Annotated in this window: 48 protein-coding genes (1 of these 48 running past the window's edge); 33 read left to right on the forward strand and 15 right to left on the reverse strand. The window is 67.9% G+C overall.

Annotation, left to right across the window (positions count from 1 at the left end):
- Window positions 1-268 (reverse strand): BCCT family transporter (locus KGQ91_RS09110; RefSeq protein WP_224420825.1); only part of this gene is annotated, 268 nt, incomplete at its 3' end.
- A gap of 482 nt (window positions 269-750) precedes the next feature.
- Between KGQ91_RS09110 and KGQ91_RS09115 the strand changes: the two genes are divergently transcribed.
- The 6 genes from KGQ91_RS09115 (at window position 751) to KGQ91_RS09140 (ending at window position 8,758) form a co-directional block, all read left to right on the forward strand.
- A complete protein-coding gene (locus KGQ91_RS09115) occupies window positions 751-1,719 on the forward strand; it encodes a TAXI family TRAP transporter solute-binding subunit (protein WP_224420826.1) in 969 nt (322 codons plus the stop codon).
- Window positions 1,720-1,896: 177 nt separating this feature from the next.
- The gene (locus KGQ91_RS09120) at window positions 1,897-4,494 is read left to right on the forward strand and encodes a TRAP transporter permease (RefSeq protein ID WP_224420827.1); all 2,598 of its coding nucleotides are present in this window, start codon (window positions 1,897-1,899) and stop codon (window positions 4,492-4,494) included.
- Between the two features lie 10 nt (window positions 4,495-4,504).
- Window positions 4,505-4,933: a universal stress protein gene (locus KGQ91_RS09125; protein WP_224420828.1), complete on the forward strand. Its 429-nt coding sequence runs from the start codon at window positions 4,505-4,507 to the stop codon at window positions 4,931-4,933.
- 134 nt (window positions 4,934-5,067) lie between these two features.
- The gene (locus KGQ91_RS09130) at window positions 5,068-5,895 is read left to right on the forward strand and encodes an MOSC domain-containing protein (RefSeq protein WP_224415390.1); all 828 of its coding nucleotides are present in this window, start codon (window positions 5,068-5,070) and stop codon (window positions 5,893-5,895) included.
- 99 nt (window positions 5,896-5,994) lie between these two features.
- On the forward strand, window positions 5,995-6,498 hold the full coding sequence (locus KGQ91_RS09135) for a putative pterin-binding protein (protein WP_224420829.1): 504 nt from the start codon (window positions 5,995-5,997) through the stop codon (window positions 6,496-6,498).
- Between the two features lie 52 nt (window positions 6,499-6,550).
- Window positions 6,551-8,758 (forward strand): ATP-binding protein, encoded by a 2,208-nt coding sequence (locus tag KGQ91_RS09140; RefSeq protein ID WP_224420830.1) that lies wholly within the window; start codon window positions 6,551-6,553, stop codon window positions 8,756-8,758.
- Between the two features lie 15 nt (window positions 8,759-8,773).
- Here the strand turns inward: KGQ91_RS09140 and KGQ91_RS09145 are convergent, their stop codons facing one another.
- From KGQ91_RS09145 to cra, 3 genes are all read right to left on the reverse strand, one after another.
- Window positions 8,774-10,681 (reverse strand): metallophosphoesterase family protein, encoded by a 1,908-nt coding sequence (locus KGQ91_RS09145; protein WP_224415388.1) that lies wholly within the window; start codon window positions 10,679-10,681, stop codon window positions 8,774-8,776.
- Between the two features lie 91 nt (window positions 10,682-10,772).
- Window positions 10,773-11,435, reverse strand: a complete 663-nt coding sequence (locus tag KGQ91_RS09150) for a phosphoribosyltransferase (protein WP_224420831.1) — start codon at window positions 11,433-11,435, stop codon at window positions 10,773-10,775.
- A gap of 78 nt (window positions 11,436-11,513) precedes the next feature.
- The gene (gene cra, locus KGQ91_RS09155) at window positions 11,514-12,521 is read right to left on the reverse strand and encodes a catabolite repressor/activator (RefSeq protein WP_224420832.1); all 1,008 of its coding nucleotides are present in this window, start codon (window positions 12,519-12,521) and stop codon (window positions 11,514-11,516) included.
- Window positions 12,522-12,769: 248 nt separating this feature from the next.
- On the opposite strand from cra, the gene ptsP reads away from it, so the two are divergent.
- From ptsP to KGQ91_RS09180, 5 genes are all read left to right on the forward strand, one after another.
- Entirely contained in the window at window positions 12,770-15,652 is a 2,883-nt protein-coding gene (gene ptsP / locus KGQ91_RS09160) for a phosphoenolpyruvate--protein phosphotransferase (protein WP_224415385.1), read from the forward strand.
- Window positions 15,652-16,632 carry a 1-phosphofructokinase gene (gene pfkB, locus KGQ91_RS09165; protein ID WP_224420833.1) on the forward strand — a complete coding sequence of 327 codons (981 nt, stop codon included), beginning with the start codon at window positions 15,652-15,654 and terminating at the stop codon, window positions 16,630-16,632. Before ptsP ends, pfkB begins: the two co-directional genes overlap by 1 nt.
- Window positions 16,629-18,377, forward strand: coding sequence for a PTS fructose-like transporter subunit IIB (locus KGQ91_RS09170; RefSeq protein ID WP_224415383.1), 1,749 nt, complete (start codon window positions 16,629-16,631; stop codon window positions 18,375-18,377). The genes pfkB and KGQ91_RS09170 overlap by 4 nt, the downstream gene beginning before the upstream one ends.
- A 179-nt stretch (window positions 18,378-18,556) precedes the next feature.
- Complete coding sequence (locus KGQ91_RS09175) at window positions 18,557-19,657, forward strand: NADH:flavin oxidoreductase/NADH oxidase (RefSeq protein WP_224415382.1); 1,101 nt, start codon at window positions 18,557-18,559, stop codon at window positions 19,655-19,657.
- 151 nt (window positions 19,658-19,808) lie between these two features.
- Complete coding sequence (locus KGQ91_RS09180) at window positions 19,809-20,390, forward strand: putative antibiotic biosynthesis monooxygenase (protein WP_224415381.1); 582 nt, start codon at window positions 19,809-19,811, stop codon at window positions 20,388-20,390.
- A gap of 5 nt (window positions 20,391-20,395) precedes the next feature.
- On the opposite strand, the gene KGQ91_RS09185 is transcribed toward KGQ91_RS09180, so the two are convergent.
- The 4 genes from KGQ91_RS09185 to KGQ91_RS09200 form a co-directional block, all read right to left on the reverse strand.
- Complete coding sequence (locus KGQ91_RS09185; RefSeq protein ID WP_224415380.1) at window positions 20,396-22,156, reverse strand: M14 family metallopeptidase; 1,761 nt, start codon at window positions 22,154-22,156, stop codon at window positions 20,396-20,398.
- A 223-nt stretch (window positions 22,157-22,379) separates the two neighbouring features.
- On the reverse strand, window positions 22,380-23,108 hold the full coding sequence (locus KGQ91_RS09190) for a virulence factor family protein (protein ID WP_163647604.1): 729 nt from the start codon (window positions 23,106-23,108) through the stop codon (window positions 22,380-22,382).
- Window positions 23,105-25,669, reverse strand: a complete 2,565-nt coding sequence (mprF, locus tag KGQ91_RS09195) for a bifunctional lysylphosphatidylglycerol flippase/synthetase MprF (protein WP_224415379.1) — start codon at window positions 25,667-25,669, stop codon at window positions 23,105-23,107. Before mprF ends, KGQ91_RS09190 begins: the two co-directional genes overlap by 4 nt.
- Window positions 25,670-26,050: 381 nt before the next feature.
- Entirely contained in the window at window positions 26,051-26,275 is a 225-nt protein-coding gene (locus KGQ91_RS09200; protein ID WP_163647602.1) for a hypothetical protein, read from the reverse strand.
- 421 nt (window positions 26,276-26,696) lie between these two features.
- On the opposite strand from KGQ91_RS09200, the gene KGQ91_RS09205 reads away from it, so the two are divergent.
- Together KGQ91_RS09205 and exaC are read left to right on the forward strand one after the other, a co-directional pair.
- Entirely contained in the window at window positions 26,697-27,008 is a 312-nt protein-coding gene (locus tag KGQ91_RS09205) for a cupin domain-containing protein (protein WP_224420834.1), read from the forward strand.
- A 657-nt stretch (window positions 27,009-27,665) separates the two neighbouring features.
- The gene (gene exaC, locus KGQ91_RS09210; protein WP_224420835.1) at window positions 27,666-29,186 is read left to right on the forward strand and encodes an acetaldehyde dehydrogenase ExaC; all 1,521 of its coding nucleotides are present in this window, start codon (window positions 27,666-27,668) and stop codon (window positions 29,184-29,186) included.
- A gap of 80 nt (window positions 29,187-29,266) precedes the next feature.
- On the opposite strand, the gene KGQ91_RS09215 is transcribed toward exaC, so the two are convergent.
- Window positions 29,267-30,217 carry an ABC transporter substrate-binding protein gene (locus KGQ91_RS09215; protein WP_224420836.1) on the reverse strand — a complete coding sequence of 317 codons (951 nt, stop codon included), beginning with the start codon at window positions 30,215-30,217 and terminating at the stop codon, window positions 29,267-29,269.
- Between the two features lie 164 nt (window positions 30,218-30,381).
- On the opposite strand from KGQ91_RS09215, the gene nrdR reads away from it, so the two are divergent.
- The 12 genes from nrdR to ilvD all read left to right on the forward strand — a co-directional run bounded on the left by nrdR (window position 30,382) and on the right by ilvD (window position 43,796).
- Entirely contained in the window at window positions 30,382-30,864 is a 483-nt protein-coding gene (gene nrdR / locus KGQ91_RS09220) for a transcriptional regulator NrdR (protein WP_224415375.1), read from the forward strand.
- A gap of 42 nt (window positions 30,865-30,906) precedes the next feature.
- Entirely contained in the window at window positions 30,907-32,040 is a 1,134-nt protein-coding gene (gene ribD, locus KGQ91_RS09225; protein ID WP_224420837.1) for a bifunctional diaminohydroxyphosphoribosylaminopyrimidine deaminase/5-amino-6-(5-phosphoribosylamino)uracil reductase RibD, read from the forward strand.
- 166 nt (window positions 32,041-32,206) lie between these two features.
- On the forward strand, window positions 32,207-33,391 hold the full coding sequence (gene ribBA / locus KGQ91_RS09230; RefSeq protein WP_224420838.1) for a bifunctional 3,4-dihydroxy-2-butanone-4-phosphate synthase/GTP cyclohydrolase II: 1,185 nt from the start codon (window positions 32,207-32,209) through the stop codon (window positions 33,389-33,391).
- Window positions 33,392-33,492: 101 nt separating this feature from the next.
- Entirely contained in the window at window positions 33,493-33,975 is a 483-nt protein-coding gene (gene ribH, locus KGQ91_RS09235) for a 6,7-dimethyl-8-ribityllumazine synthase (RefSeq protein WP_224420839.1), read from the forward strand.
- Entirely contained in the window at window positions 33,972-34,472 is a 501-nt protein-coding gene (nusB, locus tag KGQ91_RS09240; RefSeq protein ID WP_224420840.1) for a transcription antitermination factor NusB, read from the forward strand. Before ribH ends, nusB begins: the two co-directional genes overlap by 4 nt.
- A 13-nt stretch (window positions 34,473-34,485) precedes the next feature.
- The gene (gene thiL / locus KGQ91_RS09245) at window positions 34,486-35,439 is read left to right on the forward strand and encodes a thiamine-phosphate kinase (RefSeq protein WP_224420841.1); all 954 of its coding nucleotides are present in this window, start codon (window positions 34,486-34,488) and stop codon (window positions 35,437-35,439) included.
- On the forward strand, window positions 35,436-35,909 hold the full coding sequence (locus tag KGQ91_RS09250) for a phosphatidylglycerophosphatase A family protein (RefSeq protein WP_224420842.1): 474 nt from the start codon (window positions 35,436-35,438) through the stop codon (window positions 35,907-35,909). Before thiL ends, KGQ91_RS09250 begins: the two co-directional genes overlap by 4 nt.
- A gap of 90 nt (window positions 35,910-35,999) precedes the next feature.
- Window positions 36,000-38,420, forward strand: coding sequence for an endopeptidase La (gene lon, locus KGQ91_RS09255; RefSeq protein WP_224420843.1), 2,421 nt, complete (start codon window positions 36,000-36,002; stop codon window positions 38,418-38,420).
- A 92-nt stretch (window positions 38,421-38,512) separates the two neighbouring features.
- Entirely contained in the window at window positions 38,513-39,517 is a 1,005-nt protein-coding gene (gene thiB, locus KGQ91_RS09260) for a thiamine ABC transporter substrate binding subunit (protein ID WP_224420844.1), read from the forward strand.
- A complete protein-coding gene (thiP, locus tag KGQ91_RS09265) occupies window positions 39,514-41,211 on the forward strand; it encodes a thiamine/thiamine pyrophosphate ABC transporter permease (protein WP_224420845.1) in 1,698 nt (565 codons plus the stop codon). Before thiB ends, thiP begins: the two co-directional genes overlap by 4 nt.
- Window positions 41,204-41,863 carry an ATP-binding cassette domain-containing protein gene (locus KGQ91_RS09270; RefSeq protein ID WP_224420846.1) on the forward strand — a complete coding sequence of 220 codons (660 nt, stop codon included), beginning with the start codon at window positions 41,204-41,206 and terminating at the stop codon, window positions 41,861-41,863. Before thiP ends, KGQ91_RS09270 begins: the two co-directional genes overlap by 8 nt.
- An 88-nt stretch (window positions 41,864-41,951) precedes the next feature.
- Window positions 41,952-43,796 (forward strand): dihydroxy-acid dehydratase, encoded by a 1,845-nt coding sequence (ilvD, locus tag KGQ91_RS09275; RefSeq protein WP_224420847.1) that lies wholly within the window; start codon window positions 41,952-41,954, stop codon window positions 43,794-43,796.
- 95 nt (window positions 43,797-43,891) lie between these two features.
- On the opposite strand, the gene KGQ91_RS09280 is transcribed toward ilvD, so the two are convergent.
- Window positions 43,892-44,143, reverse strand: a complete 252-nt coding sequence (locus KGQ91_RS09280; protein WP_224420848.1) for a hypothetical protein — start codon at window positions 44,141-44,143, stop codon at window positions 43,892-43,894.
- 27 nt (window positions 44,144-44,170) lie between these two features.
- Between KGQ91_RS09280 and KGQ91_RS09285 the strand changes: the two genes are divergently transcribed.
- Complete coding sequence (locus tag KGQ91_RS09285; protein ID WP_224420849.1) at window positions 44,171-45,232, forward strand: oxidoreductase; 1,062 nt, start codon at window positions 44,171-44,173, stop codon at window positions 45,230-45,232.
- A gap of 266 nt (window positions 45,233-45,498) precedes the next feature.
- Complete coding sequence (locus tag KGQ91_RS09290) at window positions 45,499-45,828, forward strand: hypothetical protein (protein ID WP_224420850.1); 330 nt, start codon at window positions 45,499-45,501, stop codon at window positions 45,826-45,828.
- 133 nt (window positions 45,829-45,961) lie between these two features.
- Here the strand turns inward: KGQ91_RS09290 and KGQ91_RS09295 are convergent, their stop codons facing one another.
- From KGQ91_RS09295 to nudE, 4 genes are all read right to left on the reverse strand, one after another.
- Window positions 45,962-46,336 (reverse strand): hypothetical protein, encoded by a 375-nt coding sequence (locus KGQ91_RS09295; protein WP_224420851.1) that lies wholly within the window; start codon window positions 46,334-46,336, stop codon window positions 45,962-45,964.
- 403 nt (window positions 46,337-46,739) lie between these two features.
- Window positions 46,740-47,072, reverse strand: coding sequence for a hypothetical protein (locus tag KGQ91_RS09300; RefSeq protein ID WP_224420852.1), 333 nt, complete (start codon window positions 47,070-47,072; stop codon window positions 46,740-46,742).
- Window positions 47,073-47,551: 479 nt separating this feature from the next.
- Window positions 47,552-47,902, reverse strand: coding sequence for a hypothetical protein (locus KGQ91_RS09305; protein ID WP_224420853.1), 351 nt, complete (start codon window positions 47,900-47,902; stop codon window positions 47,552-47,554).
- 235 nt (window positions 47,903-48,137) lie between these two features.
- Entirely contained in the window at window positions 48,138-48,716 is a 579-nt protein-coding gene (gene nudE, locus KGQ91_RS09310) for an ADP compounds hydrolase NudE (RefSeq protein ID WP_224420854.1), read from the reverse strand.
- Between the two features lie 77 nt (window positions 48,717-48,793).
- Between nudE and yrfG the strand changes: the two genes are divergently transcribed.
- The 5 genes from yrfG to msrB all read left to right on the forward strand — a co-directional run bounded on the left by yrfG (window position 48,794) and on the right by msrB (window position 53,343).
- On the forward strand, window positions 48,794-49,459 hold the full coding sequence (gene yrfG, locus KGQ91_RS09315; protein ID WP_224420855.1) for a GMP/IMP nucleotidase: 666 nt from the start codon (window positions 48,794-48,796) through the stop codon (window positions 49,457-49,459).
- A gap of 5 nt (window positions 49,460-49,464) precedes the next feature.
- Window positions 49,465-49,860: an RNA-binding S4 domain-containing protein gene (locus tag KGQ91_RS09320; RefSeq protein ID WP_224420856.1), complete on the forward strand. Its 396-nt coding sequence runs from the start codon at window positions 49,465-49,467 to the stop codon at window positions 49,858-49,860.
- Window positions 49,861-49,905: 45 nt separating this feature from the next.
- Window positions 49,906-50,781, forward strand: coding sequence for an Hsp33 family molecular chaperone HslO (gene hslO / locus KGQ91_RS09325; protein WP_224420857.1), 876 nt, complete (start codon window positions 49,906-49,908; stop codon window positions 50,779-50,781).
- Between the two features lie 334 nt (window positions 50,782-51,115).
- Window positions 51,116-52,693: a phosphoenolpyruvate carboxykinase gene (locus KGQ91_RS09330; protein WP_224420858.1), complete on the forward strand. Its 1,578-nt coding sequence runs from the start codon at window positions 51,116-51,118 to the stop codon at window positions 52,691-52,693.
- A gap of 140 nt (window positions 52,694-52,833) precedes the next feature.
- Window positions 52,834-53,343, forward strand: a complete 510-nt coding sequence (gene msrB, locus KGQ91_RS09335; RefSeq protein WP_224420859.1) for a peptide-methionine (R)-S-oxide reductase MsrB — start codon at window positions 52,834-52,836, stop codon at window positions 53,341-53,343.
- A 4-nt stretch (window positions 53,344-53,347) separates the two neighbouring features.
- Here the strand turns inward: msrB and KGQ91_RS09340 are convergent, their stop codons facing one another.
- A complete protein-coding gene (locus KGQ91_RS09340; protein ID WP_224420860.1) occupies window positions 53,348-55,024 on the reverse strand; it encodes a methyl-accepting chemotaxis protein in 1,677 nt (558 codons plus the stop codon).
- Between the two features lie 278 nt (window positions 55,025-55,302).
- Here KGQ91_RS09340 and KGQ91_RS09345 point away from each other — a divergent pair, with 278 nt between their 5' ends.
- Window positions 55,303-57,217: the 5' portion of a Tex family protein gene (locus KGQ91_RS09345; RefSeq protein WP_224420861.1), read on the forward strand. Its footprint extends 452 nt past the window's final position; only the first 1,915 of its 2,367 coding nucleotides appear in the window; the start codon lies at window positions 55,303-55,305; its stop codon lies off the right edge, out of view.

The following is a 57,217-nucleotide window of genomic DNA, read 5'->3' on the forward strand; positions in this document are numbered from 1 at the left end:
CGAGATCGCCGATGCGCGCCTTGGCGGCGGGGGTGGCCGCCAGGCCGATGGCGATGAAGAAGGTCAGCAGCAGCAACAGCTGGAAGTAGGCCCCGAGGGTGCGGGCCGTCCAGGCGAAGCCGGCGCCGATGGCGCTGGCGACACCGTCGATGTCGTACAGCGACAGGGCCACGAAGACCACAATGAACCCGATGGTGAGTGTCAGTACCAGGGGGTCGCCCCAGCGTTTCTCGGAGCGGGGGCGAGGGGAAGCGGACGTATCCGGCATGAGAGAGGGACCTTGGTCGAGAGCTTGTGGCGCGACCGGCATCGTCGACCGTCGTCGGTTCGGGGGCGGTGCGCGCAAAAGCGGCCCACCCTACCATGTGGCCCGGAGGTCGGCCAGCCGCTTCGGGCGTACGGGCCAGCGGGAGTTGCTGCGGCCAGGCTTTTCTCCGGAAGGAATTCTTGTATGATAAGCGCCGCTTAACCGACTGTTTTGTCTCGGGCTAATCAGAAAGATAAACGCCCTGTAAACGCTTGAATCGGCTACCCTGTGTCTCGATGGTCGACAGGCCCGCAGTGCGGGGTGAGCGCTGTTTTAGCGTTTCCTTTTGCAGCCGCTTGCTGCCGTGCGTATCTTGCGGGTAAGCCGTACCGGCTCGGCGATGGCCGAGCGAAGAAGGGTCCGGCCGCCTGCCGGATGCTTCGGCTTTGCCGGGCATCGGGGCAGGAAGCGATCGACAACAAACCAAGAAAGAGGTGTCTTGCATGAAACGCCACGTACTTTCCGCCATGTTCTCCGGGGCGCTGATGGGCGCCGCCGCGCTGTCCACGCCGGCACAGGCGCAGCAGAACTTCATCACCATCGGCACCGGCGGCCAGACCGGGGTCTACTATGTGGTCGGCCAGTCGATCTGCCGCATGGTCAATCGCGTCGACGACGCCAACATCAAGTGCAACGCGCCGTCCACCGGCGGCTCCGTAGCCAATATCAACGGCATCATCTCCGGCGAGCTCGACATGGGTGTCGCCCAGTCCGACGTCGCCTATCGTGCCTACAACGGCGAAGGCACCTTCGACAAGCCGTTCAAGGATCTGCGCTCCGTGTTCTCCATGCACGGCGAGCCGCTGACCCTGCTGGCCCGTGCCGATTCCGGCATCAAGACGCTCGACGACCTCAAGGGCAAGCGCGTCAACATCGGCAACCCGGGTTCCGGCCAGCGCGCCACCATGGAAGTGCTGATGGATGCCAAGGGCTGGGACTCCGGCGTCTACTCCCTGGCGTCCGAGCTGACCGCCGCCGAGCAGGCGTCCGCCCTGGCCGACAACAACATCGACGCCATGGTCTACGTGGTCGGCCACCCCAACGGTTCCATCCAGGAAGCCACCACCACCGTCGACGCCAAGCTGATCCCGCTGACCGGCGACGCCGTCGACTCCCTGGTCAAGAAGTACCCGTACTACTCCAAGGTCACCATCCCCGGCGGCCTGTACAAGGGCAACCCGGATGACGTCCAGACCTTCGGCGTGAAGGCCACCGTGGTCACCGATGCCGATACCGACCCGGACGTGGTCTACCAGACCGTCAAGGCGGTGTTCGAGAACTTCGATCGCTTCAAGAAGCTGCATCCGGCCTTCGCCAACCTCAAGCCCGAGGAAATGATCAAGGACGGCCTGACCGCACCGCTGCATGAAGGCGCGGCTCGCTACTACAAGGAGCGCGGCTGGATCGACTGAGTCGACAGCTCCTCCGCTTGACGCGATGCGCGGCTGCCTTCGGGCGGTCGCGCATCGTTGGTTCTCGGCGTCGTCGAAATGCGCTCGACGCCGCCTACACTGAATGTATGCGTCACAAGCCGATGATCGTTGGCGACAATCTGCCGGTCGCCCCGGTCGCAGACACAGGGCATTGCTATGGCTGAAGACAACAAGTCGTCACCTGCCAGTTCCCAGGAGCTCGAGGATCTGGTCGCGTCCAGCGACACCGGTTCCCGCAAGCTCACGGGAACGCCTCACAAGATTCTGCTGGGGGTGGCGGCCCTCTGGTCGCTGTTCCAGCTGTGGATTGCCTCGCCGCTTCCCTTCATGCTCAAGTTCGGCGTGTTCAGCGCCACCGAGGCGCGCTCGATTCACCTGGCGTTCGCCATGTTTCTCGCTTTCCTGGCCTATCCGGCGCTCAAGCGCTCGCCGCGCGACCGGGTGCCGCTGACCGACTGGGTCATGGCACTGCTGGGCGCCGGCGCGGCGGCCTATCTGTATCTCTTCTATGACCAGCTGGCCCAGCGGCCCGGCGACCCGATCCTTCAGGATGTGGTAGTCGCCGTGGTGGGCATGCTGCTGCTGCTGGAAGCCACGCGTCGGGCGCTCGGCCCGCCGCTGATGATCGTGGCGATCGTGTTCCTGGTCTATTCGCTGGCCGGCCCGTACATGCCGGGCATGCTGGCTCACCGCGGGGTGAGCTTCGAGGGCCTGGCCAACCACCAGTGGCTGACCACCCAGGGGGTGTTCGGCATCGCGCTGGGGGTTTCCACCAGCTTCGTCTTCCTGTTCGTGCTGTTCGGCGCCCTGCTCGAGAAGGCCGGGGCCGGCAACTACTTCATCAAGGTCGCGTTCTCGCTGCTGGGCCACTATCGCGGCGGTCCGGCCAAGGCCGCCGTGGTCGCCTCGGGCATGACCGGCCTGATCTCCGGCTCGTCGATCGCCAACGTGGTGACTACCGGCACCTTCACCGTGCCGATGATGAAGCGGGTCGGCTTCTCCGCCGAAAAGGCCGGTGCGGTCGAGGTGGCGTCTTCGGTCAATGGCCAGATCATGCCGCCGGTGATGGGCGCCGCGGCCTTCCTGATGGTCGAGTATGTCGGCATCTCCTATGTGGAAGTGATCAAGCACGCCTTCCTGCCGGCGCTGATTTCCTACATCGCGCTGATCTACATCGTTCACCTTGAAGCGATGAAGGCCGGCATGAAGGGGCTGGAGAGCAGCAATCCGGTCAAGCCGCTGCTCAACAAGGTGATCGGCTTCCTGGGCGGGTTGATCGCGCTGATGGCGCTGTCGTTCGCCGTCTACTATGGCCTGGGCTGGCTCAAGCCGGTGCTCGGCGAGTCGACCCCCTGGGTGGTCGCGGTGGCGCTGGTGGCGATCTACGTGGCGCTGCTCAAGGTCAGCTCGTACTACCCCGAGCTGGAGGAGGACGACCCCAATGAAGCGGTCGTCACGCTGCCGCAGACCCGGCCCACGGTCATGGTCGGCCTGCATTACATCCTGCCGGTGATCGTGCTGGTGTGGTGTCTGATGGTGGAGCGGTTGTCGCCGGGGCTGTCGGCCTTCTGGGCGACCATGTTCATGATCTTCATCATCGTCACCCAGCGGCCGCTGATCGCGATCTTCCGCGGGCGCAGTCGCATGGCCGCGGATATCCGCGAAGGCTTCCTCGACCTGTGGGGTGGCCTGGTCGACGGGGCGCGCAACATGATCGGCATCGGCATCGCCACGGCGACGGCGGGGATCATCGTCGGCGCCGTGGCCCAGACCGGGGTCGGCCTGGTGCTCGCCGACCTGGTCGAGACGCTGTCGATGGGCAACCTGCTGCTGATGCTGATGCTCACCGCGGTGCTCAGCCTGATCCTCGGCATGGGGCTGCCGACCACCGCCAACTACATCGTGGTCTCGGCGCTGCTGGCGCCGGTGATCGTCTCGCTGGGCCAGCAGAACGGCCTGCTGGTGCCGCTGATCGCCGTGCACCTGTTCGTGTTCTACTTCGGCATCATGGCCGACGTCACGCCGCCGGTGGGACTGGCCTCGTTCGCCGCGGCGGCGGTGTCGGGTGGCGATCCGATACGCACCGGCTTTCAGGCGTTCTACTACAGCCTGCGCACGGCGGCGCTGCCGTTCCTGTTCATCTTCAACACCGATCTGCTGCTGATCGACGTCGATCTCTGGCACGGCCTGCTGATCTTCGTGGTGGCGACGGTGGCGATGCTGATCTTCGCCGCGGCGACCCAGGGCTTCCTGCTGGTCAGGAGCCGCTGGTACGAGAGCCTGCTGCTGCTGCTGGTGGCCTTCACGCTGTTCCGCCCCGGGTTCTGGATGGACATGATTCACGATCCCTACCGGGATGTGCCGCCGGCCCAGTTCGAGCAGGCCCTGGGCAGCCTGGGCAAGGGCGACAACCTGCGCGTCAAGGTCGCCGGGGTGGATGCCTACGGCAATCCCACCGAATTCTACGTGCAGATCCCGCGCCCGGACGGTGCCACCGGGGCCGAACGGATGGACAACCTCGGTCTGCAGCTGATGCAGGATGACGGCAAGACGGTCGTCGACATGACCACCTTCGGCAGCGAGGCCGAGGAGCTGGGCTTCGAGTTCGACCAGCAGATCCTGTCCGTCAAGGCACCCGAGGAGCGCTGGGCCAAGGAGTGGATGTGGATTCCGGGGCTGGCCGTCTTCGCCCTGGTGGTATTGTTGCAGCGTCGTCGCCGGCAGGCATCGTCCACCCCGGCGCCCGCGGTGTAGGAGAAACGCCATGTACCGCAAGATCGTGTTGCCCGTCGACCTCAACGAACCGGCCTCCTGGGAGCGGGCGCTGCCCACGGCGCTCGCCCTGTGCCGGACCTTCGAGGCCAGCCTGCATATCGTCACCGTGCTGCCCGACTACCACATGCCGCTGGTGGGCAGCTTCTTCCCGGAGGACTTCGGCGAGAAGGCCCGCCAGGCGCTGTCCGAGGCGCAGCACCGCTTCGTCGCCGAGCATGTGCCCGACGAGATCGAGACCCAGTGCATCATTGCCGAGGGTTCGCCCTATGTGGGCATCGTCGAGAGTGCCAGCGCCATCGGTGCGGACCTGATCGTCATGGCGTCGCACACCCGGCGCAACCTCGCGGAACGCCTGCTCGGCCCCAATGCCGAGCATGTCGTCCACCGTGCCGACATGTCGGTGATGGTGGTGCGCTGATCGGGTGATCCAGCCGGCGGGGCGGGCTGCGGGCCGTCCCGCCCGATTCGCCGTTGCGCGTTCGCCGCGGCGGCCACGGTGCCACCGGCCCGGCCGGTGGCGTCATTCTGTCGCGTCGTCGTACGGGAGTCGTCATGCACGCAGCCAAGGCCTCGCCGCGCCTTTCCGGCCTGTACCGTTACCCGATAAAATCCACCGCCGGGCGTTCGCTGGAGCGTGCCACGGTCGGCGAGGAGGGCCTGCTGGGGGATCGCCGCTACATGCTGGTGCGCCCCGACGGCACTTTTCTCACGGCACGCACGCATCCCCGGCTGCAGTGCATCGTCGCCGAGCCGTCGCCCGAGGGACTGTCGATCTGGCATCCCGATGCCGGGCGCATCGAGGCCGTGACGCGGCGCTTCGCCGCCCGGCCGTTCGAGACGGCGGTGTGGGGGGATCACTTCGCGGCCCTGACCACCGAATCGGCCCTGGATCGCTGGTTCTCCGACCTGCTGGGGGAGCCGGCGCGGCTCTTGTGGCTGGGCGAGGTCTCGTCGCGCTACCGGCCGGGGCTGGGCAAGCGGGTCAGCTTTGCCGACGGCTACCCGCTGATGGTGATTGGCGAGGCCTCGCTGACGGCGCTCAACGCGCGTCTCGAGCGGCCGCAGCGCATGGCCCAGTTTCGCCCCAACCTGGTGGTGACGGGCACCGCACCGCATGCCGAGGACGGCTGGCGGCGCCTGCGCATCGGCGAGGTCGAGTTTCTCGTCGACACGCCCTGTTCCCGCTGCGTCATGACCACCGTCGATCCGGCCACGGGGCGCTTCCAGCCGGATCGCGAGCCGCTGCGAACGCTGGCACGCTACCGCCGCGGGCCGGACGGCAAGGTGCTGTTCGGCCAGAACCTGGTCGCGCTGAACGCCGGCGAGCTGCACCTCGGTGTGCCGGTCGAGATTCTGGAAACCCGGCCGGCCGTTCCCTGACGCCGACCTCATCATTCATCCGTGGGCATGCAGACAGGATGTGGCCGCCCAGACACTGCCGGAGCCGAGGCTCCTTTCTTGCCGACAACGAGGCCCATCATGCGTCAAGTCCTGTTCCTGCTGCTGACCCTGCTGCTGCCGTGCACCGCCGCCCAGGCCGGCTCCGAGCTGCCGAGCCCGCAGGGGCGCGTGATCCTGACCGTGACCGGCGACATCACGCGCACCAACGCCGGTGACGAGGCCCGCTTCGATGCCGCCATGCTGCGGAATCTGGGGATGCACGCGGTCAGGACTCACACCCCCTGGACCGAGGGGGTCTCGCGCTTCGAGGGGCCGCTGGGCCGGGATCTGCTGGCGGCGGTCGGCGCTCGCGGCCGGCAGCTGCGGGTCAAGGCGCTCAACGACTTCGTCGCCGAGATTCCGGTCAGCGACGTCGAGGACAACGACGTGCTGCTGGCCATGCGCCGGGACGGCAAGCCGATGTCGGTACGCAACTTCGGGCCGCTGTTCGTGCTCTACCCGTTCGACGATCATCCCGAGCTGCAGACCGAGAAGATCCGCTTTCGCAGCGCCTGGCAGGTGGCCACCATCGAGGTGGAGTGAGTGACGCCGGCCGGCGCGGCGCGCCGGCCGCTTGCCGATTCCGGAGGTTCGCGTGCAGTATCCCCTGCGTCTCAAGCTGGGCGTCGTGGCGGCGGTGTGCTTCTTCGTCGGTGCCATCGGCGTGGTCAGCCTGATCTTCTGGCGCCAGGGCAGCCTGGTGCCGACGATCGGCAACGATGCCGCCTGGATCGCCTACAAGCTTGACCGCGATACCGTCGAGCTGCGCAGCCAGGTGCTGCAAGGTCGGGCGGACAGCCCGGCGGACCTGGACGAGCTGCGGCTGTCCTTCGACCTGCTCTACAGCCGTTCGCGGCTGCTCGTCGACGGGCAGATCGCCGAGCTGATTCGCTCGATTCCGGCGGTGAAGGGGCGCATCGACCCGATACTCGCGCAGGTGGCCGCCATCGATGACACCCTGCGCGGGCTGCAGCGGCTGACACCGGCGATTCTCGAGCAGCTGCAGGGGCGCTTCCAGGTCCTGGGCAGCGACACCCAGCGGCTGATCATGGCGATCAACGAGCATTTCGCGCAGACCAAGACGCGGGCGCGGGAAACCATGTTCCAGCTCTATGCCCTGCTGCTGGCGCTGATCGTGCTGATGAGCCTGGCCACGCTGGTGGTGGTGCGCTTCCTGTTCCAGGAAGCGCGGGACAACGACGCCTCCCGGCGACGGCTGGAGACGTTGAGCCGGGAGCTCGAGGTGACGGCGGAGCGCGCCGAGTCGGCGAGTCGTGCCAAGTCGGACTTCCTGGCGGTGGTCAGCCACGAGATTCGCACGCCGCTCAACGGCGTGATCGGCATGAGTGCGCTGCTGCTGGATCGCCTGCAGGAGCCGCGTTCCCGCCACTATGCGCGGACCATCCACGAGAGCGCCGAGATCCTGCTCAGCCTGATCAACGACATTCTCGACTTCTCGAAGATCGAGGCCGGGCATCTGGAACTGGAGGTCGGGCCCTTTCACCTCGGGGACTGCATCGACAGCGTGATGCGGCTGTTCGCCCCGCGCACCGACGGCTCGGCGGTCACCCTGGCGGGCCATCTCGATCCGGCGCTGCCCGTGTACCTGCGCGGCGACGTCGGGCGCCTGCGCCAGATCCTGCTCAACCTGCTCTCCAATGCCCTCAAGTTCACCGAGGCCGGCCAGGTGACGCTGACGGTCACGTGCGTGGCGGCCGGTCGGGTGCGATTCGCGGTCAGCGATACCGGATGCGGCATCCCCGTCGATCGTCAGGCCGCCCTGTTCGAGCCCTTTCGTCAGGCGGACGCCTCGACGGCGCGGCGCTTCGGCGGTTCCGGGCTGGGGCTGGCGATCTGCAAGCGGCTGGCCGGTGCCATGGGCGGCGAGATCGGTTTCGCCAGCCGCGAGGGCGAGGGCAGCCGCTTCTGGGTCGAGCTGCCGCTGCCGGCCGCCGCCGCGGCCTGCCTGCCGACGCCGTCCCATGCCCGGTTCCCCGAGGCCGGGCGGGCCCGGCTCGCGGGGCGGGTGCTGGTGGCGGAGGACAACCCGGTCAATCGCCAGGTGGCGAGCGCCATGCTCGAGCGCTTCGGCCTCGAGGTGGCGGTGGTCGAGGATGGTCGGGCCGCCGTGGCGCGGGCCCGCGAGGAGGCCTTCGACCTGATCTTCATGGACATGCAGATGCCCGGCATGGACGGTATCGCCGCGACCCGGGCGATCCGCGAGCAGGGCGGGGCGCTCGCCGAGGTGCCGATCGTCGCCATGACCGCGGGAGCGATGGCGGGCGAGAAGTCGCGTGCCCTGGCGGCGGGCATGAATGGCTACCTGACCAAGCCGGTGCTGCCGGAGTCCCTCGAGCGTCTGCTGCATCACTACCTGGACGGCGAGGGCGAGGCGTCGGGGGCGTCCCTGCCGGGGGCGTCCCTGCCGGGGGCGTCCCCGCCGGCCTCGGACGCCTCGCCGGAGTCGCCGCTGGTCGATGGTGCCGTCCTCGGCGAGTTGCACGACTCGCTGGGCCGGGACACCCTCGCGGAGCTGATCTCGCTGTTCCGCGGCCAGGTCCCGGAGCGCCTGTCCCGGCTGGAGGCCGCCCGGGCGAACTCGGACGACGCGGCGCTCGCCCATCAGGCGCACCTGCTCAGGGGCGAGGCCGTCGGGCTCGGCCTCTATCGCGTCGCGACGCTATCCGGCGAGCTGGAAGCCCAGATCGCGCGGTTGGCCCCCTCGGCCCGCGAGGCGCGGCTGCAGGCGCTCCGCCTGGCCCTGGAGGAGACGCTGGACGCCCTGCCGGCCGGCGTCGAGTGAGCGGCGGCGCCAGCGTCAGAGAAAGCGTGTGTCGCGATCGTCGCTGCCGAGCTGGGCGATCTCGCGGGGGCGCCCCTCGGCGTCGAGACGCACATGGCCGATGCCCGCGCCGTTCCACAGCCGCTCGCCGGCCCGGGCGCGTTCCGGCACCAGCGGGCGGACATGCATGCGCCGGCGCTGGGTGAAGAGGTTGAGCGGCGACCAGGGGGCGTAGAGCCAGCGGTTGAGGCGGTCGAAGGCGTCGAGCAGGGTGTCGGGAAAGGTGTTCTTGAGCCCGCTGCTGGTGACCTGCCAGATGCGCGGGCCATGCCGGTGATGGCGCAGGCGGACCTCGTAGGCGAAGGAGTAGTGCACGTCGCCGGAGAGGATCACGTAGTGCCCCGGGGTGCGCGAGTGACGGAAGATGTTGAGCATCACGCTGGCGGCGCCGCGATGCGCCATCCAGTTCTCGGCATCCACCAGCAGCGGCTTGCCTGCCCAGGTGAACAGGCGCTGGATGCCCTCGATCAGCTTGACGCCGAAGATCGGCGCCGGCGACACCACGATCACGCTGGGCTCGTCGAGCAGCGTCTGCTGGAAGTCGCTGAGCGCTTCCCAGTCCATCAGTCCCGACGGGCGGTGCCGGGCGCGCTCGCTGCGCCAGCGTCGCGTGCGCGTATCCAGCACCACCACTCGCGGCGTGGTGGGCAGGGTGTAGTCCCAGCCCTCGAAGCGCAGCAGCTCGCCAATCAGCGTGTCCTGTCGCTCGGCCGGCAGCGCGTCATCGGCGGCGGCGTCGAGCAGCGCGGCAAGCGAGCCGAGCGGCGCGTCGAGCCGCGGCGGGGCGTTACCCCAGCCCTGGCAGAGCAGATAGCCGAGCAGGGCGTTGCCGATGATCCGCCGCGAGAAGGGGTGGCCGTAGGCGGTCTCCTCCCAGGCGGCGGTCAGGTTCCAGTCGTCGGTGATGTCGTGGTCATCGAAGATCATCAGGGTGGGCAGCTGGGCCATGACCCGGGCCGCCTGCGGCAGCGTGGCGACGAAGTCGTCGATGGCCGCCGCTTCCCTGTCCCAGGTGGCCGCGTCGCCGGCGTCCAGCGCCGGGCGGGGCGGGTCGATCAACCGCCAGGCCACCGGCGACCAGACCAGCAGGTACATGGCGACCACCTCGGCGAAGGTGATCAGGTGATTCGAGGCGTTGGCGGTGGTGAAGATGGGCTTGCGCACCCCGCCGAAGAAGCGTTCGCGCAGGGCCTCGCTGGACTCGAATTCGGGCAGCAGGCGCTCGCGATGGTAGTAGGTGGCCGGATGGGCGAGCAGCTCGGCGCTGTCGTTGACCACCGCGCCCTCGAGGCGCTCGCCGTACAGCCCGAGGCGCCGGATCAGGGCGTGGATGGCGGCCAGCAGGGGGCCGGCGACGTCGTCGGCGTAGATCTGGTCGCCGGTCAGCATGAGCAGGGCCGGACGGGCCTCGGGCGTGTCGCGGTGCGCGGCGAACCAGCGGTCGGCACGGGCCAGGCCGTCGGCCGCCGGATGATGCGGGCGCCGGCAGGAGCCGTGCAGCAGGTCGTCGCAGTGCGAGCGCAGCACGAAGTCGGGACGCGCCTGGCCGGGGTAGAGCAGGTGCGGTGCCCATTCGGCGATGCCACGCGACCCGCCATCACCGGTCGCCATATGCAGGTCGTAGCCGATCGGCACGTCCTCGGGCAGGGCGTCGTCCAGGGTGACGTGAATCAGGTGCACCCAGGCGTGGCGGCCGACGCGCAGCCGGCGGCAGGCGTCATCGAGGGGCCGGCGGCGGCTCTCGCCATCGCCCGGCGTCAGGGTCAGCTGCAGCTCGAGCGGCCGGGAGGCCACCAGCCACAGGGTCAGATTGGTCGGCTCGGCCCGCCGCAGCAGCGGGCCGGCCAGTACCTCGGGCAGCGAGGCGGCGGGAGAATCGGTCATCGGGCGCGTGGGTCCTGCCGGCGACGAAAGCGCCCAGCTTAGCGGGCCCGGCCGTGGCTGGCCATGCCCGCAGGCATGCTCGGGCGGTGGCTCAACCCCGCGGTGTGCCCGGCGCGGCGGCATCGGCCAGGCACTGGCGGACCTCGGCGTCGCTGGTCTGGTCGAAATGGCGATACCACTGGCCGACCGACGAGAATCGCTCGGGCGCGGCCAGGCACACCACCTCGTCGGCCTCGTCGCGCAGCAGCGTCAGGCTGTCGGGGGCGGCCACCGGCACGGCGACGATGCAGCGTCCGGCGCCGAGGCGTCGCAGCGCCTGGACGGCGGCACGCATGGTCGCGCCGGTGGCGATGCCGTCGTCGACCAGCACCACCGTGGCGGCGGCGAGGTCGGGATAGGCGCGATCGCCGCGATAGGCCTGTTCGCGCCGGGCCAGCTCGGCGCGCTCGCGCTCGATGACGGCATCCAGCGCGCGGGGACCGATCCCCAGTCGAGTCACCAGGTCCTCGTCGACGACCGTGACCCCGCCGCTGGCGATGGCGCCCATGGCGAACTCCTCGTGGCCGGGCACGCCCAGCTTGCGCACGACCAGCACGTCGAGCGGCAGATCGAGCCGGCGGGCGATCTCGGCGGCGACCGGCACGCCGCCGCGCGGCAGCCCGAGCACCACCGCCGGTGGTGTCACCCGGCCCGACAGATGACTGGCAAGGCGCTCACCGGCGTCGTGACGATCCTGAAAGGGCAGCTCGGTCATGGCGGGATTCCTCGGCAACGGGATCGGCTGGCTGTGTTCAGCGTGGCCAGTCTCCCGGGCCGGGGTCAATGACCGGCGTCAACAGGTCGTCGAAGGCGCGGTGCATGGCGCCCGGCAGCGCAGCGAGCGCTCCACGACCGTCACCCCTGGGCGATAGTCGCCGCGCGCCGCGGCGATCGCGCGGGCCAGGGTCAGCTCGGCGATGCGGGCGTGATCCTGAGGCAGCGAGTTGACCGGCCGCGGCAGGAAATCCAGCAGCCGATCATCGCCGAAGGTTGCCAGACGCAGGGTATCGGGCAGGTCGCCGCGGGCCAGCAGCACGTCCAGGGCGCCGTCGAGCAGGGTATAGGAGGCCGTGACCAGGGCGTCGGGCATGCCGCGCTCCGCCAGCAGCCGCTCCATCAGCAGGGCACCGTCGTGGCGATCGTAGCGCGCCGCGGAGAGGATCCACGGTTCGGCGCCGGCGGCTGCCACGGCCTGCTCGAATCCCTGCCGGCGCTCCCGGGTCATCGACAGCTCGTCCACCGCATCGAGCCAGGCGATGTGGTGCACGTCGGCATCCAGCACCGAGCGGGTCAGCGTCTCGGCGGCGGCGACGTTGTTGCTCAGCACGCAGACGAAGCGCGCCGGATCGAGTGCGCGGTCGACGGCGATCACCGGCAGGCCGCCGGCCATCAGGTCGACGTAGAAGGGGTCCGCCGCCGCCAGGCTGGTGGCGACGATCAGCGCCTGGCAGCGCTGGGCGCGCAGGGCACGGGCCAGTTCGCGCTCGGTGGCCGGGTCGTCGTCGGAGCCGGCGATCAGCAGCTGGAAGCCCTGCTCGCGGGCGCCGCGCTCGAGGCGCTTGGCCAGCCGGGCGTAGCTGGCGTTCTCCAGGTCGGGAATGATCAGCCCCAGGGTATGGCTCTGGCCGCGGCGCAGGGCGGCGGCCTGGGCGTCGACCCGGTACTGGTAGCGCTCGACGATGGCCATCACGCGCTCGACGGTGTCGCGGCTGATGCGGCGCTCCTCGGCCTTGCCGTTGATCACATAGCTTGCGGTGGTGCGTGAGACGCCGGCCAGGCGGGCGATTTCGGCAAGAGTCATGGCCATCTCGTCGTTGCGGCTCCGGTTGGGATGATGCGTCCATTCTACGGAAGTGGGGGTTTTTCGGCCCCCTGCCAAGGTCGTAGGGAAAGGCGCTTGATTAATCGGGTGGATCGTTTCAGCATTGCTCCCATGAACAAGGTGACACGATTCAGCGAGACGGGACAAGTCGAATCCGCGACGACCCTGTCCCGTGTCCGAGGGCGGCGCCGGGGCCGTGGCTGCCGGCACCGCGAGGAGGCTTATCCATGTTGACGCTTCAAACCGACGACGTCGTGCTCGGCTGCCGGGCCGCCGACTGGCGCGACGCCCTCGACCAGGCGGCGCGTTCGCTGGTCGAGGCCGGCCGCGCGACCCCCGAGTACCGCGATGGCCTGCACGAACGCGAGGCCCAGTCATCGACCTATCTGGGCAACGCCATCGCCATCCCCCATGGCACGCCGGCGAGCCGCGATCAGGTGCTGACCACCGGCGTGCGCGTGCTGCAGTTCCCCGACGGGGTCGCGTGGCATGACGGCAACCGGGTGCACGTACTGGTGACCATCGCCGCGCAGAGCGACGAGCATCTGGACATCCTGCGCGCGCTCACCCATGTGCTCGACCGCGACGGTGTGGCCGGGCGGCTGGCGTCGGCCACCAGCCGCGAGGCGGTGCTCGCCGAGCTGTCCAGGGCGCCGGTCAGCGCCCGGGTGGATGCCGACACGCTGTGCCTGAACTTCCCCGCCCGGGACCGCTTCGAACTGGCCCTGGCCGGCGCGGCGCGGCTGCGTCAGGTCGGCTGTGTCGACGGCGACTTCGTCGCGGCGGTCGTCGCCCAGGAGCCGGTGGCGCTGGGCCAGGGCCTGTGGCTGGCCAGCAGCGACCGCGGCGTGAGCACGCCGGCGCTGTCGCTGGCCACGCCGGAGCAGGCCTTCTCCGGCCCGTTGGGTCCGGTCAACGGCGTGTTCTGCCTGGCCGGGCAGGGGGACGCGCATCGCGGCCTGCTGGAGCGTCTGGCCGAACTGCTCGATGCCGGTGGCGGCGAGGCGCTGGCCGATGCCGATGCGGCGACCGTGCTGGCGCGGCTGGCCGGCGAGACGGCCAGCGCCGAGACCGCGCGGGTCCGGGTGCTCAATGCCCACGGCCTGCATGCGCGCCCGGCCAAGCAGCTGGTGCAGGTGGCCCGCGCCCAGGCGCTGCCGATCAAGGTGCGGCTGCTCGAGGGTGCGGCCGAGTCGGTCTCGGCGGCGAGCCTGACCAAGGTGATCGGCCTGGGTGCGCGGCGCGGTCAGACGCTGGTGTTCTCCGCCGAGGGCGCGGGTGCCGCCGAGGCCCTGGCCGAGGTCGCCGCGGCGGTGCGCGACGGGCTGGGCGAGAAGGTCGAGCCCTTCGAGGAGCGCCGCGGTGTCGATGACGTCGAGCAGGCGGGCGCCACGGTCGAACTCGAGCCGCTGCCGGCCGACACGCCCCATCCCGCGGTGGCCGCGTCGCCGGGGCTGGCCATCGCGCCGGCCTTCGTGATGCGCCTGCCGCGCTTCGACTATCCGGAACGGGCCCGCGACCTGCAGGGCGAGCGGGCTGGCGACGCCACCACCCAGCGCGGGCGTCTCGAGCGGGCGATGCACGAGGCCATCGAGCAGCTCGAGGCGCTGATTCGTCAGGCCAAGGGCGGCGAGGTGGCCGAGATCCTGTCGATGCACGAGGAGATGCTCGACGACCCGGAACTGCGCGAGGCCGCCCACGAGGGCATCGCCGATGGCCTGTCCGCCGAGGCGGCCTGGTGGCAGGCGGTGGACACGGCGGCGCGCGCCCAGGAGGTGCTCGCCGATCGCCTGCTCGCCGAGCGGGCGGCCGATCTGCGCGATGTCGGCCGTCGGGTGCTGGGCATTCTCTGCGGTGCCGAGATGCCGACGCCGCCCGACGCGCCCTACATCCTGGTCACCGAGGATGTCGGTCCCTCCGACGTGGCGCGACTCGACACCGGCAAGGTGCGCGGGCTGCTCACCGTGCGCGGCGGTGCCACCTCGCACAGCGCGATTCTCGCGCGGGCGCTGGGCATTCCCGCCGTGGTGGGCGCCGGCGAGCGGGTGATGACGCTGGCCGACGGCACCGAGCTGATCCTCGATGGCGAACGGGGCCGGGTGATTCCCGCGCCGTCCAACGAGCGTCGCGACCGCGCCGAGCTGCGCCTCAAGGAGCGCGAGATCCGCGAGCGCGAGGCGCATGCCCAGCGTTTCGAATCGGCGCTCACCCGGGACGGCCATCGCGTCGAGGTGGCGGCCAACCTGGGCAATACCGCCCACGCCGGCGACGCCGTCGAGCACGGCGCCGAGGGTGTCGGCCTGCTGCGTACCGAGTTCGTGTTCATGGCCCATGCCGAGGCGCCCGATCTCGAGACCCAGATCGGCGAGTACCGCCAGGCCATCGAGGCCCTCGACGGCCGCCCGCTGGTGGCCCGCACCCTGGACGTGGGCGGCGACAAGCCGCTGCCCTACTGGCCGCTTCCCCAGGAGGACAACCCCTTCCTCGGCCTGCGCGGCATTCGCCTGGCGCTGACCCGGCCCGAGATTCTCGAGACCCAGCTGCGCGCACTGCTCACCGCCGCCGGCGACAGGCCGCTGCGGATCATGTTCCCGATGGTCAAGGACATCGCCGAGTTCCGCGCCGCCCGCGCGATCTTCGAGCGCGTCCAGGCCGAAGTGGGGGCGAGCGACGTGCAGCTCGGCGTGATGATCGAGATCCCCTCCTGCGCGCTGCTGGCGCCGAGCCTGGCCGAGGAGGTCGATTTCTTCTCGATCGGCACCAACGACCTGACCCAGTACACCCTGGCGATCGACCGCGGCCACGCCGAACTCTCGGCGCAGTCCGACGGCCTGCACCCGGCGGTGCTGCGGCTGATCCAGATGACCGTCGACGCCGCCCATGCCAAGGGCAAGTGGGTCGGTGTGTGCGGCGAGCTGGGCAGCGATGCCCAGGCGATCCCGGTGCTGCTGGGGCTGGGCGTCGATGAACTGTCGGTGTCGATCCGTCAGGTGCCGATGGTCAAGGCCCGGCTGCGCGAGCTGAGCCTCGACGAGGCCCGTCGCCATGCCGAGGCCGCCCTGGCGCAGTCCACCGCCGAGGCGGTCCGCGAAGCGCTGGAGGCACTCTGATGGCCCGGATTCTCGCGATCAGTCTCAATCCCGCGCTGGACCTGGCGATCCGTCTGCCGCAACTGGCGCTGGGCCGGGTCAACCGCACCGAGTCCACGCACCTGGAGGCCGCCGGCAAGGGCGTCAACGTGGCGCGGGTGCTGGTGGCCCTGGGCCATGACGTCACGGTCTCGGGCTTCCTCGGTGCCGCCAACGACGGGGTCTTCGTGCGCGCCTTCGCCGACCTGGGCGTGGAAGACGCCTGCCGGCGGGTGGCCGGCGAGACCCGCATCAATGCCAAGGTCGCCGAGCACGACGGGCGCGTCACCGACATCAACGGCCCCGGCCTGGCGGTGGACGCCGGCGCGCTCGAGGCGCTGCGCGACGACCTCGACGCCCGCGCCGGCGACTCGTCGCGTCGCCCGGACGCCGTGGTGATCGCCGGCAGCCTGCCGCCGGGGGTCGAGGCCACCGACCTGGTGGCGCTGGTCACCCGGCTGGGCGAGCGGGGCATCCCGGTATGGGTGGACACCAGCGGCCCCGCGCTCACCGCGGCGATCGACGCCGGGCCGACCGCGGTCAAGCCCAACGAGCAGGAGCTGGCCGACTGGGCCGGTGAATCGCTGGACGGCGAGGCCCCGCGCCTCCAGGCCGTGCGCCGGCTGCATGCCGCCGGTGTCGCCGAGGCACTGATCTCCGCCGGCCGGGACGGGGTGCTGTGGGCCAGCCGCCGCGGCGAATGGCTGGCCCTGCCGCCGACGGTCGCGGTGACCAGCACCGTGGGCGCGGGGGACACCCTGGTCGCCGGCATGCTCCACGGGGTGCTGAGCGGCCATCCGCCCGAGCAGGTACTGCGTTTCGCCACGGCGCTGTCCGCGGAAGCCGTGCGCCATGTCGGCGTGGGCGACCCGCACGCCGACGACTTCAACGATCTCCAACGACAAACACGCGTGCAGCGCCTTGACGACGGCGAACGGCACGCAGGGGGAGTCCACGCATGAACGTGATTCTGATTACCGCCTGCCCCAGCGGCATGGCGACGACCTTCCTGGCGGCGCGCCGGCTGGAGCAGGCGGCCCTCCGCCGAGGCTGGCACGCGACGGTGGAGATGCACGGCGAACTGGCGCCGGTCACGCCGGTCTCCGCCGAGGCCATCGACGCCGCCGAGCTGATCATCGTCGCCGCCGATCGGGTGCCCGATCCCGAGCGCTTCCGCGGCAAGCCGCTGTTCCAGGCGCCGATCAATCAGGCGCTGCCCGACCCGGGCGACTTTCTCGAACGGGCCGCCCGCGAGGCGACGCCCTTCACACCCGCCGCCCCCGACGCGGCCACCGCGGCCGATGACGGGGCGGGGCGGCGCATCGTCGCCGTCACCGCCTGCCCGACCGGGGTGGCGCATACCTTCATGGCCGCCGAGGCGCTGGCCGAGGCAGGGCGGGCCCTGGGCCACGCGATCCGCGTCGAGACCCAGGGCTCGGTCGGCGCCCAGGACGCGCTGACCGAGGCGGAGATTCGCGACGCCGACGTGGTGATCCTGGCCTGCGACATCGAGGTCGATCCCAGCCGCTTTGCCGGCAAGCGCGTGTGGCGCACCTCCACCGGCAATGCCCTGAAGAAGCCCAAGGAGACCATCACGGCGGCGCTGGACAATGCCGCCGTGGAAAGCGCCACCCAGGCCGCGGCCGGCGACGGCGGCGAGGCGAAGAAGAGCGTCAAGGAGAAGGGCGTCTACAAGCACCTGCTCACCGGGGTGTCGTTCATGCTGCCCATGGTGGTGGCGGGCGGCCTGTGCATCGCGCTGTCGTTCGTGTTCGGCATCAAGGCCTTCGAGCAGGACGGTACCCTGGCCGCGGCACTGATGCAGATCGGCGGCGGCAGCGCCTTCAAGCTGATGGTGCCGGTGCTGGCCGGTTACATCGCCTACTCGATCGCCGACCGGCCCGGCATCGCCCCGGGGATGATCGGCGGCTGGCTGGCCTCCACGCTGGGTGCCGGCTTCATCGGCGGCATCCTCGCCGGCTTCCTGGCGGGCTATTCGGCGAAGGCCGTGACCCGCTACGTCAAGCTGCCGGCGAGCATCGAGTCGCTCAAGCCGATCCTGATCATCCCGCTGCTGGCGAGTCTGTTCACCGGGCTGGTGATGATCTATGTGGTGGGCACGCCGGTGGCGGCCGTGCTCGACGGCCTGACCGGCTTCCTCAACAACATGGGCTCGGCCAACGCCGTGCTGCTCGGCACGCTGCTCGGTGCCATGATGTGCTTCGACATGGGCGGGCCGGTCAACAAGGCGGCCTACACCTTCGGTGTCGGGCTGCTGGCCTCCGAGACCTATGCGCCGATGGCGGCGATCATGGCCGCCGGCATGGTGCCGGCGATCGGCATGGGCATCGCCAGCTTCGTCGCCCGCCAGAAGTTTTCCGAGCCGGAACGCGAGGCGGGCAAGGCCTCTTTCGTGCTGGGGCTGTGCTTCATCACCGAGGGGGCGATCCCCTTCGCCGCCAAGGATCCGCTGCGGGTGATTCCCGCCTGCATGGTCGGCGGCGCGGTGACAGGGGCGCTGTCCATGCTCTTCGGCGCCAAGCTGATGGCCCCCCACGGCGGTATCTTCGTGCTGCTGATCCCCAATGCCATCAGCCCGGTGCTGCCCTACCTGCTGGCGATCGTCGCCGGCTCGCTGGTCACCGGCCTGGGCTATGCGGCGATCAAGCGCCACAGCGAGGCGGTGGCGGTCGCCGAGGCGGCCTGACAGCCCCGCCTGTCCGGTCCGGCGGCAGGCCGGCGCAGCACGCGCCGGCCTGCCGCCGGTTTTCTTTTTGCGGTCCTTCTCTCGCACCCTGACGCCATCGGTGTGGCCGGGGTGACATTGCCAGGCATCCGTTAGCCGCGTAAATTTTCCCGACACACGCATTCGTTTCGGGAGTTCGCATGGTGTCACCTCGGCTGTTCACGCCCCTCACGCTCGGCGGGCTGTCGCTGCCCAACCGCATCGTCATCGCCCCCATGTGTCAGTACTCCGCCGATGGCGAAGGCAGCATGACCGACTGGCACACCATCCACCTCGGCCAGCTGGCGCTGTCCGGCGCCGGCCTGCTGATCATCGAGGCCACGGCGGTCTCGCCGGAGGGGCGCATCAGCCCCTGGGACCACGGCCTCTACAGCGACGCCAACGAACGGGCGCTGGCCCGGACCCTGGCGGCGGTGCGGGCGCATTCGCCGATGCCGATCGGCATCCAGCTCTGCCACGCCGGGCGCAAGGCCTCGTCCCGGGTGCCCTGGGAGGGCGGTGGCCAGTTGCCGCTGGAGGAGGGCGGCTGGGACACCCTGGCGCCTTCCGCCGTGCCCTACTCGCCGGGCCAGCGCGAGCCGCGGGCGATGACCACGGCGCAGATCGAGCAGCTCAAGGCGGACTTCGTGGCCTCGGCCGAGCGTGCCGCCCGGCTGGGGCTCGACCTGATCGAGCTGCACGCCGCGCACGGCTATCTGCTCCACGAGTTCCTGTCGCCGCTCAGCAACCGGCGCGACGATGCCTACGGCGGCAGCCTGGAGAATCGCATGCGCCTGCTGCTGGAGGTGTTCGACGCCGTGCGCGAGGTCTTCCCCGCCGACAAGCCGGTGGGCGTGCGCATCTCCGGCAGCGACTGGGTCGAGGGCGGCTGGGATCTCGAGCAGAGCGTGGTGCTGGCTCGCGCCCTGGAAGCGCGCGGCTGCAGCTTCCTGCACTGTTCGGGAGGCGGGTTGTCGCCGGATCAGCGTCTCGACCTCGGCCCCAACTACCAGGTGCCGTTCGCCCGGCGCATCAAGGCCGAGACGACGATGCCGGTGATCGCGGTGGGGCTGATCACCGAGCCCGAGCAGGCCGAGGGGATCCTGGTCGGCGAGGAGGCGGACGCCGTGGCCCTGGCCCGGGGCATGCTCTACGACCCGCGCTGGCCCTGGCACGCGGCGGCCCGGCTGGGGGCGAGCGTGCATGCACCGAATCAGTACCTGCGCTGTCAGCCGCGCACCTTGAAGGGGCTGTTCGACTAGTTGTGATCGCTCGGCCGGGGCCGGCCATTCGCCAGTGGCCGGATCGGCAGCGGTGGTGTAGCTTTTGCATCCTTGAAACGGCGGGCCGTTACCCCGGCCCCCGTCACACCGGCTCCCTACCCGGGATGCCGGATGCAAAAGGAGATACACGATGTCGACTTCACCCGTCACCCTGATGGTGGCGCGCCGCGTGGCTCGCGGTCGCTACCGGGACTTCAACGCCTGGCTCAACGAGGGCCGTGACCTGGCTGCGGACTTTGCCGGCTACCTGGGCTCCGGCGTACTGGCGCCACCACCCGACGACAATGAGTATCAGATCGTCTTTCGCTTCGCCGATGAGGCGACGTTATCGACGTGGGAGCACTCCGCGTCGCGGCGCGCCTGGCTGGCCCGCGGTCGTGACCTGTTCGAGGCGCCCCAGGAGCTCCGGGCCACCGGCCTCGACAGCTGGTTCCGCGACGGCCGGGGTCAGACGCCGCCGCGCTGGAAGCAGGCCATCGCCATCTGGCTGGCGTTCTTCCCGATCTCGCTGACTTTTCAATGGCTGCTCGGCGATGCCCTCGGCAGCCTGCCGCTGGTGCCGCGGGTGCTGGCCAGCACCCTGATGCTCACCCCGGTGATGGTGTTCGTGTTCATTCCGCTCTCGACGCGGTTGCTGGCGCCGTGGCTCAACGCCCCGCCCGCCGGAACCCGGCGTCTGCCGGCCTGGCGTCGGGCCCGGCGGAGTGCCTGACAGCATCAGGGCGTCGGCGCGTCGGGCCCGATGTCGAGGGGGTGGCTCAGATAGCCCAGCCGTGGCCCGCCGACATGCAGGGTGACTCGGCCCTCGCCGCGGATCAGCCAGCGGGCGTGGGCGCGATGCTCGCTGCCCCGTGAGCGCTGGTACCAGGGCATGTGCGCCGCCTCGTCGAGGCCGCGTCCCCAGCCCTCGAGATGGCCCAGATGCTGCCGTGCCCGGCCGGGCTCGCATAGCCGGCAACCCTCGGTCTCCAGCCAGGCCTCGACGCCGACGTTCCAGGGGCGCTCGCGCGCGGCATTGACGCCGTGGGTCGGCAGGTAGCCGCGGTTCTCCACCGTGACCCGCAGTTCCCGGTAGTCGCCGCCCAGCGGCTCGCAGCGCATCTCGGCGATCGCCAGCCGCGGCACCAGCGAGGCCACGCGCAGCCAATAGTCGGCGATCCCCGCACACAGCGCCGGCAACGCCTCGGGTGGCGGGTTCCACAACCCGATCACCGGGTCCAGGCCGCCGGCCTCCAGCGCGCCCAGCTGCGGGTGCGCGAGCGCCTGCCAGGGCCGGAACAGGCGCCGGGCATTGTGCGTGGCGTCCCAGTCCGCCAGCCGCTCCATCGCCGCGCGGTCGAAGGTGGTGTAATGCTCGACGAAGCGCCGGGGGCGCGGCTGTCCGAGCCGCTCGAACAGGTCCCACAGCTCGCAGACCTGGGCCACACAGCCGCGCTGATGATAGGCGAACTCGGTGAGATCGCCATGCAGCGGCGTCTCGGGCGCGTAGGTGAACTCCTCGAAGCCGCTGACGGTGGGGTAGCCGACGCACGCCCGGCCCCAGGCGGCCAGCTGCCGGTAGACGGCCAGATCGCCCGGGTCCATGCGCGCGTCCGGGGCGTCGATCAGCGGGCGGATGAACACCCCGCCGAAGGTGTGCAGGTTGAGCCAGGCGTAGAGCTGCGGATGGGCGACGGCGAACTCGATCACCGCGCGGGTCTCGGGCTCGCTGCCGGGGTAGGGGCCGGCGCCGACCTGCCCGGGCTCCGCGTGCCAGTCCCAGGGGAAGTTGCGGTTGAAGTCCGGGGTGCCCTCGAGCCACTGCGGCTCGGGGATCGTCTCGCCGTCCCAGCCGTCGATGACGCCTTCGGGGTAGAGCCGCCAGTAGGGCGGCGGGTCCTCGACCCGGCGTGGCAGCATCAGCCCCGGGTGCTGCGGCGAGGCGACGAAATCGCCGGCGGGGTCGGGCAGGCGCAGGTAGCGGCAGCGGCCGTCGCCGTCGAGATCCTGATGGCGCCAGCGCGGCAGATCCGGCGCGCCCTGGCTGGGCCGTGGTGCGGAGCGCACGAAGCCGCCCCGGCGAAGCACCGGCTCGGCGCCGTCCGGCGACAGGCGCGGGCAGATGTAGAAGGGCACGTCGCGCAGGAACGCGCGCAGATGCTCGGGCAGGTGTTCCGGGAAGGCATCGGTAGGCCCGCCGGGCAGGACACCGGGGCCCAGGTGCAGCGCCAGGGCCGCCTCGGCCACCGCCAGGGCGACGCTGGAACCGGCCAGTTCGGCGCCGTGCATGTTGCCGTCGACCCATACGGCGGGGCGACTCCGCTGCGGCTCCGGGCCGACGGTCAGCACCCAGATCTCGCGGCCTTCCGGCGTGGTGCCGATGCTCGAGAGCGCGACCAGCTCGGGATACGCCGCCGCCCACCCCTCGAGCCGGCGGGTCAGCGCCGCGTAGTCCAGATAGCCGCTGCGGAAGTCGTCGTCACCCGTCGTCGCTGGCATATCCCGTCCCTCCCACATTCCCCGCTCTGGAACAGTATGGTCCAGCGCGGCGGCGTCTTTTCGTTGTGCCTGCGGCTTCAATTAAAAGAGCGACATGCTTCGCGCTTTATTAGCAGACATAATCTGCATGTCCGCTTCTGGCCGAAAGCTGACTAAAAAATTGGCAAAGTCCCATGGCCATGCCAGTGGAGTGCTGGGAGGTTTCTATTTCGCCACACCGCCTCTATTCGAGGCCATTCAGGATGTGTCGTGCCAGGGATGCATAGTCACCGTCGAAATGGTGTCCGCCTCGGGTCCTGATTCGTTCGGCGCGATCGAAAACGGCAGCCGGGCAGGCGCTGTCCTGCTCGTCTTCACCGTAAAAGCATTGAACCTTCCCGAGGTCGAGTTTGCTCACCTCGGGAAGCACGGGCAGCTCGTCCTGGCTCGAGCGGCCCAGCAGGCGATCGGCGACATGGATGCCGAAAGAGGCCTCCCGTGCCAAGCCGAGCAGTGAAATGCGCACGACATGCTGCTTGAGTTCATCGGGCAGCCGGTTGACAGCGAACGGCATGACATCGGCGCCGAACGAATAGCCGATCAGGATCACCCGAGGCCTCCCCCAGGCCGCTCGATAATGGCGGAGGAGGGCAGCCAGGTCCGTGGCGATCTGGTCCGGGGTCTTTTCATGCCAGAAGTAACGCAGGGAGTCGACACCGACCACCGGCACCCCCGCGTCCTGCAGGTGCTTGCCGAGGGTCTGGTCGATATCCCGCCAGCCGCCGTCACCCGACCAGAACACCGCCATGAGCTGCCCATTGCCCGCGACGGGGTACTCGACAAGCGGCAGGTCGGCGAGCATCGCGCTGGCCGCACTCGGGCCCTTCACTGTCTGGGCCAGCAGGCCGCCAGGGCTGGCCACCGTGGTGGTCAGCACCAATAGCAGGCCACAGAGCCGTCGAGTCCGGTTCATTTGCCGATCAGCCCCCTCATGCCGCCACTGATGAGCAGGGCGGCGTCACCCAGTGTGCGCGTCATCTCGACCCCGGGGCGTGCCGCCAGGTAACGCGGGCGCCAGACGGGATTGAACTTCGCCTTGTAGGCACGCAAGCCCTGGAAGTTGTAGAAGTGTTCGGCATGGCGAAACATGAGTGCGCCGGCCCGGGAAAGGGCGGGCGCCGAGGCTCGATCCTCCAGTCCCGCCATCGGCGCCATGCCCAGGTCAAACTCGGCGTAGCCTTCCTGGCGTCCCCACAGCATCAACTCGATGAAGAGCTGATCCATCACCCCGTTGGGGGCGTCGTCCCGGTGGCGCATCAGGTCGACGGACAGCTCGCGTCGATCGGGGGTGGCGCAGAGGTTGGCGAAGGCGAGAAGGCGCCCCTCGAGCCGGATCGTCGCGATGGGGAAGCGCTGGATATAGTCGACCTCGAAACGCCCCAGGGAAAAGCCCTTCTCCCTGGCGTTCTTGGCCTTCAGCCACTGATCCGAGACCCCCTGCAGCTCATCGACAAGGGTCGGCACGGCGGCCTGGGGGATCACCTCGAAGACGAGTTGCTCGCGCCGCCCTCGGTTCAGGGCCTGCCGCAACCTGGATCGGTCGGCCCCTTGCAGGTCGAAATTACCAAGCGGCACGTAGGCTTGTTCCCCGAGCTTCTGAAATGCCAGCCCGGCCTCGGCGAATATCGGCATGGCTTCAGGGGTGATCTGGTAGAACGAGGCTCGTCCGCCGTTCCGGCGGCAGGTCTCCAGGAACGTCCAGACCAGCTCACGCCGCTCATCGAGGCGGCCGACCGGCTCACCCATGGCGATCCAGCTCACGCCATGGATGCCGAACATGATGAAGCTCTGCCCGCTCTGGCTGAACAGCAGAGGCTTGTCGCCGAGCAGCGCCAGCCAGCTCGAAGAACCCGCGTTCTCCGCCCCTTGAATGACTCCCTCGGCGCGGGCCAGATCCGTCGATGTCGGCAGGGTGGTAGCCGAGCCTGAGGGGGTCGGGCGCAGCGCCAGACGCAGGGCCACCAGTGCCAATACCGCCACGATACCGAGACTCGCGCGCAGGAAGCGCGGCGCGCCCTGATCGAGGACGAAGGTCCACCACAACTCATGGGAATATTCGACATGCCGGTAGGCAAAGAAGCCGAGCCACAAGTACGTGATGACCACGGCGGTGCTGACAATCAACCAGCCGATCGAGGGCGTCACGGCGAGCAGGCGGGTCCTGCGATCGAAGGCACGACGACAGGCGACGAGGGCGGCCAGGGTCGTGGCGAGCGCCAGCACCTCAGGCCAGGTTGTGCCCCTGAATAGCGAGAAGAGGAGTCCGCCGACGAGACAGCTGCAAGCCAGCAGCCAGGCGCCATTGAGCCGGTGGCGTAGCCCGTCGGCGACCAGCAGGAGAGCCGCCCCCATCACGCTGCCTGCAAAGTGCGACACCTCCATCACACCGAGGGGCACCAGCGCGACCAGCCAGTCCTTGCCGGCGTCGGTGCTCGGTACCGCTGCCGAGGTGAGCAGCACAATACCCGACGCGAATACCAGTACGGCAAACAGCGAGGGCGCCAGGGGCAGGGTCCAGGTCACGAGCCCTCTGGCAGGGCGCCGCAGGGTATGCCAGGCGAGCAGCAGTCCGGTCAGAAGGAGGGGGAGCAGATAGTAGATGAGGCGATAGGTCACTAGCGCCGCGATCGTCCCCGTTCTGGCCTCCTGGGGGACGGCGAGGAGAATGATCGCTTCGAAGACGCCGATGCCGCCGGGCACGTAACTGAGGAGCCCGACGCTGTTGGCAAAGACGAAGAGCCCCAGGAACCCTGCCGGACCGAATCCCGCATGATCGGGCATGAGGAGGTAGAGTGCCATTGCTGCAAGCGCATGATCGACGAGTGAAATCCCGATCTGACCGGCCGCGAGTGGTACGGTTGGCACGCTCAGCCCATGACCACGCCAGTGCAGGCGCGGGATTTTCAGGGCGGCCAGCAATAGCCATCCCATGGGGATGCAAAGCAGAACACCCCCCAGGAAAGGGCCGAACCATGTAGGCAATGTCACCAGTTCCGTCAGGCGCCGGCCCTCGCCAAGGAGAGCGATGCCGAAGATAGCCGTGATCCCCAGCAAGGTGGTCAAGGCGACGAAGCCAATGATCCTGGCGATCTCCAGGGCATTCAGGCCCCAGCTGCCATAGATCTTGTAGCGTAAGGCGCCCCCGCTTAGCATGTTCAGCCCCACACTGTACGACAGTGCGCAGGCGGTGAAGGAAGCGAAGGCGATACGTCGATAGGGCAGCGACCGGCCGATCCAGTAAACCGCCAGGCGGTCGTACCCCGTGAGTGCAAGATAGCTTCCTGCTGTGGCTATGGTGGCCAGCAGGATGGCCATTGGTGACTGGGAGCCGAGCTGTCGCTGGATAGTCCGCACATCGAACTGTGACAACCCATGGTGAATCAATGCTATGGCCAGGCCAAACAACACCAGGCCGATAAGCGTCGGCGCTGCCTGTCGCAACCTCGTCCCGAAGCGAAAGGGTCTGATGGCCATTTTATGAGCATGTATTCCCAGTGCGGATGTCGATAGTTCTTAGGTCGTTTAAAGAGTGCTGGAGTTACCGGCAACATTTATTGGCAGCAATGATTGATGATCCGGCAAGGGATTTCTCGCCGCCTTTGCGCAGGATGATCCGCTCTTCGCAATGGCGGTTGCGCTTCATCGCGAGATTTCCTTCTATCAGGCTAAACATAGCGGAAACTCGCATTGACGGTGGACTGGTGTCGGGGGAAAGGTCAATCACAGGGGGCCGACATGTGCATGCCTTGGGCGACATCAAGTCGCCACCCATGAAAAAAGCCGGGGCGTTGCGCCCCGGCTCGAGTCAGCATGGCGTAGCCCGGGAGTCGATCGGGCCGCTCATGACCGAGGGGATCAGTCGTCGTCGGCGAGGATGACGTGGTTCTCGCCGGCGAGCACTTCATCCCAGGCCTGGTCGAGGCTGTATCCCTGGCAGGCATCGATGGTGTCGAGTACCTCGACGGCATGCTGCAGGGACTCGCCGTGGGCTTTCAGCGCGACCACGACCTTGGCCAGGTCCTGCTTGCTGAAGGTGCTGGCGATAAGATCGGCCTGTTCGGTCAACTGGATGTTGTTCATTGTTCACTCCTCATGCAAGGTCATCATTGCCCGGGAAGCATCCCGCCCCGGGTTGCCATCGGCGATGGCGTTCTGGTGCCTTGGCTACGCATGCCGGGCCGGATAAGCGCCCGAGGCTGCACTGCGTCAGGGTCATAAGTTCTCCAAGACCTTCGCTCCTGGCGCCCGGGTCAACGGCGGCTTGGCGCTCAGGTGGTAGCCGGGCGACGGTCAGTGAATCACGGTGGCGATACCCTGTCCGGCGCCGTGATTTCACTATGGTGCAGGGCGGCATATCCCACAAAGCGCCATTGGGCGCACAAGTGGTTGTAGCTTAACTACACGATGGACGCCCGGCGTCGGGATCGGTAGCGGCACTACGAGATCGGTGTGAATGAGTGCGATGGCGGTTCCGGCATCGCACCTTGTCGGAGGTGGGCTCATGGACAATCTGTTTGCCGGGATTCCCGAGCGGCTCGATGACGAGCTGTTCGAGTCGATCATCGAGAACGAGGCCGTGACGGTGGAGCGGATCGTCTCGCGCGGGCAGCGTTCGCCGGCATGGGGCTGGTACGACCAGGCGCGCGACGAGTGGGTGGTGGTGCTCAAGGGGCGTGCCGTGCTGGCGTTCGAGCGAGGGGAGGAGATGACCCTGGCACCCGGCGATCATGTGGTCATTCCGGCGCACATGCGCCATCGGGTCGCCTGGACCGATCCCGACGGCCCGACCGTCTGGCTGGCGATCCATTACTGATGCGGCTTGTCGGGGTGGTAGAGGAAGGGGGAATGATGCACCGGAAGCGGGCGAGAGCAGCGTTCGGGGGCCCAAAAGAGAGCACCCAGCCCCTGATGGCAAGGGCTGGGCGATGACTGTCTCTTTTTCTTGAATATTGTTGTTGTTGGATTTCTTGGAAGCTGGCGTTGTTCTTGCTGATCTTCTCCAGCGGCGCCGCTTGTCGTGGCGCTTGAATTCGTCGCATGGCGGGTCGTGGACCGGCGGCGACGTAACAGTGAGCTGGCGTGCTCCGCCTCGTCCCCCTCGCCGGGGGACTTTTTTGCATCTTTTGTTGTTCTTGTGTGATGCGTCTTGCCGCCGTGTCTTGTGCTTGCTCTTCGACGGCCTTCGGTTGTTCTTGGTCTTGTTGCCGTTTTACCCCGTCACCGTCGATCTGCCTTGTATTTCTTGCCGACGTCCTGCGTCGTTGCGATGGACTCATGATCGATTTTGGCCCCCTCCGAGACAACTCCACTTTGGTGGCATAGCCGTTCGTCGATCCCGGCAGGGGGCCGGGCAGTACTGCTGCGGCACCGGTTCATTCAGCGACTCATACCTTCGGACTATGTCGCGGCGGGGCGTCGTGACCAAGACTCAATCGGTGCCACTCATCACAACCCAGTCAGGAGCACAGCCATGATCTACGCCAATCCGGGGAGCGACGGTGCCATCGTCGCGTTCGAAAAGCGCTACGGCAACTATATCGACGGCGAGTTCGTCGCCCCGCGCAAGGGCCAGTATTTCGACAACATCAGTCCCGTCAACGGTGAGGTATTCTGCGAGATACCGCGCTCCACCGAGGAAGATATCGAACTGGCGCTGGACGCCGCGCACCGGGCGGCGCCCGCCTGGGGGCGGACCTCGGCCGCCGAGCGCAGCAACATCCTGCTGAAGATCGCCGATCGTATCGAGCAGAATCTGGAGATGCTGGCCGTCGCCGAGACCTGGGACAACGGCAAGGCGGTCCGCGAGACCCTCAACGCCGATCTGCCGCTGGCGGTGGATCACTTCCGTTACTTCGCGGGCTGTATCCGCGCCCAGGAAGGCACCGCCGCCGACATCGACGCCAACACCGTGGCCTATCACTTCCACGAGCCGCTGGGCGTGGTGGGGCAGATCATCCCCTGGAACTTCCCCATCCTGATGGCCACCTGGAAGCTTGCCCCGGCACTGGCGGCGGGCAACTGCGTGGTGCTCAAGCCCGCCGAGCAGACGCCGGCGTCGATCCTCAAGGTCATGGAGCTGATCGGCGATCTGCTGCCGCCCGGGGTGGTCAACATCGTCAACGGCTACGGCGAGGAAGTTGGCCAGGCGCTGGCGACCAGCAAGCGCATCGCCAAGATTGCCTTCACCGGCTCGACCCCGGTGGGTTCGCACATCCTCAAGTGTGCCGCCGACAACATCATCCCCTCCACCGTGGAGCTGGGCGGCAAGTCGCCGAACATCTACTTCGCCGACATCATGAACGCGGAGCCCGAGTTCATCGACAAGGCCGTCGAAGGGCTGGTGCTGGCCTTCCTCAATCAGGGCGAGGTCTGCACCTGCCCGTCGCGGGCGCTGATCCAGGAATCGATGTACGACACCTTCATGGCCAAGGTGATCGAGCGTACCCAGGCGATCAAGCGCGGCAACCCGCTGGACACCGACGTTCAGGTCGGCGCCCAGGCCAGTCAGGAGCAATTCGACAAGATCATGTCGTACATGGAGGTGGCCCGCGAAGAGGGCGCCGAGTTCCTCACCGGCGGCGGCAAGGAGAGCTTCGATCCGGCCTACGACAAGGGCTTCTACATCCAGCCGACCCTCCTCAAGGGACGCAACAGCATGCGTGTGTTCCAGGAGGAGATCTTCGGTCCGGTGGTGGGCGTCACCACCTTCAAGGACGAGGCCGAGGCACTGGATATCGCCAACGATACCGAGTTCGGCCTCGGCGCCGGCGTCTGGACGCGGGACATGAACGTGGCCTTCCGCATGGGTCGCGGTATCCAGGCCGGGCGCGTATGGACAAACTGCTATCACCAGTATCCGGCGCATGCCGCCTTCGGGGGCTACAAGAAGTCGGGCATCGGCCGCGAGACCCACAAGATGGCACTGGAGCACTACCAGCAGACCAAGAACCTGCTGGTCAGCTACGATACCAATCCGCTGGGCTTCTTCTGAGCCTGTCGGTTCGGTATCAACATCTCGGGCGCGCCACTGGCGCGCCCGAGCTCGTTACCGGACTATCCTGCCTGTACCGGTTATCCCGCCTGGTCGAAGCGTGCCCGGACCGCGTCGATGGCCGGCTGTCCGTCTTTGGCCTCGACCCCGTCGAGCCAGGTGGCGACTTCATCCAGATGCGATCCGATCCACCGGCGTGCCACGTTCTCGGCCTTCTTCTCCTCGTGACTGTGGGCGTAGACCCACTGGTTCTGGTCGTCGATGTCCACCACCATCTGCGAGAAGAAGCGGTACACGTCCGCATCACGGGCTTCGAGATCGGCGGGCAGCACGGTCCAGACGGTGCTGCGGATGTCGGCCACCCCCGCGTCGTCGCTGTCCTCGAGGTAGCGCAGGTCGTAGCTGATGTTCATCCAGTGCGGCTCCCAGCCGATGAAGGTGACCCACTGGTGGTTGTCGATCTTCTGGCCGGCCTGGGCCAGCATGGCGGCAGTGGAACTTTCGCGCAGGCTCCAGTCGCCCAGTCCGGCGCGATCCGCCTCGATGGCCGCGTTGACGGCGTTGTTGATGCCGGTGCCGGCCTCGATGCCGAGAATCTCGCCGTCGAAGCGATCACGGTAGGTATCCAGATCGGCCACGCTGTGCACCCCGGCATCGTACACATAGTCGGGAACCACCAAACCGGAGTTGGCGCCGCGGATATTGGCCGTGGCCTTGACCACCTTGTCCTGGTCGACCAGCGGCTCGATCATGTCCTCCTCGACCGGATACCAGCCGCCCAGGTAGGCCTCCAGGTCGCCTCGCGCCAGGCCGTCGAGAATCACGCTGACCGCCAGGTTGTTCTGCCGGGTGCGATAGCCCATCGCCTCGAGCAGCTGGGCGGCCACCTCGCTCTTGACCGTCACTCCGGGCCAGGGCGGAACGCCCAGACGGACGGTGTCTATGTCGGCGCTGGCTGCGCTGCCGGCCCCCCACAGGGGCAGGGCGGATAGCAGGGCAAGGGCGGTGGAAGGCAGCAGGGGCCGGGTCATGGCAAGGCTCCATATAATGAGTGGCCAACTCAGCCTATCCCGGGGAGCGGCAGTCCTTTGCCGCCAGGCGACACTCGGGCGACGCCGGGCGTCATCATGGCGATTTCCGCGCCGCGCGCCATCCCGTTACAATGACACTACCTACTCTTGGTGGATCTCGAGCGATGCATTGTCCCTTCTGCGGTAAGAACGATACCAAGGTCACCGATTCGCGATTGGTCGCCGAAGGGGATCAGGTGCGCCGGCGGCGCCAGTGCGGTGCCTGCGGCGAGCGCTTTACCACCTACGAGACCGCCGAACTGGTCATGCCACGGGTGATCAAGGCCGACGGCTCGCGGGAGTCCTTCGACGCCCGCAAGCTGCGCGACGGCATGCTGCGGGCGCTGGAGAAGCGCCCGGTGAGCGCCGAGTCGATCGAGGCCGCGGTGGAGCGCATCCGCCAGCGGCTGCGCGCGCGCGGCGAGCGCGAGATCGAGGCCCGTGAAATCGGCGAGGAGGTCATGCACGCACTCAAGCGGCTCGACCAGGTGGCCTACATCCGCTTCGCGTCGGTCTACCGGCGCTTTCAGGACATCGACGAGTTCCGCGCCGAGATCGACCGGCTCGCCCAGGAGCCGAGCTTTTCGCCTGGTGACGAGTCACGCTGAGCCGGTCCACCGGACGACCATCCTGCAACCGCCGAGGAACGCATGGCCAAGGCGACACCCGAATCCTTCATGGCCCGCGCGCTGGAACTGGCGCGACGCGGGCTCTATACCACCGATCCCAATCCGCGCGTGGGCTGCGTGCTGGTCAAGCAGCGTCGCGTGGTCGGCGAGGGCTGGCACGTGCGTGCCGGCGAGCCGCATGCCGAGATCCATGCTCTGCAGGCCGCCGGTGAGGCGGCGCGAGGCGCTACCGCCTACGTGACCCTCGAACCCTGCGCCCACCACGGCCGTACCGGGCCCTGCGCGCAGGCGTTGATCGAGGCCGGCGTGAAGCGGGTGGTGGTGGCGATGGAAGACCCCAATCCCGAGGTGGCCGGGCGTGGCCTGGCGATGCTGCGCGAGGCGGGGGTCGCCGTCGAGACGGGGCTGCTGGAAGCTGACGCCCGGCGGCTCAATCCGGGGTTCGTGTCGCGCATGACGCACCGGCGGCCGTTCGTGCGGCTGAAGATGGCCATGAGCCTCGATGGTCGCACGGCCATGGCCAGCGGCGAATCGCAGTGGATTACCGGGCCGGCGGCGCGAACCCAGGTGCAGCGGCTGCGGGCGCGCTCCAGCGCGGTGATGACCGGGGTCGAATCAGTGATCCACGATGACTCGCGGCTGACGGTGCGTGCCGATCAGCTGGGGCTCGAGGCCGGGGCGGCGGCCCGGGTGGCCGCGCGCCAACCATTGCGGGTGATCGTCGATTCGCGACTGCGTCTGCCGCTGGCGGCGGCCTGCCTGCGCGAGCCCGGGCGTACACTGGTGGCGACCTGCGCCCGCGAGCCGGACCGCCGCGCCGCCCTGGAAGCGGCCGGCGCCGAGGTGCTCGTGCTGCCGGCGCGGGAGGCGCGGGTCGACCTGGCGGCACTGCTGCGCCACCTGGCGGCCGAGGAGGCCTGCAACGAGGTGCTGCTGGAAACCGGCGCGACGCTCGCCGGGGCGATGCTCGACGCCGAGCTGATCGACGAGATGCAGCTGTTCGTCGCGCCGACGCTGCTGGGTGGCGAGGCACGCCCGCTGTTCGCTCTGCCGGGGCTGGCGCGAATGGCCCAGCAGCGTCCGTTGCAGATCGACGACATCCGCGCGGTGGGGCGCGACTGGCGCATCATCGCGCGTCCCGAGCGGGTGAGCTGATGGCATCGCGGGGCTGGCGCGCCGGGCCCCGGGCAGGTACCCTGACCGCCGACCTGACACGGCGCACAGGGCCGCGGTGGGCTCGCCGGCGTCGCCCGGTGACGACATCGCCTGCCCGGCCGACTCCTAGACACGCTGGGTCTGAAACATGAAGACCGGAGATTCCATGGCGCTTTCCAATTCCCACGCCGCCGATTCCGACTTGCCGACCCCCGGTGGGCTGGCGCGCGTCGAGGCCCTGGTCGAGGACATTCGCCAGGGCAAGATGGTGATCCTCATGGATGACGAGGATCGCGAGAACGAAGGCGACATCATCATGGCCGCCGAGAAGGTGGAGCCCGAGCACATCAACTTCATGGCCCGGCACGCGCGCGGACTGATCTGCCTGCCGATGACCCGCGAGCGCTGCGAGCGTCTCAAGCTGCCGCTGATGGTCCGCGACAACGGCTCCGGCTTCGGCACCAAGTTCACCGTGTCGATCGAGGCCGCCGAGGGCGTCACCACCGGCATCTCCGCCGCCGATCGCGCCCGCACCGTGCGCGCGGCGGTGGCACGCGATGCCGAGTCGGCCGACATCGTGCAGCCCGGGCACATCTTCCCGCTGATGGCCGAGCCGGGCGGCGTGCTGCGCCGTGCCGGGCATACCGAAGCGGCCTGCGACCTGGCGGCGATGGCCGGTCTCGATCCCAGCGGCGTCATCTGCGAGGTGATGAACGAGGACGGCAGCATGGCACGGCGTCCCGAGCTCGAGCGCTTTGCGGTCGAGCACGGCCTGAAGATGGGCACCATCGCGGACCTGATCCACTACCGCATTCACAACGAGCAGACCGTCGAGCGGATCGACAGCCAGACGGTGCAGACCACCTTCGGCGAGATGACCCTGCACGTCTTCCGGGATCGCATCCAGGGCGCCCATCATCTGGCGCTGGTCAAGGGCGAGCCTCACGCCTCGGCGCCGACCACGGTACGCGTGCACCTGGCCGACAGCCTGCGCGATCTGCTGGCCCTGCAGAAGGGCGAACAGGCCAGCTGGACCGCCCACAGCGCCCTGGCGCATGTCGCCGCCGCCCCGGCCGGTGTGTTCGTGCTGCTCGATGACGGGCGGGCGCCCCTGGACTTCAAGGCCCAGCTCGACATCTTTCTCGGTCGCCAGCGGGCCCCGCGCACCAGCGATTCCGACGGGGCCGGCAATTATCTGATGATCGGCACCGGCTCGCAGATCCTGCGTCAGCTGGGGGTGGGCCAGATGCGTCTGCTCAGCTCGCCCTGGAAATTCTCGGCCCTGTCGGGCTTCGACCTGGAAGTGGTCGAGCGGATCGATGCCGAGGCGGCGCCCGGCGCCGCCGACTGACGCGCGTCGTCATGCAGCCGGCGCGTCAGGCGCCGCGGGTCGACGCAGACATTCGCGCGGCGGTTGCCTAGAATAGGCCCCTTTTTGTCCAGGACATGGTTATGCAGCCGATATCTCAAGTCGAAGGTTCCTTCACCGACGTCGACGGTCGTTACGTGATCGTCGTCGGCCGGTTCAATCATCACGTCGTCGACAGCCTGGTCGAGGGCGCAGTCGACAGCCTGGTGCGCCATGGCGTCGATGAGGACAACATCGATCTCGTGCACGTCCCCGGTGCCTGGGAGCTGCCGCTGGCGGTCAAGCGCGCCCTGCAGGTGGTCAAGCCGGATGCGGTGATCGCGCTGGGTGCGGTCATCCGCGGCGGCACACCGCACTTCGAGCACGTGGCCGGTGGCTGCAACGCCGCGCTCGGCAACCTGCAGCTCGAGTTTGATACGCCCATCGCCAACGGGGTGCTGACGGTCAACTCCATCGAGCAGGCCATCGAGCGTGCCGGTACCAAGGCGGGCAACAAGGGCACCGAGGCCGCGATGGCGGCGATGGAGATGGTGTCCTTGATGCGTCGCCTGGGGGGCCAGGCATGAGCGATCGCAAGCGCTCTCCCCAGGCCGGCCGCCAGGCGCGGCACGCGGCCCGGGAACTGGCCGTGCAGGCGCTCTACCAGTGGCAGATGACCGGCAAGCCGGTGGCCACCGTGGAAGCCGAGTTCCGCAGCCAGGTGGCCGACGAGGATCTCGAGGACCATGAGAACTGGCACAAGGTCATGGAACTCGCCGACCTGGCGTTGTTCCACGAGCTGTTCCAGAACGTGGCCCGCTATCGCAGCGACCTGGACGCCGCCATCGCGCCGCTGCTCGATCGTCGCCTCGAGGATCTCGACAGCATCGAGCTGGCGATCCTGCGCCTGGGGGCCTACGAGCTCTCTCATCGTCTCGAGGTACCCTATCGCGTGGCGATCAGCGAAGGCGTCGAGCTGGCCAAGTCCTTCGGGGCCACCGACGGCCACAAGTACGTCAACGGCATCCTCGACAAGCTGGCCAGCCGCCTGCGGTCGACCGAGGTCAACGCGCGTCGTCGCTGACGTGCCGGCTGCCATGCCCAGCGAGTTCGAGCTCATCGCCCGTTTCTTCGCGCGCCCCTGCGACGCCGAGCCGGGTGTCGTGGCGGGGCCGGGCGACGACTGCGCGTTGCTGGCGCCGAGCGCCGGCAGCGAGCTGGCGGTGAGCGTCGACACCTCGGTCGTCGATGTGCATTTCCCGCCGGCGGCGCCGGCGGTGGCGATCGGCCATCGGGCGCTGGCCGTGGCGCTCAGCGACCTGGCGGCCATGGGGGCCCGAGCGCGCTGGTGCCTGCTGGCGGCGACCCTGCCCGAGGCCGACGAGGCGTGGCTGGAAAGCTTCGCCGCGGGCTTTCACGCCCTGTGCCGCCGCAGCGGTGTAGTGCTGGTCGGCGGTGACGTGACTCGCGGGCCGCTGAGCCTGTCGGTGACCGTGCAGGGCGAGGTGCCGGCCGGCCGGGCGCTGCGTCGCTCGGGCGCCAGGGCGGGGGATGTGCTGGCCGTGACCGGGGCACTGGGCGGCGGCCGTGGCGGGCTCTCGGCCTGGCAGGCCGGGGTGCGTGATCTCGATGATCCGCTGCTGCGGGCCTACCTGCTGCCGGAGCCGCGGCTGGCCGCGGGCGAGGTACTGCGCGAGCTGGCGCATGCGGCGATCGATGTCTCCGACGGCCTGCTGGCCGATCTGCGGCACCTGTGCAGCGCCAGCGGGGTCGGCGCGTCGCTGCAGCCCGAGGCGCTGCCGCTGGCCGAGGGGCTGGTGGCGCGACTCGGCGAGACGGCGGCCCGGGAGGCCGCACTCGCCGGCGGTGACGACTACGAACTGCTGGTCGCGCTGCCGCCCGAGACGGTGGCCGAGGCCGAGCGTCGACTCGGGGCGCTCGGCCTGCCGCTGACGCCGATCGGTCGCGTCGTCGCCGAGCCGGGCATCCACGGCATCGGCGACGGGGCCCGCGCCGCGGGCTGGCAGCATTTCCCGGGAGGGGCATCATGAACCGTGCTCCCTCCAGCGTCTGGCGTCGTCCCACGCACTTCTTCGCCTTCGGGCTGGGCAGCGGCGCGGTGCCGTTCGCCCCCGGCACCTTCGGTACCCTGGCGGCAATTCCCTTCTACTGGCTGCTCTCGGGGCTCACTCTCTCCTGGTACCTGGGGCTGGTGCTGGCGGCCGGGCTGATCGGCATCTGGCTGTGCGAGAAGACCTCCCGGGATCTGGGCGTTCACGATCACTCCGGCATCGTCTGGGACGAGTTCGTCGGCTACTGGCTGACCATGGCCGCGGTGCCGTTCTCGTGGCAGGCGGCGCTGTGGGGATTCGTGGTGTTCCGGGTGTTCGACATCATCAAGCCCTGGCCGATTCGCCTGGTCGACCGGCGCGTCGCCGGGGGCTTCGGCATCATGTTCGACGACATCCTTGCCGGTGTGTATGCCTGGAGCACCATGCACCTGTGGTTCTGGCTGCACTGAGCGCCGCGCCCGTCGCGCTTGAAGTTTACCCGTCCTGCCCGCATAGCAGGTTTCAGACGGGTAATTCGACCCAGCGGACAAGGGTGAACGATGAGCGAACGCGACCAAGACGCACCGGATATTCTCCTGGACGCCGGCACCGTCCATGACGACGGCGAACAACAGGCGCCGCGCGGGGCGGTGGTGCCGACCCAGGAGTATCTGCCCGAACGCATCTATCTGCTGCCGATCCACAACCGGCCCTTCTTTCCCGCCCAGGTGCAGCCGCTGCTGATCCAGCGTCGCCGCTGGGAGGAGACCATGCAGCGGGTCGCCGACACGCCGCATCATGTGGTGGGGGTGGCCTGCGTCGGTGATGCCGGCGTCGATCAGCTCGGTCACGAGGATTTCCCGACGATCGGCACCGCGGTCAAGGTGCACCGCGCCCAGGGCGAGGAGCAGCAGATCCAGTTCATCGCCCAGGGCATGCGGCGCTTTCGCATCGTGCGCTGGCTGTCGAAGACGCCGCCCTATCTGGTCGAGGTCACCTATCCCAAGGAGCCGGTCGACGCCGAGGAGAACGAGGCGCGCGCCTATGCCATGGCGCTGATCAACGGCATCAAGGAACTGCTGCCGATCAACCCGCTCTACGGCGAGGAGCTCAAGCAGTATCTCAACCGCTTCAGCCCCCAGGAGCCGGGGCCGCTGACCGACTTCGCCGCGGCCATTACCTCCGCCAAGGGCCCGGAACTCCAGGAAGTGCTCGAGACGCTGCCGGTGATGGCACGCATGCAGAAGGTGCTGCCGCTGCTGCGCAAGGAGATCGAGGTCGCCCAGCTGCAGAGCGAGATCAGCGAGCAGGTCAACGCCCAGATGCAGGAGCGCCAGCGCGAGTTCTTCCTGCGCGAGCAGCTCAAGGTGATCCAGAAGGAGCTGGGCATCTCCAAGGACGATCGCGAGAACGACGTCGACACCTTCCGCGCCCGGCTGGAGCACCTGACGGTGCCGGAGCGCGTCCAGACGCGCATCGACGAGGAGCTCGACAAGCTCTCGGTGCTCGAGACCGGCTCGCCCGAATACGGCACCACCCGCAACTATCTCGACTGGCTGACCTCGCTGCCCTGGGGCGTGACCTCGGACGATCAGCTCGATCTCAAGCATGCGCGCACGGTGCTCGACCGTGACCATGACGGGCTCAACGACGTCAAGGAGCGAATCATCGAGTTCCTCGCCGAGGGCACCTTCAAGGGCGACGTGGGCGGTTCGATCCTGCTGCTGGTGGGCCCGCCGGGGGTCGGCAAGACCTCGGTGGGGCGCTCGATCGCCGAGGCGCTGGGTCGGCGCTTCTATCGCTTCTCGGTGGGCGGGATGCGCGACGAGGCCGAGATCAAGGGCCATCGGCGCACCTATATCGGCGCCATGCCCGGCAAGCTGGTCCAGGCGATCAAGGAGGTCGAGGTCGAGAACCCGGTGATCATGCTCGACGAGATCGACAAGCTGGGCCAGTCGTTCCAGGGTGACCCGGCCTCGGCGCTGCTCGAGGTGCTCGACCCGGAGCAGAACGTCGACTTCCTCGATCACTACCTCGACGTGCGCATGGACCTGTCCAAGGTGCTGTTCGTGTGCACCGCCAATACCCTGGACTCGATACCCCCGGCATTGCTGGATCGCATGGAGCAGATTCGCCTGTCCGGCTACATCGCCGAGGAGAAGGTGGCGATCGCCAAGCACCACCTGTGGCCGCGGCTGCTCGAGCGTGACCGCATCGCCAAGAAGCGCATCAACCTGACCGATGCCGCGCTCCGGCAGGTGATCGAGGGCTATGCCCGCGAGGCCGGGGTGCGTCAGCTCGAGAAACAGCTGCATCGCATCGTGCGCAAGGCGGCCGTGAAGCTGCTGGAGAACGACCAGCAGACGGTCAAGGTGTCGGTCAACAACCTCGAGGACTACCTCGGTGCGCCGCTGTTCCGCAAGGAGCAGGTGCTCAAGGGCGTCGGCGTGGTCACCGGCCTGGCCTGGACGGCGATGGGCGGGGCGACGCTGCCCATCGAGGCCACCAAGGTGCATGCCCTGACCCGCGGGCTGAAGCTCACCGGCAAGCTCGGCGACGTGATGCAGGAGTCGGCCAACATCGCCTACAGCTATGCGCTGGGGCATCTCGGCGACTACGGTGCCGATGCCGACTTCTTCAACGAGGCCTTCGTGCACCTGCACGTGCCCGAGGGGGCCACGCCCAAGGACGGCCCCTCGGCGGGGGTGACCATGACCACGGCGCTGCTCTCGCTGGCGCGCAACCAGGCCGTCGGCCGCCCGCTGGCGATGACCGGCGAGCTGACCCTGACCGGTCAGGTGCTGCCGGTGGGCGGGATCCGCGAGAAGATCATCGCCGCGCGCAGGAGCGATCTCTTCGAGGTGATCCTGCCCGAGGCCAACCGGCGCGACTACGAGGAACTGCCGGACTACCTGAAGGAGGGCATGACCGTGCATTTCGCCAGGCAGTACAAGGATGTTGCCCGCGTCGTGTTCGACTGAGACGGGGCGTGTCGGTCGTGAGGACGAGGTGAGAGACGAGGGGCTATAATGCGCCGCGACGCTCATCGCCCACGACACGACAAGGACACGCCATGTCTCGCAGGACTCTCGTCGGCGGCCTGACTCTGGCCGCCCTGTGCAGCGTTTCCCCGGCTCAGGCCGAGGAAACGCTGACGGTCTATACCTACGATGCCTTCGTCTCCGAGTGGGGGCCGGGGCCGTCAGTCAAGAAGGCCTTCGAGTCGCAATGCGACTGCCGGCTCCGCTTCGTCGCCCTCGACGGCGGTGTGGGCATCCTCCAGCGGCTCAAGCTCGAGGGCGAGGACAGCGCCGCCGACGTAGTGCTGGGGCTGGACATGAACCTCATGGCCGAGGCCCGCGACACCGGGCTGCTGGCCCCGCATGGCGTCGACCTGTCGCCGCTGGCGCTGCCGGTCGACTGGGACGACGACACCTTCGTGCCGTTCGACTGGGCGCCGTTCGCCTTCGTCTACGACACTCAGGCGCTCGCCGAACCGCCGCACAGCTTCCAGGCGCTGATCGACGCGCCGGACGATCTCAAGGTGATCATCGAGGACCCGCGCACCAGCACGCCGGGGCTAGGGTTGCTGCTGTGGATCAGGCACGCCTACGGCGATCGCGCCGACGCCATCTGGCGCGGCCTGCAGCCGCACATCCTGACCGTGACCCGCGACTGGAGCGAGGCTTACTTCTCGCTGTTCCTGAACGGCGAGGCGCCGATGGTCATGTCCTATGCCACCTCGCCGGCCTACCACATGGCGGTGGACCACACCGACCGCTACCAGGCGGCGGCGTTCGACGAGGGCCACTACCTGCAGGTCGAGGTGGCGGCGAGGACGCGCCACGGCAAGCATCCCCAGCTGGCCCGCGAGTTTCTGGGCTTCATGCTCAGCCGCGACTTCCAGCGCGAACTGCCGCTGACCAACGTCATGTACCCGGCGATCGATCTCGGCGACGGCCTGCCCGAGGCGTATTCGAAGCTGATCGATCCCGAGGTCTATACCTTCTCGCCGCAGGTCGTTCGCGAGCACCGCAAGGCCTGGGTCGATGACTGGTTGCGCGTCAGCACCCAATGAGCGAGGCGGGGATCGGCCCCGGGCGGGACTGGCGCCCGGCTCGTGGCGTGCTGGGCGCCGGCGTGCTCGCCTGGGCGCTGGTGGTCGGCCTGGGGCTGGGCAGTCTCGTCGCGCTGCTGGTCAATGCCCCGGTGGTGGCCCTCGACACGCTGTGGCGCGATCCCTACCTGAGCGGGGTGCTGCGCTTCTCGCTGCTCCAGGCCGGGCTGTCGACGCTGCTCAGCGTGGTGCCGGCGATTCCGGTCGCCGTGGCGCTGGCCCGACGGCCACGCTTCCCCGGGCGACGCCTGCTGCTGCGGGCCATGGAGCTGTCGCTGGTGATCCCCACACTGATCGCGCTGTTCGGGCTGGTCGCGGTGCACGGCCGGCAGGGCTGGCTGTCGACGCTGTGGCGTGAGCTCAGTGGTGACCCGCTCGGCTATCTCTACGGGCTGTCGGGCATCGTCCTGGCGCATGTCTTCTACAACCTGCCGCTGGCAGCACGCCTGCTGCTTCAGGGCCTCGAACGTCAGCCCGAGGCGCAGTGGCGGCTGGTCGCCCAGTTCGGCCTGACGCGGCACGCCATCTGGCGCTGTCTGGAATGGCCCGTGATACGGCGCCTGCTGCCGCGCCTGATGGCGCTGGTCTTCACGTTGTGCTTCTCGAGCTTCGCCATCGTCATGACCCTGGGCGGCGGTCCCGGCGCGACCACCCTCGAGGTCGCTCTCTACCAGGCGCTGACCTACGAGGGGGATCTGGCGCGTGCGGCACTGCTGGCGCTGACCCAGCTGGCGGTCTGCCTGAGCCTGTGGGCCCTGGCACTGCGCCGCGGCGGCGGGACGCCGCTGCTGGCCAGCGGCGATGCAGCGCGACCGGTCGGCCGCTGGCGGCGCCGGGATGCCCGGGGCGTGTCGCGGCTCGTCGACGGCGCCTGGCTGACGGTGCTGGCGGCCCTGCTGCTGCCGCCGCTGGCGGCGGTGGTGATCGCCGGGGCCCGCGGCCTGCCGGCCTTGCCCGGGCAGGCGGCGTTGTGGCCGGCCACCCTGTTGAGCCTGGCGATGGCGCTGGCGGCGGCGCTGGGGGCGCTGACCCTGGCGCTGGCGCTGGTGGGTGCCGCCCAGCGCTGGCGACGGCGAGGCCATGCGCTGCCGGCCGGTGTGCTCGAGGGCGGCGGCCAGCTGATCCTGATCCTGCCGGCGATGGTGCTGGGTACCGGGCTCTTCCTGCTGCTGCGCCCGGGGCTGGGTGGCGACTGGCAGAGCTATGCGCTGGTGGCGCTGGTCAACGCCTTGATGGCCCTGCCGTTCGTCATGCAGGTGCTGCAGGACGGGGTGGCGCTGCCCGTCGGCAACGCGCGGCGTCTGGCCGATCAGCTGGGCGTGCGTGGCTGGGCGTACTGGCGCTGGCTGATCTGGCCCCGGCTGAAGCGACCCATGGGGCTGGCGCTGGCCTACGCGATGACCCTGTCGCTGGGCGATTTCAGCGTCATCGCGCTGTTCGGCAGCCCCAGTCGCCCGACACTGCCGATGCTGCTCTACCAGCAGCTCGGCGGCTACCGCTGGCAGGGCGCGGCGGCCACCGCCCTGGTGCTGCTGCTGGTCGTGGTGGTGGTCTTCGCGCTGCTGGAGCGCCTCTCGCGACGCCGGCCCCGCTACCCGCAATCCCGTTACTGGCCGACATCGCGTGGAAATGGCCTCGAGTCCGATCATGCTTGAATGCCGCGACCTGCAGTTCCACTACGATCGCGCCGACCCGGGCGAGACGCCGGATTTCGATTTCACGCTGCGGCTCGCGCCCGGCGAGTGTCTGGCGGTGCAGGGGCCGTCCGGGTGCGGCAAGAGTACCCTGCTGAACCTGATCGCCGGCTTTCTCGAGCCGGCCTCGGGCTGGCTGGGCTGGGCAGGGCGCTCCTGGCGTGACCTGCCGCCGTGGGAGCGCGCGCTGACCACGGTCTTTCAGGAGGACAACCTGTTCGCCCACCTGCCGGTGTGGATCAACGTCGGCCTGGGCCTGGCGCCGGATCTGCGCCTGGATGCCGCCGCCCACCGGCGCATTCGCGACGGGCTGGCGCGGGTCGGGCTCGAGGGGTTGCAGGATCGCCTGCCGGCGGCGCTGTCCGGCGGGCAGCGCCAGCGCGTGGCGCTACTGAGGGCCCTGTTGCGCGAACGCCCGCTGCTGCTGCTCGATGAGCCGTTCAGCGGGCTGGATGCCGACAACCGGCACCAGCTCTGGGAGCTGGTGCGCGAGCAACGCCGACGCGGCGTCGCCGTGCTGCTGGTCAGCCACGATAACGAGGACATCCGCGCCCTGGCGGACCGCCGCTGCGCTCTGCAGGGGGGACGACTGGTCGAGTCCGCGGCGATCTGACAGAATCGGGAGCTCGCTGGACAGACACCACAGACCGTCAGCGCCGGCATTGTCGGCCAAGATGGCTCGCCCTTTTCGAGGAAACCCCATGCCCGAGTATCGCTCACGCACCACCACCGCCGGCCGCAACATGGCCGGCGCCCGCGCCCTGTGGCGCGCCACCGGGATGAAGGACGACGACTTCCACAAGCCGATCATCGCGGTGGCCAACTCCTTCACCCAGTTCGTGCCCGGTCACGTGCATCTCAAAGACATGGGACAGCTGGTGGCCCGCGAGATCGAGAAGGCCGGCGGGGTGGCCAAGGAGTTCAACACCATCGCCGTGGACGACGGCATCGCCATGGGTCACGATGGCATGCTCTATTCGCTGCCGAGCCGCGACATCATCGCCGACAGCGTCGAGTACATGGTCAACGCTCATTGCGCCGATGCCCTGGTGTGCATCTCCAACTGCGACAAGATCACCCCGGGAATGCTGATGGCCGCCATGCGCCTCAACATTCCGGTGATCTTCGTCTCCGGCGGCCCCATGGAAGCCGGCAAGACCAAGCTGCTTGACCACGGCCTCGATCTGGTCGATGCCATGGTAATGGCCGCCGACGATTCGGTGGACGACGAGACCCTCAACGAGGTCGAACGCAGCGCCTGCCCGACCTGCGGCAGCTGCTCGGGCATGTTCACCGCCAATTCCATGAACTGCCTGACCGAGGCGCTGGGGCTGGCGCTGCCGGGCAACGGCACCCTGCTGGCCACCCACGGCGACCGCCGCCGGCTGTTCGAGACCGCCGGCCATCGCATCGTCGAGCTGGCCAGGCGCTACTATGAGGGCGACGAGGCGCACCTGCTGCCGCGCGCCATCGGTTCCAAGGCGGCGTTCAAGAACGCCATGACCCTCGACATCGCCATGGGCGGCTCCACCAATACCATCCTGCATCTGCTGGCGGCGGCCCAGGAGGCGGAGATCGATTTCGACATGAACGATATCGACCGCCTGTCGCGGGAAGTGCCGCAGCTGTGCAAGCTGGCGCCCAACACCCAGAAGTACCATATCGAGGACTGCCATCGTGCCGGCGGCATCATGGGGATTCTCGGCGAGCTGGACCGCGCCGGGGTGCTGAATACGTCGGTACCCACCGTGTACGGCGATTCGCTGGCGGCGGCCCTCGACGAGTGGGACATCATGCGCAATCCGAGCCCGGAAGTGGTCGAGTTCTACAGAGCCGGGCCGGGCGGCGTGCCTACCCAGGAGGCCTTCTCGCAGTCGGCGCGCTGGCCGAGCCTGGACGGCGACCGTGTGAGCGGCTGTATCCGCGACCTGGAGCACGCCTTCTCGACCGAGGGCGGTCTGGCCGTGCTCAAGGGCAACATCGCCCAGGATGGCTGCGTGGTGAAGACCGCCGGCGTCGATGACTCGATTCTGGTCTTCGAGGGGCCGGCGCACGTGGTCGAGTCCCAGGATCAGGCGGTGGAGCACATCCTCGGCGGCCAGGTGAAGGAAGGCGAGGTGGTGGTGATCCGCTACGAGGGCCCGAAGGGCGGCCCCGGCATGCAGGAGATGCTCTATCCGACCTCGTATCTCAAGTCGAAAGGGCTGGGCAAGGCCTGTGCGCTGCTTACCGACGGCCGTTTCTCCGGCGGCACCTCGGGACTGTCGATCGGTCATGTATCACCGGAAGCGGCTGCCGGCGGCGCCATCGGCCTGGTGGAGAGCGGCGACATCATCCGTATCGACATTCCCAACCGTTCGATCGACGTCAAGCTCTCCGACGAGGAACTCGAGCAGCGTCGCCTGGCTCAGCAGGCGCGTGGCAGCGAGGCCTGGAAACCGAGCATCCAGCGCCTGCGCAAGGTCTCCGCGGCGCTCAAGGCCTATGCACTGCTGGCCACTTCCGCCGACAAGGGCGCGGTACGGGACCTGAGCAAGCTCGATTGAGCGTGTCGCGCGGCTGACGCGCCAACTCAGGACGAGGCCCGCGGGTGGCGCGGGCCTCGATGATCGCGGGCAGGCGACGGGCCTGCCGCGGTGCGTCAGGCAGCTTCCGGCACCTCTGCCTCGGCCTCGGCCGCTTCACGCAGAAGCTCCAGTTCGCACTCGATGACATACCAAACTTCCAGCCATTCCAGGCTGTCCTCGGAATAACACATCGTCGTTTCCTCCTTCCTCGCGGAATGCTGAACTTCACGCCACAGTATGGTTGATACGACGAAGGTCGAGGTAAGGGTGTCGACCATGTTCTTGACAATTATCACGGCAAGATCTTCGCCCGTCCATGTGGGCATGGGGATTGCTGTCAGCAAGGAGACGCCATGAAGGAATCATTCAACGTCGGGGTCGTCGGTTACGGTTTTGCCAGCCAGACCTTCCACGTGCCGCTCATCCAGGCCACCCCGGGGCTCGAGCTGGTGGCGGTCTCATCGAGCGATGCCGCCAAGGTTCATCGCGACCTGTCCGCGGTGGAGGTGGCTGCCTCGCCGCAGGCGCTTTTCGCGCGGCACGAGGTCGATCTGGTGGTCATTCCGACGCCCAACGAGAGCCACTTTCCGCTGGCCAAGGCGGCGCTCGCCGCCGGCAAGCACGTAGTGGTCGACAAGCCGTTCACGGTGACCCTGAGCGAGGCCCGGCAGCTGCGCACGCTGGCCGAGCAGGCCGGGCGCCTGCTGTCGGTGTTTCACAATCGCCGCTGGGACAGTGACTTCCTGACCGTGCGCGAGCTGCTTGCCGAGGAGACGCTGGGCCGGGTCGTGCACTTCGAATCACGCTTTGACCGTTTCCGCCCCGAAGTCCGCCAGCGCTGGCGGGAGCAGGCCAGACCCGGGGGCGGGATCTGGTTCGACCTGGGGCCGCACCTGCTGGATCAGGTGCATCAGCTGTTCGGCATGCCGCGCGCGATTCTCGTGGATCTGGCACGGCGCCGTGACGGCGCCCAGATCGATGACGACTTCCTGGCTCTGCTCGACTACGAGGGCAAGCGTGTGAGCCTGCATGCCTCGGCGTTGGTCGCCGCCGAATCGCCGCGTTTCGTCATCCACGGTACGCAGGGTAGTTACGTCAAGTACGGGCTGGATCCGCAGGAGGGCCGGCTCAAGCAGGGCGAGACACCGGCACCCCGGTGGGGCGAGGACACGCGGAACGGACGACTGACGCTGGCCGCGGAGGATGGCCGGCTGGGGGAGCGCGAGCATCCGACGCTGCCCGGCGATTACCTGGCCTACTATCAGGGCGTGCGCGATGCCCTGCTGGGCGAGGGCGACAACCCGGTGCCGGTGGACGAGGCACTGGCGGTAATGCAGTTGCTCGAGACGGGGCTCGACAGCGCGCGTCAGCAGCGTTGGGTGCGCCTCAAGGAAAAGAACGCCCCGAGGCACTGATGCCCGTCATGCGCATGCTTCCCCTTCGACCCCGGCTCCGGCCGGGGTTTTTCATGCTGGGAGGGAGCGGTTTTGATTGCCGGGTTAACATTAGCCTGCAATAGATATTGCGAGATAATTGTTAGCGTGTTAATGTTGTTCCCGTCGACGCGGCGCCACAAGCGCCAAGTCCCGTGACACATGGAAACCCGCTGCTCGGCCCATGCCGCTTGAATGTCGGGTCACTCCGTGGTCAATAGCCACGTCTTCCATGAGGAGGTTCGAACATGAAACGCATCAATCCGATTTCCCTCGCGTCTGTCCTGCTGGTTTCCACTCTGGCGGCTTCCGGTGCCGTGATGGCCGGCGAAACAAGCACGATCGCCCCGGACAGCGGCCTGGATGTCGGCCATCAGGTGCCGCCGCAGCACCCCGTGCAGGCGACCCACAATTCCGGCATCAACCTTGGTGATGGCAGCGAGGTCGTTACCGACGTCAGCGATCTCGCCCCCGGCGCCGGCATCGAGGCCGTTCAGGCGCGCATTGGACAAGGCCATCATGCCGTGATGCGCACTGCCTACCAGGTCAAGCCGCTGGTGAGCGACGGTGGTGTATAACCGCCCACTTCCGGGTCCTTTCTCCCAGGCCCGGTTCGGTAGTGCCGAGCTACAAAAAAACCCCGCTGATGAGCGGGGTTTTTTTATGGGTGTCGTTCAACCAGAACACGAAACGATTTTCACGTAGCAGTGATCAGGGGGAATCATCGCCGATGCGATCATCCTTGGCATCGACCCCCTTGTCCTTGACCACACTGTTGTCGCTGTAGCTGGTCTGCTTGTCGACGTCCGAGGCGCCGGTATCCGACGGGCGATCCTCGTAGGTATCGACACCCTCATCCTTGGCGAGCTCGTTGGTGCCGGCGGCGCCGTCCTGGTCGGGGGTACCATTGAGTTTTGCCGCTTCCGTCTGCTCCTCGGGCTTCTGCGGAGGTACATTGTGGCCCTCGACACCAGCATCGACGCCCTTGTCGGGTGCCACGGTGGTATCCGCCACGGCAGTGCCGGACAGTACCAGCATTGAAGCCAGCAGGGCCGAGGTCAGCGACAGTCCTTTCACGCTCTTCATTAACACACCTCCATGCATGCTTGGGTTGCGTGTGGAATTTCAGCAATGTGCGACGGTCATTCCTGCGTCTCACATCTTGTACATACCCTAGACATGAAAATAATCCATGTAAAGTAATGGCCGGTTTGATGAGCCATGCTTCACCGACAAGCTAGCCAAGGAATCGTTGCGCTGCAAACTATCGGCTGGCCACAGGATGCCGGTGTGCACGCGTTGTCGAGGCAGGCTCGTCGATGGGGAGGGTGATGTGACGGGGAACTTGGCGGTGTGCGGGGCAGGGCCGGGGGAGGCAGGTGCGATTTTGACAATGTATCGGCTGATGGCCGGATGTCGGCCTTCACAGCCGGCTCCCGGGCGAGAGCGGGGGAGCCGGCGGTGGCCTTGGCGACACGATGATTATCGATTATCGGCTGCGTTGTTCGAAGGCGTCGACCCCGGCGGCGGAAGTCAGTGGTGCCATGCCCCGGTAGTTGGTGCGGGTATCCACCAGCACTGCTGGCGATGCGCGATACTCGAGGGCGTCGATGCCGGCGCCGGGAGCCAGCGAGATGCCGGGAGCCGGGGCCCGGCGAGAGGCCAGGTTGATGCCGGCGTCATTCAGTGGCGTGGCTGTCACTCGTTGCCCGTTATCGAGGCCGTGATCAGAGGCGACGCTGCTGGCCAGCGCCGTTCCGGAAGTGGCCAGAAGGCCGATGAGCACGAGGGACCCGAATGAGAATGTCTGGGTGGTTTTCATGGGTTGCCTCCCGTCAGGATGTGGGAGTTCGTGATGGATCGAGGGGGACGGGGGTAGTGCCGTGAGCCTCGAGAGTCGTCATGGCAGTCGACTCGAGGTGGCATGGGGAGGGGCTGCCTGATGCTCTCAGCATGTAACGCTGACCAATAGTTGACAAGTTGGTTTTTTTTGATCGTGATGCTGGTTTATTTATCTCCATGTTCGGCTGACAGGCTTGTGAGCCGGTATATCAAGTCCCTGGGCCATGCTCCGGGCCAGAGCCTTCCTGGCGGGGGATTGCCTCGATGGTTCCGGCGCCAGCGGCGCGACGTCGCGGCAGGCGGGAGCAGGCGATTATCGGGAAAGCGTTGGCATGGAGTCGGGGCGTGGCGAGGGCTTGGCCGGCGATGAGCCAAAAAAACCTCGGCGGGAGCCGAGGTTTTCGCGTGTCGCTGAGCCGGTGGTGACGCAGGGATAGAAACCAGCCCGGGACAACCTTTTCAATCCTTGTTGTGGGTGCCCTTGTCCTTGACGATTTCCTGGTTGCTGTAGGACGTGGCGTCGCTCTCATGAGCAGTGCTTCCCGGCCTGTCCTCGGTGGCATCGACGCCACTGCCGGGGGCCAGTTCGCTGCCCTTGTCCTGCATCGCCGAGTTGTCCCCGGTCTGGATGCCGGCCGACTCCGCCTGTTCCTCGGCCTTCTGGGGATACGTGTCGTGACCCTCGATTCCCGAGTTGACGCCGCTGTCGGGTGCGGGCTCGCTGGCTTCCTGCGCCAGTGCGGAGCCCGAGAAAGCCAGTAGGGTGGCCAGCAGCGCAGAAGTCAGGGTCAATCCTTTAATGCCTCGCATGGACCTACCTCCTTGCATGTTTCCAGCATTCATTTCAGCGACTCGCCGCCAGCTGAATGTCGAGCGTGGAAGACCATCGGTGATCGGTGGTCCAGCGCTCGCCCGTGATGTGGATATCGGAGGGTCGCCGGTAGGCAGGGCCTGGGGTTGTCGCTTCTTGCGGAGCTCGGTACCGGCGGGTCCTGTCTGCACATTTAAAGCTAGTCAAGGAATCGTTGCGCTGCAAACTATCGTCTCACCACCAGGACTCGCTGTCGCGTTCGGCGCGCAGCGTGTCCCGGGCGATATACAGGGCGGCGATAGCCCTGGCTTCGTGGAAGTCCTCGCGGGCAAGCAGGGCGGGCAGGGATTCGATGGCGTGCGTCTCGACCAGCAGCGGCTCGGGTTCGTCGCCGGGCAGGCGCTTCTCGTAGAGGTCGGTGGCCAGCAGCACCTGCATGCGGTGGTTCATGTAGTTGGGCGCCAGCGAGAGCTCGACGAGCGGTTCGATGCGCCGGGCGCCCATGCCGCATTCTTCCATCAGCTCGCGGTTGCCTGCCGTGATGATGTCCTCGCCGGGATCGACCAGCCCCTTGGGTAGCGTGAGAGCGTACTCGTCGAAGCCGGCGGCATACTCGCGGATCAGCAGTACATGCTCGGGGTCGGGCATTGCGACGATCATGACCGCCGGGCGGCCGCGACCCTTGAGGCGCTCGAAGGTGCGCTCGGCCCCGTTGGAAAAGCGCAGTTCCAGTCGCTCGATGGCGAACAGGTTGCTTCGGGCGACGTCCTCGCGGGCCAGGATGCTCGGCTTGGTGGGCGTGCTGGGTGCCATGGTGCCTCCGTGCGTGAATCGGGGGGATCCCGTACAATGACAGGTGTCTTTTACCACCGCTGCGGAGTCCCTGGCCAATGATCGACTGGCGTGACATCGATACCGTTCTGCTCGACATGGACGGTACGCTGCTCGACCTGCACTTCGACAGCCATTTCTGGCTCGAGCACCTGCCGCGCCGCTATGTCGAGCTGCATCATCTCGATGAGGCGACCCAGGACGTCCTGCGCGAGCGAATCCTGCGCGAGCAGGGTAGCCTCAACTGGTACAGCCTGGCGTACTGGGAGCGCGAGCTCGGCGTCGACATCCTTGCCCTCAAGCGCGAGGTGCAGCATCTGATCGGTCTGCGCAGCGATGCCCTGGATTTTCTCGCCTGGCTGCGTGACGCGCATCCGCGCGTCGTGCTGGCGACCAACGCCGACCGGGCCAGCCTGTCGCTCAAGCTGCCGCTGACCGGACTCGAGGCTTACCTGGATGCCATCGTCTCGTCGGCGGACTTCGGCGTGCCCAAGGAAGAGCAGGCGTTCTGGTTCGCGCTCCAGGAGGTCGAGCCCTTCGATCCGCAGCGCACGTTGTTCATCGATGACAACCCGGCCGTGCTGGAAAGCGCCCGGGAGTTCGGCATCCGCCATTTGCTGGGCATTCGCCAGCCTGACAGCCGACGACCCGAGCGCGAACTGGAGGCGTTCATCGCCCTTGACCGCTTTGCGGCCTTGTTACCCGACCGCGACGCCCCCATGTAGACGCCATGCAAGAATCCGTACGAATCGACAAGTGGCTGTGGGCCGCGCGTTTCTTCAAGACCCGCGGCCTGGCCAAGAAGGCCATCGAGGGCGGCAAGGTCCAGGTTGATGGCTCGCGCGTCAAGACCAGCAAGGTGGTCACCCCGGGCGTCCGGGTGAAGGTGCCCCAGGGCTGGGATCAGTGGGAGGTGGAAGTGATCGCCGTCTCCGACCAGCGGCGTGGCGCGCCCGAGGCCCGCGAGCTCTATCGCGAGACGCCCGAAAGCCAGCAGCGCCGCGAACGCGAAGCCGAACAGCGGCGCCTGGCCAATCAGGTGATGCAGGCACCGCGCGGGCGACCCGACAAGCGCGGGCGCCGCGAGATCCAGCGTTTCCAGCGCCAGCGTCCCGACGACCAGTGACACCGCCTCTCTCGTATCCCCGTTCCCTCCGTTGCCGAGCGACTCATGTCCGACCAGATCCAGCGATTCCTGTTTGACGATACCAACGTGCGCGGCGAGATCGTCTCGCTCGAGTCCGCCTATGCCGAGGTTCTCGACCGCCATGCCTACCCGCCGGTGGTAGCCCGCCAGCTCGGCGAGATGCTGGCGGCGGTTGCGCTGTTGACCGAGACGGTAAAGCTCGACGGCACCCTGAGCCTCGAGGTGCGCGGCCAGGGGGCACTGCGTCTGCTGATGGCCGAGTCCAATCCCGGTGGCGAACTGCGTGCCATCGCCCGGCTCGACGACGAGGCGCCGCTGCCCGATGATGCCGCCACCTTTGCCGAACTGGTCGGCGACGGCCAGATCGTCATCACCCTGGACCCGCGCGAGGGCAATCGCTATCAGGGCATCGTGGCGATCGAGGCCGATGATCTCGCCGGCTGCCTCGAGAACTACTTCGCCCGTTCCGAGCAGCTGGCCACCCGGCTGTGGCTGGCGGCCGACGGTAAGCGTGCCGGTGGCCTGCTGCTCCAGCAGTTGCCCGATGACAGCCGCAATCGCGACCCCGACGCCTGGGACCGGCTGGTGCACCTGGCGAGCACCGTGCGCGACGATGAGCTGCTGGGCCTGGCGCAGCGCGACCTGCTCTATCGTCTCTACCATGAGGAGACGACGCGCGTCTTCGACCCCAAGCCGCTGCATTTCGGCTGCACCTGCTCCCGCGAGCGCATTGCCCGGGCGCTGCTCGGCCTGGGGGCCGAGGAACTGCGTGATATTCTCGAGGAGCAGAAGGCGGTGGACACCCAGTGCCACTTCTGCCACACCCGTTACCACTTCTCGGCGGCCGAGATCGAGGCCCTGATCGAGTCCCCGGACGCCGGCACGCCGACCATGCATTGACGTGGACGCCGCCAACAGCCATCACAGTTGGCTCTGGCAAGGGATACCGGGGACAGGTCGAAGAGGGGGTCCTACGCCATGGATGGCGTAGGTAGTGCCCATGGAGGGGTTCACAGCGCCCCCTCGCAGACCTGTCGACGGATCAGCCCCTAACGACAGTCCTGACTGCGACAGCTTGAGACGCCGCCTCGGCGTTTTGCCGATCGGGGCGGTTTGCCATCATAATGTAACGGCTCGTGCATCACTCCCGGACAAGAGGCGGCAAACGCCCGTGATGCACGGTCGCTTTTTTGGCTAACGAGAGAGAATCGGCCCTCGAGGCCCAGGACACCCCATGACTACGAATTCCGCTGCTGCCCAGCCGACGGCGCGCCGCGCGAGCGTGCATACCAACCTTTGCGCTGCCGAACTCATCGAACGTGCCGTTGCCGAGGGGGAAGGGCGCCTTGCCACGAACGGCGCCTTGGTCGTCAATACCGGCGTGCGTACCGGCCGCTCCCCGGCGGACCGCTTCATCGTCGACGAGCCGTCCACCGCCGAGCTGATCGACTGGGGAAGCGTGAACCGGCCCTTCGATGCCGAGCGCTTCGACGCGCTCTGGGAGCGCGTCGAGGATTATCTGGCCGAGGGCGACAGCTATGTCTCCGAGCTGCATGTCGGTGCGGACCCCGAGCACTACCTGCCGATTCGCGTGACTACCGAGACCGCCTGGCACAATCTCTTCGCCCGCAACCTGTTCGTGCGTCCCGACGCCTTCAACCCCAAGGGCAAGAGCGAGTGGACCATTCTCAACGCGCCGCACTTCACCTGTGACCCGTCGCGTGACGGCACCAACTCCGACGGCGCGGTGGTCATCAACTTCGCGCGCCGGCGTGTGCTGCTGGCCGGCATGCGCTACGCCGGCGAGATGAAGAAGGCGATGTTCTCGGTGCAGAACTTCCTGTTGCCCGAGAAGGACGTGCTGCCCATGCACTGCAGCGCCAACGTCGGCGAGGACGGCGAGACCACGCTGTTCTTCGGTCTTTCCGGCACCGGCAAGACCACGCTGTCCGCCGACCCGGCCCGTTACCTGATCGGCGACGACGAGCACGGCTGGGGCGAGGGCACGGTGTTCAACATCGAGGGCGGCTGCTACGCCAAGTGCATCGACCTTTCGGAAAAGAACGAGCCGGTAATCTGGCAGGCGATCCGCTTCGGCACGGTTCTCGAGAACGTGGTACTCGACGATCGCCGGGCGCCGGACTATGCCGACGACAGCCTGACGCAGAATTCCCGCGCCGCCTATCCGCTCGAGCACATCGACAAGCGCGTGGCGGAAAACCGCGCCGGCGAGCCCAATGCAATCATCTTCCTGACCTGCGACATGAGCGGCGTGCTGCCGCCGGTGTCGGTGCTCTCCAAGGAAGCCGCGGCCTATCACTTCCTGTCCGGCTACACCGCCAAGGTGGGCTCCACCGAGATGGGCTCCTCGGCCGGTCTGGAAGCGACCTTCTCGACCTGCTTCGGCGCGCCGTTCTTCCCGCGTCCGGCCCGCGAATATGCCGATCTGCTGATCAAGCGTATCGAAGCCTTCGGCTCGCGGGTCTACCTGGTCAACACCGGTTGGACCGGCGGCAGCTACGGTCAGGGCGGCAGCCGCTTCAGCATTCCCACCACGCGCGGCATCATCAGCGCCGTCCAGTCCGGGGCGCTCAAGGATGTGGACACCCGTCACGTCGACGGCCTCAACCTGGATGTGCCGGTCGCGGTACCGGGCGTCGACTCGCGGCTGCTCGATCCGCGCGAGACCTGGGAAGACGCCGCCGCCTACGATCGCCAGCGTCAAGAGCTGGTGGCCAAGTTCGTCGAGAACTTCAAGAAGTTCGCCGGCGTCGACGAGGCGATCATCGCCGCGGGCCCGTCGCTCAACTGAGCCCCGCGTCGGTTCGCCAACGACCTCGCCGAGGGCGCGTCACCTGACGCGCCCTCGGCGTTTCCGGCCCCGCTGCATCCGCGCTGACGGAGCTGGCGTATGCTGAAGGTGACATGGCGAACGACGAACGGAGGGATGTCATGCAACGACGGCACTTTCTGGGTCTGCTGGGCGCGGGCGGGCTGGCGGGGCTGCTGCCGGGCTGGGCGCTGGCGCGCCCCGTGCTGGACCTGAAGCGTGGCGCCGATGTCGAGCCGCTGTCGCTCGACGAGCAGGCGTGGCGCAAGCGCCTCAGCGAGGCGCAGTTCCAGGTGCTGCGCGAGGCGGACACCGAACCGGCGGGCAGCAGTCCGCTGAATGCCGAGAAACGTCGGGGCGAGTACCGTTGCGCGGGCTGTGATCTGACGCTGTTCACCAGCGACATGAAGTATGACTCGGGCACCGGCTGGCCGAGTTTCTTCGACCATGTCGAGGGGCATCTGCTGACCCGGCTCGACTTCGTGCTGCTGATCCCGCGCACCGAGTACCACTGCGCCCGTTGCGGTGGGCATCAGGGCCATGTCTTCGAGGACGGCCCCGAGCCCACCGGACTGCGCTGGTGCAACAATGGACTGGCTCTGCGCTTCGTGCCGGCCGCGGCGAGCGGCTGATCGGCTAGAAGCTAAGCCAATCGTCGTCGGCCGATGAAGCTGTCGAGGTGCGGGCCGGAGCGGGCGCGGGTGCTTCCCGGCGAGGTGGCTTCAGACGAGGGGCTGGCGTTACATCAGGTGTCTGACCGCTCAGGCGGAAGGAAGCAAGAAGCGTATCGAGGCGCTCGGCCTGTTCGCGCATCTCGTTGGATGCCGCGCTGAACTGTTCGACCATGGACGCATTGTGCTGGGTCATGTTGTCTAGCTCGCTGACAGCAGTGTTGACCTGGCCGATGCCCTGGCTTTGTTCCCGGGCACCGGCGCTGATTTCGCCGATCACGTCGGTGACCTGCTCGATGCTCGAGACGATCTGTTCCATGGTCTTGCCGGTACGCTTGACCAGTGAGTTGCCGGACTGGGTACGGGCCACCGAGGTGTCGATCAGTTCGCGAATCTCTTTCGCCGCGTCGCTGGAGCGGCTGGCCAGTGTCCGCACTTCCTGAGCAACGACCGCGAAGCCGCGACCATGCTCGCCGGCGCGCGCCGCCTCCACCGAGGCATTGAGGGCCAGGATGTTGGTCTGGAAGGCGATGCCGTCGATCAGGGTAATGATTTCGCTGATTTCGGTGGCCGAGGTATCAATCTCGTCCATAGTGCGCTCGACCTGCTGCATCGCTTCGTGCCCCTGACGGGCAATATCGGCCGTCGAGTTGACCAGCTGATTGGCCTGCTGGGCGGCATCCGAGGTGTTGCTGACCGTCGCCGCAATCTGCTCCATCGATGCCGAGGTTTCCTGCAGGTTGGAGGCGGCCTGCTCGGTCCGTGAAGCGAGATCCACGCTGCCGCGGGCGATTTCTTCGGCTGCTGTGCTGACGCCCTGAGTGCTGCTGCGCACCGACTGCAGCGTCTTGTCGATATAGGCAATGAAAGCATCGAACTGGTTGGCCAGCTCCCCGATTTCGTCGCGCCGGGACGAGCCGATGCGCGCGGTCAGGTCGCCGTCGCCCTCGGAGATCTCCTTGATGCGCGCGGTGACGCGGCGGATTGCACGGGACATCATCAGCGGTCCGGCCAGGGCGACGAAGATGGCGGCCAGGCACACCGCCAGCGAGAACAAACCGGTGAACCATTGCAGCTTCTGGGTCATGGCCATCGAGGCCGCTTGAAGTTCCGTGATCTTGGCATCAGCTGCCTCACCGGCGCGATTGTAGAGCTTGCGCAGGGCGCCGAAAGCCGTCAGCGAGTCACCTTCGGAAAGGGCTCTGGCAGACTGGGCGTTGCCTGCCGCGTGCAGCTCAAGAACCCGGCTCGATTGCTGCGACCATGCATTGTAGCTTGCATCGAAAGATCCCAGTCCGGCGACGACGTCGGGGTAGTCGGCCATCAGCGTCTTGAAGCTCTGCACGCGATCGAAAGCCTGCTGGGCGTTCTCCCGATAGTCTTTGCGAGCGCTCTGCGTCTTGTCGCTGCCCGGCGCGGCGTTCAGGGCTTCCATCTCGGCCATGCGGGCCTGGTGGAGGTCGCGGTCGGCGTTGAGGATTGCCGAGACGGCCTTGTTGAACGTCGTGCTGAATTCGGTCATGCGGCTCTCGAGCTTCTCGATGACCCAGAAGTCGGCGGCGACGACGATCAATAGCGATAGTGCCACGCCGATGAAGGCGCTGCTGTACTTGACGCTGATACGGTGCATTTTCTTGAGCATGGGTTCACCCTCGGTAAGCTCGCGAGCCTTGCAGAGTCTGCTGGGTCGTTAAACGCCGCTTTATTCGTTCGTGATGCGAACGTTATCGGGCCGGCAATCGGTCGTCGATGTGATGAGCGCACTTGTCACAATTGTTTACATTCGTTGCCGCCTGCGCCCTCGCGCGGCTTTGTGGTACCTTGTCGCCACCCGTGGCGTCGGCCCTTCCGCCGGGCCTGACGCCGCCTCGGCGCGGCGCTCCCCGGGCCGCCCGGTGAACCTGTCAATGCAAGGATTCCATGGACGTTCAGACTTCGATCAATGCGCGTCTCGCCGAGGAGCTCGGCGTGCGTCCCGCCCAGGTGACCGCGACCGTCGAACTGCTCGACGGCGGCGCCACCGTTCCGTTCATTGCCCGTTACCGCAAGGAAGTGACCGGTGGTCTCGACGACGGCCAGCTGCGTCAGCTCGAGGAGCGGCTGCGTTATCGTCGCGAGCTCGAGGAGCGTCGCGCGAGCGTGCTGGCCAGCATCGACGAGCAGGGCAAGCTGACCGCGGCGCTGGCGGCGCAGATCGGCGAGGCCGACACCAAGCAGCGCCTGGAAGACCTGTACCTGCCCTACAAGAAGAAACGCCGCACCAAGGCGCAGATCGCCCGCGAGGCCGGGCTCGAGCCGCTGGCTGATGCGCTGCTGGCCGATCCGACGCTGGACCCGGAGCGCGAGGCCGCGGCCTATCTGCGCCCGGCGGAGGGTGACACGCCCGCCGTCGCCGATGCCAAGGCGGCGCTCGACGGCGCCAAGCAGATCCTCATGGAGCGCTTCGCCGAGGATGCCGAACTGGTCGGTGGCCTGCGCGAGCGCGTGTGGCAGGAGGGCGAGCTGCGCGCACGCCTCATCGACGGCAAGCAGCGCGAGGGCGCCAAGTTCGCCGACTACTTCGAGCACGACGAACCGCTCGCGAAGGTGCCGTCGCATCGGGCGTTGGCCATGTTCCGTGGCCGCAACGAGGGCGTGCTGGCGCTGACCCTGGCGCTGCCGGGCGAGGACGAGGCACCGGTGCATCCCGCCGAGGTGGCGATCGCTCGTCATGCCGGCATCGACCTGGCCGCCGAGGCGCCGGGACGCGCCGCCGATCGCTGGTTGCGCGAGGTGGTGCGCTGGACCTGGCGGGTCAAGCTTTACACGCACCTCGAGACCGAGCTGATGGGCCGGCTGCGCGAGCGCGCCGAAGGCGAGGCGATCGAGGTCTTCGCCGCCAACCTCAAGGATCTGCTGCTGGCCGCACCGGCCGGCCCCCAGGCCACCCTGGCCATCGACCCCGGTTTGCGTACCGGCTGCAAGGTGGCGGTGGTCGATGCTACCGGTCAGTACCTCGAGCAGGCGGTGATCTATCCGCATGCGCCCCAGAAACGCTGGGACGAGGCGCTGGCCACCCTCGCCAGCCTGGTCGAGCGGCACGGCGTCACCCTGGTGGCGGTCGGCAACGGCACCGCCAGCCGCGAGACCGACAAGCTGGCCGGCGAGCTGGTCAAGCGTCTGGCGCCGCGTCGCCTGACCAAGGTGATGGTCAGCGAGGCCGGCGCCTCGGTATATTCCGCTTCCGAGCTGGCGTCCCGCGAGCTGCCGGATCTCGATGTCACCATCCGCGGGGCGGTCTCCATCGCGCGGCGCCTGCAGGACCCGCTGGCGGAACTGGTCAAGATCGAGCCCAAGTCGATCGGCGTGGGCCAGTACCAGCACGATGTCTCGCAGGTGCAGTTGTCTCGCAGTCTGGAAGCGGTCATCGAGGACTGCGTCAACGCCGTGGGCGTGGATCTCAACACCGCCTCGGCGGCGCTGCTCTCGAGGGTTTCGGGGCTCAATCCGGGGCTGGCCGAGAACGTCGTCGCCCGGCGCAACAGCCAGGGCGCGTTTCGCGACCGCCGTGAACTGCTCGAGGTCAACCGCCTGGGGCCGCGCACCTTCGAGCAGTGTGCAGGCTTTCTGCGCATCATGAACGGCGACAACCCGCTCGATGCCAGTGCGGTGCACCCGGAAGCCTATCCGCTGGTCGCGCGCATCGCCGAGCGCAACGACCGCGAGCTGGCGGGCCTGATCGGCGACAGCGGCTTCCTGCGCACGCTCAAGCCGGCCGACTATGTCGATGACGCCTTCGGCGTGCCGACCATCACCGACATCCTCAAGGAGCTCGACAAGCCGGGGCGCGATCCGC

Source organism: Modicisalibacter tunisiensis (assembly GCF_020148005.1).
GTDB lineage: Bacteria > Pseudomonadota > Gammaproteobacteria > Pseudomonadales > Halomonadaceae > Modicisalibacter > Modicisalibacter tunisiensis.

Bases quoted from the DNA above. Each gene is read 5' to 3' on its own strand.
- KGQ91_RS09115 (WP_224420826.1), top strand. From the start codon at position 751: ATGAAACGCCACGTACTTTCCGCCATGTTCTCCGGGGCGCTGATGGGC.
- KGQ91_RS09120 (WP_224420827.1), top strand. From the start codon at position 1,897: ATGGCTGAAGACAACAAGTCGTCACCTGCCAGTTCCCAGGAGCTCGAG.
- KGQ91_RS09125 (WP_224420828.1), top strand. From the start codon at position 4,505: ATGTACCGCAAGATCGTGTTGCCCGTCGACCTCAACGAACCGGCCTCC.
- KGQ91_RS09130 (WP_224415390.1), top strand. From the start codon at position 5,068: ATGCACGCAGCCAAGGCCTCGCCGCGCCTTTCCGGCCTGTACCGTTAC.
- KGQ91_RS09135 (WP_224420829.1), top strand. From the start codon at position 5,995: ATGCGTCAAGTCCTGTTCCTGCTGCTGACCCTGCTGCTGCCGTGCACC.
- KGQ91_RS09145 (WP_224415388.1), bottom strand. From the start codon at position 10,681: ATGACCGATTCTCCCGCCGCCTCGCTGCCCGAGGTACTGGCCGGCCCG.
- KGQ91_RS09150 (WP_224420831.1), bottom strand. From the start codon at position 11,435: ATGACCGAGCTGCCCTTTCAGGATCGTCACGACGCCGGTGAGCGCCTT.
- cra (WP_224420832.1), bottom strand. From the start codon at position 12,521: ATGACTCTTGCCGAAATCGCCCGCCTGGCCGGCGTCTCACGCACCACC.
- ptsP (WP_224415385.1), top strand. From the start codon at position 12,770: ATGTTGACGCTTCAAACCGACGACGTCGTGCTCGGCTGCCGGGCCGCC.
- pfkB (WP_224420833.1), top strand. From the start codon at position 15,652: ATGGCCCGGATTCTCGCGATCAGTCTCAATCCCGCGCTGGACCTGGCG.
- KGQ91_RS09170 (WP_224415383.1), top strand. From the start codon at position 16,629: ATGAACGTGATTCTGATTACCGCCTGCCCCAGCGGCATGGCGACGACC.
- KGQ91_RS09175 (WP_224415382.1), top strand. From the start codon at position 18,557: ATGGTGTCACCTCGGCTGTTCACGCCCCTCACGCTCGGCGGGCTGTCG.
- KGQ91_RS09180 (WP_224415381.1), top strand. From the start codon at position 19,809: ATGTCGACTTCACCCGTCACCCTGATGGTGGCGCGCCGCGTGGCTCGC.
- KGQ91_RS09185 (WP_224415380.1), bottom strand. From the start codon at position 22,156: ATGCCAGCGACGACGGGTGACGACGACTTCCGCAGCGGCTATCTGGAC.
- KGQ91_RS09190 (WP_163647604.1), bottom strand. From the start codon at position 23,108: ATGAACCGGACTCGACGGCTCTGTGGCCTGCTATTGGTGCTGACCACC.
- mprF (WP_224415379.1), bottom strand. From the start codon at position 25,669: ATGGCCATCAGACCCTTTCGCTTCGGGACGAGGTTGCGACAGGCAGCG.
- KGQ91_RS09200 (WP_163647602.1), bottom strand. From the start codon at position 26,275: ATGAACAACATCCAGTTGACCGAACAGGCCGATCTTATCGCCAGCACC.
- KGQ91_RS09205 (WP_224420834.1), top strand. From the start codon at position 26,697: ATGGACAATCTGTTTGCCGGGATTCCCGAGCGGCTCGATGACGAGCTG.
- exaC (WP_224420835.1), top strand. From the start codon at position 27,666: ATGATCTACGCCAATCCGGGGAGCGACGGTGCCATCGTCGCGTTCGAA.
- KGQ91_RS09215 (WP_224420836.1), bottom strand. From the start codon at position 30,217: ATGACCCGGCCCCTGCTGCCTTCCACCGCCCTTGCCCTGCTATCCGCC.
- nrdR (WP_224415375.1), top strand. From the start codon at position 30,382: ATGCATTGTCCCTTCTGCGGTAAGAACGATACCAAGGTCACCGATTCG.
- ribD (WP_224420837.1), top strand. From the start codon at position 30,907: ATGGCCAAGGCGACACCCGAATCCTTCATGGCCCGCGCGCTGGAACTG.
- ribBA (WP_224420838.1), top strand. From the start codon at position 32,207: ATGGCGCTTTCCAATTCCCACGCCGCCGATTCCGACTTGCCGACCCCC.
- ribH (WP_224420839.1), top strand. From the start codon at position 33,493: ATGCAGCCGATATCTCAAGTCGAAGGTTCCTTCACCGACGTCGACGGT.
- nusB (WP_224420840.1), top strand. From the start codon at position 33,972: ATGAGCGATCGCAAGCGCTCTCCCCAGGCCGGCCGCCAGGCGCGGCAC.
- thiL (WP_224420841.1), top strand. From the start codon at position 34,486: ATGCCCAGCGAGTTCGAGCTCATCGCCCGTTTCTTCGCGCGCCCCTGC.
- KGQ91_RS09250 (WP_224420842.1), top strand. From the start codon at position 35,436: ATGAACCGTGCTCCCTCCAGCGTCTGGCGTCGTCCCACGCACTTCTTC.
- lon (WP_224420843.1), top strand. From the start codon at position 36,000: ATGAGCGAACGCGACCAAGACGCACCGGATATTCTCCTGGACGCCGGC.
- thiB (WP_224420844.1), top strand. From the start codon at position 38,513: ATGTCTCGCAGGACTCTCGTCGGCGGCCTGACTCTGGCCGCCCTGTGC.
- thiP (WP_224420845.1), top strand. From the start codon at position 39,514: ATGAGCGAGGCGGGGATCGGCCCCGGGCGGGACTGGCGCCCGGCTCGT.
- KGQ91_RS09270 (WP_224420846.1), top strand. From the start codon at position 41,204: ATGCTTGAATGCCGCGACCTGCAGTTCCACTACGATCGCGCCGACCCG.
- ilvD (WP_224420847.1), top strand. From the start codon at position 41,952: ATGCCCGAGTATCGCTCACGCACCACCACCGCCGGCCGCAACATGGCC.
- KGQ91_RS09280 (WP_224420848.1), bottom strand. From the start codon at position 44,143: ATGCCCACATGGACGGGCGAAGATCTTGCCGTGATAATTGTCAAGAAC.
- KGQ91_RS09285 (WP_224420849.1), top strand. From the start codon at position 44,171: ATGAAGGAATCATTCAACGTCGGGGTCGTCGGTTACGGTTTTGCCAGC.
- KGQ91_RS09290 (WP_224420850.1), top strand. From the start codon at position 45,499: ATGAAACGCATCAATCCGATTTCCCTCGCGTCTGTCCTGCTGGTTTCC.
- KGQ91_RS09295 (WP_224420851.1), bottom strand. From the start codon at position 46,336: ATGAAGAGCGTGAAAGGACTGTCGCTGACCTCGGCCCTGCTGGCTTCA.
- KGQ91_RS09300 (WP_224420852.1), bottom strand. From the start codon at position 47,072: ATGAAAACCACCCAGACATTCTCATTCGGGTCCCTCGTGCTCATCGGC.
- KGQ91_RS09305 (WP_224420853.1), bottom strand. From the start codon at position 47,902: ATGCGAGGCATTAAAGGATTGACCCTGACTTCTGCGCTGCTGGCCACC.
- nudE (WP_224420854.1), bottom strand. From the start codon at position 48,716: ATGGCACCCAGCACGCCCACCAAGCCGAGCATCCTGGCCCGCGAGGAC.
- yrfG (WP_224420855.1), top strand. From the start codon at position 48,794: ATGATCGACTGGCGTGACATCGATACCGTTCTGCTCGACATGGACGGT.
- KGQ91_RS09320 (WP_224420856.1), top strand. From the start codon at position 49,465: ATGCAAGAATCCGTACGAATCGACAAGTGGCTGTGGGCCGCGCGTTTC.
- hslO (WP_224420857.1), top strand. From the start codon at position 49,906: ATGTCCGACCAGATCCAGCGATTCCTGTTTGACGATACCAACGTGCGC.
- KGQ91_RS09330 (WP_224420858.1), top strand. From the start codon at position 51,116: ATGACTACGAATTCCGCTGCTGCCCAGCCGACGGCGCGCCGCGCGAGC.
- msrB (WP_224420859.1), top strand. From the start codon at position 52,834: ATGCAACGACGGCACTTTCTGGGTCTGCTGGGCGCGGGCGGGCTGGCG.
- KGQ91_RS09340 (WP_224420860.1), bottom strand. From the start codon at position 55,024: ATGCTCAAGAAAATGCACCGTATCAGCGTCAAGTACAGCAGCGCCTTC.